Origin of the sequence: Candidatus Epulonipiscium sp., from assembly GCA_012519205.1 — a bacterium.
Lineage (GTDB): Bacteria > Bacillota > Clostridia > Lachnospirales > Defluviitaleaceae > JAAYQR01.
The window spans coordinates 1-57,671 of record JAAYQR010000012.1; the positions used below are offsets into that span (position 1 = coordinate 1).

The following is a 57,671-nucleotide window of genomic DNA, read 5'->3' on the forward strand; positions in this document are numbered from 1 at the left end:
AGACTTTCGCATGGGTCCTCTTGCGTCGCCTTCTTTTCCTGAAGGGATTGCAATATTTTCTGGTAGTGCTTTGCTTCGTGGGTATCATGCTTTAACATTTCGAGATATAAAGGAATGAATATTTTACATTCAGAAACTAAGGTAATTAATTTCTCCTGAAATATGATTACCTTTTTAAGCTGGTTTAATGTTCTGGCATTAATATCGAACACTACACCTTCTAACCATTTCATATATCCGCGGTTTTGATTGCCAATCAATCTAACTTCCGATTTGGTAATCTCTGTATTAAGGCTTGCTCCTGTCAATTTCTTGTTGATTTCCTCTGCCTTTAGGGTGTAAGGTGTTACAAATTCACCGGATTTAATAGCACTTTCTGATACATTCCCGTTAGCATGGGTTACCGTTTCAGCTAGAAGATCTTCAAATACTTGCTTTAACCCATTGGCTTCTCTTATATACTCAGGATTTGTAGGTTGTAAATTAACCTGAATAAAAAACAGATGTTCCTTCATAATTCTTTGAAAGAAAAGATTTGTTTCTATAGAAATCCTTATAAACTCCTCAATTGGCAACAAAAAGACCCCTCCATTCTTATATTATATAATTATATTATTAATGGAAAAGGCGGAATATGCCTTTTGACAAAATTGGATATCTATGCTATCATTGAAGTTCTTGTGGGGTGCCACCGGGTAACCTGCATGAATGCTTAACTTTATCCCTTTAGGTCTTGGTAGGGATAAGCGTTAGGTATTTTTTTATGCACTATTTAAAAGGAGCTGATAAAATGAATACAAAAAAGTCTTTTTTACAATATGTATCAGCAAATGTTATGGGGATGATTGGTCTTTCATGTTATATTTTAGCAGATACATTTTTTGTTTCTAAAGGATTAGGGGCAGATGGATTAGCTGCTCTTAATCTATCCATCGCTATCTATAGTTTTATTAGTGCTGCCGGACTTATGATTGGCATAGGTGGCGCTACAAGGTACTCTATCCATAGAGCCCGAAATGAGCAAGATAAAGCAAATGTATTTTTCACACATTCAATAAAAATTGGTATATTATTTGGTATTGTATTCTCCCTAATTGGCTTACTTGGCTCCTCAACCCTTAGTGCTTTATTGGGTGCCAATAAGGGTATCCTTGATAAAACAAATATTTACTTGAAAACTATTTTAATCTTTTCGCCCTGCTTTATTCTTAATAATATTTTCATTGCCTTTATTAGAAATGATAATAGTCCCAAACTATCTATGATTGCTATGTTAATAGGAAGTATATCAAATGTTATTTTAGACTATATTTTTATTTTCCCCCTTAATCTGGGTATGTTTGGGGCAGCCTTTGCCACAGGACTTGCCCCTATAATAAGTATGTCTATCTTAGCACTTCACTATATAAAAAAGAAAAACAATTTTCATTTTGCCAAGTCAAAATTAAAAACTGCAGATATTGTTAATATCTGCAGCCTAGGGGTATCCTCCTTTGTTTCTGAGGTTGCATCTGGAATTATTCTTATTGTATTTAATTTGCTTATCCTAGGTATCGCCGGAAATATAGGAGTAGCTGCCTATGGCATCGTGGCTAATTTGGCATTAGTAGCCACTGCTATTTTTACCGGAATCGCCCAAGGAACCCAACCCCTTTTAAGTAAAAATTTTGGTAGGGGGAATTATGATAACATCAAAGATTTACTCCTATATGCAATATATCTATCCCTTGGAATTTCACTATCTTTGTATGTTTTAATTGTGATTTTTAATACTTCATTGGTAAATATATTTAATAGAGACAATATAGATATATTATCTAAAACTGCTGCTTATGGACTAATTATTTATTTTGCCGGCTTCTTCTTTGCTGGGGTTAATATTATCATTTCTTCTGTACTAAGCTCCATAAACAAAGCAAAATCTGCCCTTGTTATATCAGTACTCCGCAGTGGCTTTCTCATTATTCCTTTGGCTATCATTCTATCTATTTCCTTTCAAATGACCGGTGTATGGCTTAGCTTCGTTCTATCGGAAATGATAACTTTGGTTGCAGCAATCTATCTAGTTAAAAAGAATTGTTTTAAATACCTATACCCTTCATTTGCCTATGATAAATAAATAGGGTTAAGCAAACTTTTCTATATAACCTAGGATGAAAATTGCTAGGACTAGTATAGGTAAAACAAATGTTAAATAAGGCCTTAGCCATTTAGGAAACTTTAATCCCGTGCCTTCATTGGCTTCCCCAAGGAAACTATCCCAACCCCAACCATAACGGCTAACACAAAACAAAACATACACTAATGAACCTAAAGGCAAGATATTATTACTTACAATGAAGTCTTCTAGATCCAATATGGTACTGCCTTCCCCTAGGGGTGCGAAGCTACTCCAAATATTAAACCCAAGGGCAACTGGTATAGATAAAATGATAACTGCAATCAAGTTGATTAGCACTGATTTTTTTCTTGACCAATTTGAAAGGTCCATTCCAAAAGAAATAATATTTTCGAATACTGCAATCACCGTAGATAAAGCTGCAAATACCATGAATATGAAAAATCCTATTCCCCAAATCCTTCCAAGGGGCATATGGTTGAATATATTGGGTAGGGTTATAAAAACAAGTCCAGGCCCGCTCCCGGGATTAACACCAAAAGAAAAGCATGCAGGGAAAATAATAAGTCCTGCCATAATTGCTACAAAAGTATCAAGAATTGTAATGCTTAGACCTTCTCCAAGTAATCTTCTATCTTGAGAAATATAGCTTCCAAATATAGCCATGCAGCCCATACCAATACTTAGAGTAAAAAAAGATTGACCCATGGCAGCATAAATTGTTGACCAAAGTCCATTTTCCCTAATGCTATCAATATGAGGTAAAAGGTAAAATTTGAGCCCTTCCCCCGCATTAGGAAGTGTAACAGAGCGAATTACTAAGGCAGACATTATAAATAAAAGTGCCAACATCATTGTTTTGGTCACTTTTTCTACTCCTTTTTGCAGTCCTAAGGAACAAACTCCAAATCCCAAAAGACAAGCAATAATCATCCAAAGGATGCTTGCCCCAGCATTTGCAGTAAGATTGTCAAAAATAGTTTCTACTTCTGCTGATGTGATACCTACAAAATCTCCCCTGATCATAAAGAAAAGATAAGCCAACATCCATCCCGTAATGGTGGTATAAAACATCATAAGCAAGTAATTCCCCGCCATCCCAAACCATTTGAAAAAATGCCACTTGCTACCCTTTGGCTCTAAAATATCAAAGGACGTAGCAATACTTTTTTTGCTAGCACGGCCAACAGAAAATTCCATAACCATGATGGGTAAGCCAAATATTATAAGGAACAAAAAATAAATTAATACAAAAATTCCTCCACCATATAACCCCGTAATATATGGGAATCTCCATACATTACCTAATCCTATAGCACAGCCTGCAGAAATCAAAATGAATCCCAACCGCGATGAAAATTTTTCCCTTTCTTTTACCACAAAATCCCTCCTAAATATAATATATTTCTTTATTATACTGTATTTCTTTATCCATTTAAACATGAACCTGTTTAAATTTATATCCTGTCGATTTCTACACATACTATATCATGGGTATTAAATCATAATTAGTAAATTGAGGTGATTTTTATGTCAGAACAGTATTTTTTAGAGAAATGTATTATAACTGTTGAAGATACAAAGGGAAGTTACGAAGCGATGGCTATCTTGGATATTGATGTTGAGGTAAAAAAGATGTACAGGAATATGCTCACGGATATTACAAATCATCTTTATACTCTAGATAATAGACTTAAGCACTTAAAACAAGCTAATAATCCTAATACCCAACAATAAACAGGCTTAATTAAGCCTGTTTATATGATTTAGGATTATTCTGGATAAATAATTTGATAACTGTCTTTATTATTCATGAAGAACCCTTTACAAAATTAACGATTTATGACTGATTTAATAGCTTCTCTTATTTCATGATAGCCCGTGCACCTGCAGAGGTTAGATTCTAGCCACTCCTCTATTATTTTTCCAGTAGCATTAGGAAAATTCTTAATCAATCCATGGCAATTCATAATCATCCCAGGGGTACAATAGCCACATTGAATGGCAAACTTCTCCACAAAAGCATTTTGTATAGGCTCATTTTTCAATCCCTCTATGGTGACTATCTTATGACCTATTGCTTCAACGGCAAGCATAAGGCATGACTTTACAGGCCAATCGTCTACCAATACAGTACAGCCATCACAATCTCCATTTTCGCATCCATTTTTAGCCCCTGTAAGCCCTAGTTGATTCCTAATCACATGAAGAAGTGTATCTGCCGGCCTTACCATTACACTTTTTATAGTCCCATTTATGTTAATATCGATTATACTCTTACCTTTTATCTCTAACATAAGACTCCTCCCAGTTTTTCTAAAGCTTCGTCTAATGTATTTCGTGTTACAAATTTACGGTATTCAGCTGTGCCTAATATATCCTCCATTATGGGTGAGGGCAGAAAATCCATAATATTATTAAATTCTATCTTAATTTCATTGTTTATATTGTTTTGGTTGTCTTCTATTTCATATAATCTAAAGGGATAGGAACATAAACCACTAAAGGCAATTCTTATTTTATTATCCTTTTTGATAGAAGCTACTGTAACCAATGGATAATCGACCTTTCCCTGCTTTGTCTTTTTGATGTTAATATAGGGTAGGAAAATATACTCCTTATTAATGGTAATTTGTATTAGAAATTCTCCCTCCTCAAGTTGTAGCTCTTTATCAAAAATCTGTGTAAGGGGTACGGATTTTACTCCTTCTCCATCGGAAATAACCGCCTCTCCGTCTGATAACAATAAAGGAAGAAGGGGCTCTTTATAGATAATCTTGCCACAGATGTTCCCCCCTATAGTTATTTTATCCCTTGCTGTATGGTCAGCTGTATTTCTGCAAGATTGGCTAAGCAGTGGAAAAAATGCCGAATCTGATATTTGGGTCAGAGTGGTGGCGGCGCCTATTATAAGTTTATCTTCTTTAAAGCCATATATACTGCATTCAGGTATTCCCTTAATATCAATTATGGCATCAAAGTGGATCTGATTTACCCTAGCCTTACTTATAATCTCTGTGCCTCCTGAATAATAAATTGCAACTTTTCCTTGGCTTTTCAAATCTTTATATGCCTTTTGGGCTTCTTCTATAGAATTGGGTTTATAATAATCAAAATCAAATCCTATCATATAGTTTCTCCTGTCTTTGTCCTCCATATGGTCTCTGGAGTTAGTGGTAATCTATTTAAATCAGCCTGTGCTGCTATCGATAGACTATTTAGTAATGCCCCAGGTATGCCAACAAGACCATGTTCTCCAAGTCCACGGGCTCCGTAAGGTCCATCCCCTTCAGGTGTTTCAATAAATTCTACCAAGTATTCCGGTTCTTCACCAAATCGTATAGATTTATAGGTACGCAGATTCGGATTTAAGATAACTCCCATATCGTTATATATGAATGCCTCGCTACTTGCTATACTCAGTCCCATAGCCATACCCCCCATGGTTACACCTTTGGCTGCCATTGGATTTATAATTTTCCCCGCATCGATAGCTGAATTTGCCTTAACAACTTCATAGGTATACTCCTTCGTATCAAACTCTACTTCTATTCCTTGAGCGCCTATGGTCCAAAGCGGTCCCGGGGTGCCCTTGCCTGTTTCCTTATCCATACCGCTAAGGTGCCTCATAATAAAACTTCCCCGTCCTATAATTTGTCCCCCTATGGAATTGCCATTGGGGTACCTATATCCGTGGATAACCTCGGTGATATCGATATATTTTTTGGGATTGTTTTTTAAAAATGCCTTACCATCTGCAATTTCAATATCTTTGGCCTCACATCTTAGAACAATGGAGGAGATAGCCTTTATCTGCTCTATCACATCCTCGGCTGCTGCAATTACCGCATTACCCACCATATAGGTTGTACTGCTAGCAACTGTTTTCCAGTGCTCTAGATTATCCTGGGTATTCACATCTATAGAAACATTTATCCTACTAATGTCTAATCTTAATTTTTCAGCTAAGATTTGTGCTAAAGTTGTTTTAGAACCTTGCCCTAATTCAACTGCGCCAATGCTTAGATTGGCACACCCATCAGGACTAAATGTAATAACAGCCCCCGATGCAGCATCCGGCGGAGTGCTCGATGTCTTCCAAAAGCAGGCTATTCCTTTAGCCCTTACTTTGTTATTTCCAATATCGATCCTTTGTCCTTCTTCCCAATTCATTACATCCTTAAGCCTTCCTATGCATTCTGGTAAGTTCCCAATATTCGATCTAGTTAACTCTACCTGAGTTGGAGTAGTATCCCCTGGAATTATAGCGTTCTTAAGTCTTAATTCTATCGGGTCAATCCCTAGAGCGTGAGCTAATTTATCCATGGTTCTTTCTATAGCAATTGTATACTCTAGATGCCCAAATCCCCTAAAAGATGTTACGTAGGGGTGATTAGTATAAACACACATGGAATCACACCATACATTTTCAATATTGTATGGACCCGTGCAATCAGAGGCGATAGATTTAGTAATAACAGCCCCCATATCTGAATAAGCCCCGTATCCACGAGATAGGTAATTTCTGCTGCCCTTATTTTCCCATCCCTGGAAGCCCCTAATTTAACTTTAGCCTCAAGACCTATACGGCAAGGGGAGCTTATCATATCCTCTTCCCTTGAATTTACAATAATAACTTCTTTACCATCCACCGCCTTAGATGCAAGATATGCTATCATCTCTAACTGAACTGCAGCCTTTCCTCCAAAAGCTCCCCCTACCATAGGTGTATGTACAGTAATTTTGCCCGTGTCAATATTAAAGTGTCTGCTCAACTTTTTCCTTATAATGTACGGTCCTTGTGATGTAGAATGGATAATAATATGCCCATCAGGTCTTATTTCTGCCCTAACCGAACGGGTTTCCATAGCTATATGATCTGATTGAGGGAGAAAAAAGTCCTCTTCTACTATCACTTCACTCTTTCTCCATCCTTTTGTCATATCACCCTTTCGAATCTTTACATGGTTGGCATTATTTGTCCCTGGAACTGGAGTACATGCCTTCATTATCCTGTAATTTCCTAAATTCTCGTGAACTAATGCTGCCCCCTGCTTTAGAGCATCTCCAGGCGAGTTAATAACAGGAAGCGGATCATATTCTACTTTTATCATTTCTACGGCCCTAGAAGCTTCCAGTTCACTTTCTGCAATCACTACAGCAATAGGTTCTCCAAAATATCTTACCTTTTCAACTGCAAGGGGAGGGCGGTCTTCAACAAAGGTTCCTGTGAGAACCCCGCCGGTGTCACTCCCTGTTATAATTCCTTGTCCCCCCCGATGCTTTAGATGCCCGCGATATATCTATAGCCTTAATTTTAGCATGGGCAAACTTGCTTGTAACCATTTTACAGTACAGAATTCCCGGGATAATGACATCACTATTAAACTTTACCCTACCACAGGCCTTATCCATACTATCTATCCTAATGACACTTTTTCCTACTGTTACTGTGGTTTCCAATATGCAACCTCCTATATACCCATATCTGCTTATTTTACAGATATATTTTCCATTTATTGAAATTTTATTCATTGGTGGTTTGTTCCAATTTCTACCTTACAAATAGTATGAATACCACATTTGACATGCATTACCACATATGGTATAGTACTAGAAGGCACTCCATCATAAATAGATATGCCTTCTAATATTTTCAACTCAATACATACTATCATTTGCCAAGGAGGTTTTAAGATGTCTGTTAATCAAATTACTGCATTAAAAAGAACTGAGAATGGTAAAAAAACAAGAAACCAAGGATTCATACCAGCTGTTGTTTACGGTAGGGGCATAACCACTGAAACAATAAAATTAGATAAAAATCTTTTAGTTAATATCCTGAAAAAATGTGGTGAAAAAGCAAAGTTAAATCTAGTTATAGATGAAGAATCCAGGGTTGCAATCATAAAAGATATAGACAAAAAACCAATAACCAACGAAATCCTACATATGGATTTACAATTGGTTGATAATGAGGAAATAGTTCGTTGGGATATCCCTATTGTTTATGAAGGCAAAGAGCAACTTGAGGCAAAAAGATTCCTCTTGGTGGTTAATGAGCCGCAAATTGAGGTGGTTGGTAAGGTAAAAGATATACCCGATTCAATCACTGTGGACATAAGACAGAAAAATAGAAATGATATCATAACTATTGAAGACCTAAATCTTCACCCAGAAGTTAGCCCTATCAAACCTAATGAAACCATCGTTAGTGTTATAAAATAATAAAATAAAGACTCCCTTTGGGGAGTCTTTATTTTATATATATCTGGTACCATATTATAGCTTTATTTTTGATAAGCTTGTATCTGTTGTAAACCCGGATACGTTATACAAAATAAGTATTGTATCTATATGGTTTTCTTTTATATATTTTTCTAAACTTAGGTTATAGTATCTTGGGTCAATTACATGGATGGTTTTATAATGACTTGTCAAAAAAGGAATCATTCCATTGGCAAAGGAATCCTTTATAATAAGCAAGTTCTTATCACTATCAATATCTGTAGTAATGGTTAGTAACCCATGATTCCCATCCAAAAACATAGCATATTTATCTTTTTCTTCTAGATGATTTAATTCATATATAGAATGAGTTTTTTTGTTTTCGTCTTTATAGTCAACTATGGTTTTAACAGGATTTTCAGGTGTAAAAATTTCTATAGTATCTCCTGTTTTTCTACTCTGTCTAGCTTTTGAATAATAACTCCCAAAGAAATTGCTGCTTACAGCTTCCTTATTAAAATCTTCTAAAGGAATAGGGGTGAGTCCTTCTGTCTCCATAAAGCTTCTATAGCCATAATAAGCGCCTTCTGTGGTCCAGTGGTGGTCTGTCTTATAAAAAATATAGTCCTTCTTATTTTCCAATAGAGAATCATAAACATCAACAAATTTTAAACTATCTTTAGTTCTACCTTCGATATACTCCAGTATTTTTTCTTGGGGATAGGGGGCTGCATAGTTTGGTAGCTTATCCTTGTATATGGCTACAGAATTGGGGACAAGAAGCAAAAGTATATCCTTAAAGCTTTTCTTAGAAAATTGCAAAATACTTTCTATATTTTTATCTAATATCTCCTCAGAAGGCCTTTCAAACTTTTCTAATAAAAAGCCATCTTTCCCAAAGTATATGCCATTATTCTCGTTTTTGCCTATGGATATTTCAATCTTTGACTTCAAATCTATCCAAAAATCTCTGGCAACAAACTGATCTGCCACATAGTCTTCCACTTCATCTCTTAATTTCCCCGATATAAGGGCCTTCCTCGTTATCTTAGGCCTTTGCTGAAGCATACGATTCTCAAAGGTGGAAAACCTACGGTTTGGCAGAATTAAGTTGAAGATAAGACCCATATATATAATACCACAAAATATCCCAATGGTGAGTTTGTCCTTATTAACAGTCATTAGATATTACTCCTTTTATAAAGATGCTTTATGGTACAAAGGGTCTAAAGATACAAACAAAATCCTTTGCTATGCTCAGGATAACAAAAATGCAAATATATTAATGGGAGATATCAAAATCTAAAATATAAGAAAGGATTATAGGTACTATCAACTAGATAGGCTATGGAAAAAATCATGATTATCAGTAAACTACACCTAAGAAAATACCTTTTAACCCTTTAAATATTGGCGTAGAGCAAAATACTGATAAAAGTAAAATTACCCCATAGCTTGTTAAATAGTATAAAAACCTTTTATCATAAAGGGGTAGTCCCACATATCCCAGCATTACTTTAAAATACCTAAGCCCATCTACTATATTTTCAAAAGCAAAAAGTACCCATCCAAATATTATTAAAATTATGGCATAAATATGTCCGATTATAGGATGTACTCTGTTTAACATCTTTAGAACAAAGACTTTTTCAAGGCTTAAAATAATTCCAAAGTATATTCCCCACAATATATAATTCCAACTGGCTCCATGCCAAAATCCAGTTAAAAACCAAACGATAGCAATGTTTCTAAAAAGTTTTACTTTTCCTACCCTATTGCCTCCCAAGGGAATATATACATAATCCCTAAACCATGACCCTAAGGATATATGCCATCTTCTCCAAAATTCCGTGATGCTTTTTGAGATATATGGATAGTTAAAGTTTTCAAGAAAATCAAATCCCAGCATTTTGCCAAGTCCTATGGCCATGTCTGAGTAGCCACTAAAATCAAAATAAATTTGAAAGCTAAAGGCAATAATCCCTAACCAAGCAGTAAGAATTGTCATATTATTTATAGATAGTCCACTTATCTCATCCCATAGCATACCTATATTGTTAGCTAACAATACTTTTTTGCCCAAACCGATAACGAATCTTTCTATGCCCGAAGTAAACTGTAAGGTATTTTCCTTTCTGTTATCCAGTTGATTGGCGATGGTATTGTATTGGACAATGGGTCCTGCTATTAGTTGTGGGAATAAAGTAACATAGGCTCCAAATGAAATAATGTTTCTTTGAACCGGGGATTTGTTAAGATACACATCTATTGTATAGGACATCGTCTGAAAAGTATAAAATGAAATCCCAATTGGCAATGGCAGGTCTACATAAGCAAAATTAGTACTAAATAACTCATTGATATTTTGAATAAAGAAATCTGAATACTTGAAGAAGGCTAGTAGTCCCAGGTTAATCGCAATAGAGGATAAAAGTAGTAACTTTGTTTTTAGTTTATTACCTCTATACTTATCAATAAGAATACCATGGCTGTAATCTACGAGAGTAGAAAAAATCATAATAGTAATATAAATTGGTTCTCCCCATCCATAAAAAATAAGGCTTGTAATAAACAACACTGCATTTTTAAACCTTCTAGGAACTGCATAATAAATCAAAAGTACAATCGGCAAAAAATAAAATAAGAAAAAAATGCTACTAAAAACCATGGTTATCATCCTTTTATCTATGAATATAAAAGAAGTACCTCATAGATGAAGTCACTAAATAGCTTAATAATGACAAGATTGATAATTATTATTAGGCTTTTTCAGGTTTATTTAAAATAACTGTTAAATACCTCCTGTGCTTTGTCGGCATCCTCATCGATAACAAATAAAATATACTTCCCCTTAACTTCTAATAAATAATTTTTTGCAATTTCATATTGATCCGGCAAGTAGTGTTCAAAGCTTTGCTTTACCATTTCTGCTCTTTGTTCAACATTTTTCTTAACCTCTTCAACCTTTGCTTCATCTTTAACTTTAATTACCGCTAATTCATTGGTTTTGATATTCATCATAGGGATTTTAACCGCATATTCTTCCAATAAACTTAAATCAATGCCATAAATTTCATTTAAGGTCGTATCATCTAGGTCCATAAGTATAGGCCATTCCTTCTCCCCCTGAATTTTATCGACGATTTCGGATACCGGTGCACTGGCTTCCTTACCAGTTTTTGTGCCACACCCTACTGCTGTTAAAACCACTAAAACCATTAATCCTAAAATTGATATTATTTTTTTCACTTTTACAGCCTCCTAATTTTATGTCTATGGATTTATACATATATTTGACGTAATCTCGTAAAAATATGTTCCATGATTATTTTATTTCGAAATCCTTATATAATAAGCTTGGTTGGATACCGGTATTGTTTTGGTATTTGCCACTTTTGTATTTTTCGTAGGTCCCTTCTATGGCATGATAATAGATTTGACAAATTTCGATATTAGGATAAATTTTAATGGGTTGGATACAGTGAATTTCTAGAGTCCAGTATCCGGAAAACCCAATATCTCCAAAGCCCGCTGTGACATGGATAAAGAGTCCTAATCTTCCTATGGAAGACCTCCCCTCAAGCATCGGGATAAAGTTTTCTGTCCTAGTGTATTCTTTGGTTCTACCAAGATAGAGTTTGTTGGGCTCTAAAATCATTCCGTCTTCTGGGATTATGATACTTCTTGCCTTATTTTCCTTTTTCATATCTAACACATTATCTTCATAGACTAGTAGTTCGTTATGAAGCCTTAGATTATAACTGTTGGGATTAAGTTGATTTGAATTAAAAGGCTTTATAAATATATCTTTTCCAATCCTATTTTGTATTTCTTTTCCCGATAAAATCATTTTGGTCTCCTTAGATTATAACTTTTCGATTTCTTTTAGTAGTTCATCTACTAGATTTTCTTCTTTTACTCTTTTGATGATTTCACCTTTTTTAAATATGAGCCCCATACCATTGCCGCCAGCTATGCCGATGTCTGCTCTTTTGGCTTCCCCAGGACCATTTACCGCACATCCCATCACTGCTACTTTTATAGGTTTATTCACCTTTGCCAATTTTTCTTCTACTTCTTTTGCTATTTCGATTAAGTTGATTTGGGTCCTGCCGCAGGTAGGGCATGAAATAAATTCTATACCATCTTCTAAAAGGCCTAAGGACTTTAGGATATCTCTTCCTACTTTGATTTCTTCTACAGGGTCATCGGTAAGGGATACTCTTATGGTATCTCCTATGCCTTCGGCTAAAAGAGCACCTATGCCGACACTAGATTTTATGGTTCCCATCCTTCTAGTTCCTGATTCGGTAACACCTAGATGGAGGGGGTAATCAACTTTTTTGGATAGAAGCCTGTAGGATTCTATCATTTCCATAACATCTGAAGATTTAACAGATATAGCAATATCAAAAAAGTTAAACTCTTCTAGTATATCAACATGTCTTAGGGCGCTATCTACTAAGGCTTCAGGGCATACTTTTCCATAGCTCTCCAAAATATCTTTTTGAAGGGAACCAGAATTTACCCCTATTCTAATGGGTATTCCCTTATCCTTAGCTGCCTCGACAACTGCTTTAACCTTATCTTTATTTCCGATATTTCCTGGATTTATCCTAAGGGCGGCTACTCCGTTTTTGATAGATTTAAGGGCTAGTCTATAATCAAAATGTATATCTGCTACTAGGGGTATTTTTATTTGCTTAATAATTCCACCTAAAGCCTCACTGGCTTCCATATCGGGGACTGCACATCTTATAATATCACATCCTGCTTCTTCCAAAGCCCATATTTGAGAAACCGTAGTCCTAATATCCCTTGTATCCGTATTGGTCATTGACTGGACTTTGATTGAAGCGTCTCCGCCAACATAGGTATTTCCTACTTTGATTTTTTTTGTACCTATTCTTTCCATGCTTTTACACTTCCTACTTTTCATTTTTTATCTTATTAATTATATCATTTATAACCCAATCTGGGGTGGATGCCCCTGCAGTAATTCCTATCTTTCGTATATCGTTTTGATTTATTATATCTTTAGATAGTTCTTTGCTATTTTCTATAAAAATAGTGTTCTTGCAATTAATACTGCATATTTCAAATAATTTTTTGCTATTAGAGCTGTTTTTACCCCCGATAACAATCATAAGGTCAACCCTTTTTGAAACCTCATCAGCGCTATTTTGTCTTTCTTTAGTTGCATTACATATAGTGTTAAAGGCTATTACTTCTTTACATTTTTTCGAGACGATATTAACTACTGTTTCATAATTAATTAATCTTTCTGTGGTTTGGGAAGCGATACATACCTTATCAGGAAGATTATTCAAATCACTACCATCCTTGGTTATTATGGCAGTATTATCACACCATCCATTAATCCCTATTACCTCAGGGTGGTTCTTATCCCCTACTATTATTATCTGATAACCTAAATCATGGTATCTTTTTGCCTTTTTATGAATACTTGAGACAAAGGGACAAGTAGCATCTATCATATTCGCGCCAGTTTTTTTTATTTTATCTATGGTATCCTTAGTCACTCCATGGGATCTTATTACTATGTTATCTTTATTACTTAAACTTTCTATTTCATTATTTGTAATAGGATTAATATCATTATCTTTTAGGCGATTGATTACATCACTATTATGAATAAGAGGACCTAGGGTATAAGTATCGGTTCCCCCTATTTTTTCATGGTTGACTGTCATCTCCACAGCCCTTTTTACCCCAAAACAAAACCCTGCATGTTCTGCTATTATTATTTCTTTATCCATAATTTAGTTAGCTCCTTTTATAGCTTCCTTTAGGGTATGCCATGAAAGAACGGCACATTTTACCCTGGCTGGCATATTTGAAATATTTTTAAAGGCTATGGCATCTTCTAGGATTCTTAAATCATCTTCGTTTATAATTTCTTTTTTTATCATAGATATAAAGATATCAGCCATATTAATGACTTCCAAGATAGATTTATCCTTAATAATGTCTATCATCATGGAGGTTGAAGCTTGGGAAATAGCACAACCGCTTCCTGTAAATGCTGCCTCTTTAATTTTATCTTTGTCAAATCTAAGTTCTAGGGTTATATCATCTCCGCAACTGGGATTATGACCCCTCTCGGTACAATCAGCATGGTCTAGCCTTTTTTTGTTATGACTGCTTTGGCTGTGTTCCATAATCAATTCGGTGTATATTAAATCAAGCTCCATACCTTAACCACTTCCTTACCAGTTTAATACTTTCTATAAAAATGTCAATTTCTGAGCTGGTATTGTATAAATAAAAACTTATTCTTGAAGTTGCAGACACCTTTAAATATTTCATCAATGGCTGAACACAATGATGTCCCGCCCTAAGAGCTACTCCATAAGAATCTACTATACTAGCTACATCATGGGGGTGACAGCCCTCAATATTAAAGGAAATTACAGCTCCCCTACTATCCAAATCCATAGGACCATATACCTTTACATAGGGTATTTTAGTCATACTTGATAAGGCGTAGGCTGTAAGCTTCCTTTCATGTCTATTTATATTACTAAAACCAATTTTATTCAAATAGTTAATGGCCGCTGCCAATCCTATAGCCCCCTCCACATTAGGAGTACCTGCCTCAAGCTTGTGGGGTAGTTCATTAAAGGTTGTTTCTTGCTCCTCTACATATTCAATCATATCTCCGCCCATAAGAAAGGGAGGCATAATTTCTAAAAGTTCTTTTTTTCCATAGAGCACACCTATTCCCATGGGACCAAGCATTTTATGTCCAGAAAACACCAAAAAGTCAGCATCTATATCTATAACATCTGTCTTAATATGAGGGATACTTTGGGCCCCATCAATGACAACTACAGCCCCCTTTAAGTGGGCATATTCGGTAATCTCTTTAACAGGATACACAGTTCCTAAGACATTTGACATATGGGCTATGCTCACCAGCCTTGTTTTGCCAGTAATCTTAGTATACACTTCCTCCATGTTTAAGGAGTAATCTTTATCTAAGTATAAATATTTTAAAATAGCTTTTTTTCTTTAGCTACCTTTTGCCATGGAACAATATTACTATGATGTTCCGATATACAAATTACAATTTCATCCCCTTCCCCTATATATTTCATACCATAGGAATGTGCGATAAGGTTAAGGGCTTCCGTAGCATTTTTTGTAAATATTATTTCCTTAGGGGATGAGGCATTAACAAATTCCCTAACTATGTTTCTAGACTCTTCGTATAACTTTGTGGACATAACTCCAAGATAATGGGCCCCCCTATTAGGATTACCATTAAAATTATTATAATAATCTCTCATTTTGTCCAGTACCATCTTAGGCTTATGGGTTGTGGCGCCATTATCCAAATATATTAAGGGTTTTCCGTTAACTTCTTGATTAAGAGTCGCAAAATCTCTGCGTATTTTCCTTATATCAAATTTTTCCATGGAGCAACCTCCCATGTATTTCTTTATCTATAATTTTTCTTAAGTGTTCTAGAGGAATTTTATCAATAATAGGATTAAAGGAGGCTTGTACTGCAATCTTCATAGCTTCGCCTTTGCTAAAACCACGGCTCATCATATAAAAAAGTTTTTCATTATCTACCTTTCCTATGCTAGCTGCATGCTGACCCCGAACATCATCTTCGGAACAAAGAAGTAGGGGTATAGATGTTGTTTTCACATTTTTATCAAATACTAGGACATATTCTTCTTCACAGCCTACTGCTTTACTAGCTCCAGTCTCAAAATCAATAGTACCTTTAAATACCTTTTTTGCCCTATCTTTAAGGGCTCCTCTTGTTTGGATATTACTTATACTTCTTTTTCCCCTGTGGTTCATGAGATAGTTTAAGTCTATTTCTCTCTTCCCGTCACCTAGATAAATAGAATCTATATATGCCTCGCCATTATCTTTGAGATTGTTAGTATAATTGGTTACAGCCTTTTTACTTCCTATTTCTACTTGTATATAATTTACCCTTGCCCCATAATCGATATAGGCAATATTCGAATCAAAATGATAAGACTTATCATTCATTCTTTGTATCTTAATAAGAGTTATATCGGAGCCTTCTTTTGCAAAAATTTTTGTTATACCGTTATGAAGGGTCTTCGTATAATCTAATGTAGAATAATCAATAATGATTGTCAATTTAGAGTCTTTCCCTGCTATTATAATGTTTTTATCTACAACTAGATTGTTTTCATTATCCAATTCATACTCTAATCTAATGATATCTTTTGCTTTTATACCTTCGGGAACATATGCAAATATTCCCGTATTATAGGAGTTTTCCCCATGCTCTGCTAGTTCTTTAGATACTCCATATTCTAATTCATTCCCAATTAAGCTTCCTGTATAATTTTTTATATCTATGGCATTGTTAATTTTTTTAATGATTATATCCTTATTAATGGTTTCCCTGAGATACTCCTTCACATAGGGACTCTTTTCCATATTAATGTTTTCGTTTAGATTAAACTCATTTACATTAAGCCACCTATAGGTAGCAACAGGGAGTTTATTCATTGCTTTAGTAATTTCCAATATTCTCCCCCCTATCCTATACTTCCTTCAAGTTCTAGTTTAATTAAATTGTTCATTTCCACTGCATATTCTAAGGGTAATTCTTTAGCTATTGGTTCCACAAAACCTCTAACTATCATACCTCTGGCCTCAACTTCATCTACTCCCCTACTCATTAAATAAAAAATGGCCTCATCGCTAATACGTCCTATTTTAGCCTCATGACCTATATCTACCTCATCATTATTTATATCCAATACCGGTATAGTATCCGATTTAGACTTATTATCTAACATGAGGGATTCACAAGATATGGTAGCTTTTGAATGAAAAGCATTGGGGGCAATTTTCAAAGTTCCTCTATAGATTGCACTGCCTCCATCCTTAGAGATGGATTTAGAATTAATTGTCGATGTAGTATAAGGGGCAGCATGAATTATCTTAGCTCCCGTATCTAAGTTTTGTCCCTCTCCTGCAAAGGTTACCCCTGTAAATTCTGCCCTTGCTCTTTCACCTTTTAAAATGCTCATGGGGTACAGCATCGAAACCCTAGAACCAAAAGAACCAGATACCCATTCAATTATTCCATCTTTTTCTACAATGGCCCTTTTTGTATTTAGGTTATACATATTTTTTGACCAATTCTCAATAGTACTATATCTTAATCTTGCATTTTCTTTAACAAAAAGTTCTACGCATCCAGCATGTAAGTTATTTACAGAATACTTTGGAGCTGAACAGCCTTCTATAAAGTGAAGAAATGCTCCCTCTTCAACTATTATTAAAGTATGTTCAAATTGCCCTGCCCCCGGGCATTCAACCTAAAATAGGATTGTAAGGGTATCTCCACACTTATCCCCTTAGGTATATACACAAAAGACCCCCCGACCAAACAGCACCGTGTAGAGCTGCAAATTTATGATCATTTGGTGGTACACATTTCATAAAATATTTTTTTACCACATCTTCGTATTCCCTGACTGCACTTTCCATATCCGTATATATTACACCTTGTTTTACCAATTCCTCTTTAATGCTATGATAAACCACCTCTGAATCATATTGGGCACCTACCCCGGCTAAAGATGCATGTTCTGCCTTTGGTATCCCAAGGGAAGTAAAAGTATTCTTTATATCCTCCGGTACATCCTCCCAAGAATATTTCATATCCGTATTGGGCCTTACATAGGTTACTATATTCTCTATATCCAGCCCGGATATATCTGGTCCCCAGTTAGGGATATCCATATTGTTATATATTTCTAAAGATTTTAGACGAAAATTAGTCATCCAATCCGGTTCATTTTTTTCTCTTGAAATTTGTGTTACTATTTCTTTTGTTAGGCCCTTGTCGGTTTTAAAACTATAGGTAAATTTATTTTTTTTATCATATAGCCCTCTATTTATATCCTCCACTTTATCACTTCCAATCTACATATGACATCTAAATTTATCAAAACCGTCTTTTTCTATTTCTTCAATCAGGTTTAAATTACCGGTTTTTATGATTTTCCCATCGATTAATATATGAACAAAATCGGGTTCTAGATACTCTAGTATGCTACTGTGATGGGTTATAATTATAACAGCATTTTCAGGGTTCATATATTGCTTTACCCCTGTTGCGACTACTCTAACAGCATCTACATCAAGACCTGAATCTGTTTCATCTAATATTGCTAATTTCGGCTCTAATATCAACATTTGGAGAATTTCATTTTTCTTTTTTTCCCCTCCTGAAAAACCTTCATTTAAATATCTAAGGGAATATTCCTGCTGTATCCCTAGAAGTTCCATTTTTTCTTTTAGCATTTCTCTAAAGGCAAAAATTTTAATGGGTTCACCAGTCTTTGCCATTTTTGCTGAACGGAGGAAACTTTCTACTGTAATCCCTGGTATCTCTTCAGGATACTGAAAAGACAAAAACATTCCAAGTCTTGCCCTTTCATCAACTTTTAAGTCATTAACTGGCTGATTTAAAAAATTGATTAGTCCCTTGGTGATTGCATATTTAGGATGCCCCATAAGAATATTTGCCAAGGTAGATTTTCCTGCCCCATTAGGTCCCATGATTACATGGACCTCTCCCTTTTCTATTTCTAAATTAAGTCCCTTTAGAATATCATTTTCTCCAATTTTTGCATGCAAATTATTTATTGTTAATAGTTTATTTGACATATTCATAACTCCTTATAATTTATCCTAATGTTTTTACTTTAAATAATATACATTTTTTTACTGTGATTACAGTCACGGTTTTATTACATAATTAAGGTTATTATAGAAACATATAAAATAACAAAAAGTACATAATAACTAAGAGTTTTTTAAACTATGAGGAGGATTTTACTATGTCAGAATTTACTGCACAGGTAGATGCAAGAATTTATCCATCAAAGGATAAACATGCTGTTATTTTTGATACCTTTCATAATCTAAAATCAGGTCAAAAGATGGAATTAATCAACGATCACGACCCTAAACCCCTTCATTATCAAATGCTTGCAGAATACGAAAATCAGTTTGATTGGGAATATTTAGAGAAAGGACCTGAAGTTTGGAGGGTTTCTATAAGCAAAAAATAAGTCCATGGTTAACCATGGACTTATTTTATACCTCATTTCTCCAACCTTTAGGAACAAATAAAGCTATGATTGTAAACAATTCTAGTCTTCCTAGGAGCATGAGTATTGAAAATAGGGCTTTACTATATGGACTAAACTCACTAAATGTTCTAGTAGGTCCCACAAATCCAAAACCAGGACCGACGTTTCCGAGGGTTACAGCTACGGCACTAGCAGAACTTTCCAAATCAATTCCCTCAAGGCAAATGATAATAGTTGATACAATAAAAATAAACACATAAAGGGCAAAAAAACTAGTGATACCGGATATCGTTTCCCCTTGGATTATTTTATCTCCATTTTTAATAGGTATTATAGCCCTAGGGTGGAATATCTTTTGAATGTCTCTTTTTATAAGCTTTAACAGTACTAAAATTCTAATGCTTTTTATACCCCCTGCGGTGGAGCCTGCACACCCTCCAATAAACATTAACATGAATAATATTCCCTTAGAAAAAGACGGCCATAAATCAAAGTCCGCTGTAGCATAGCCCGTAGTGGTAATGATTGAACTAACCTGAAACAATGCATCTCTTAGAGCAAATCCCATGCTTTTATATATATTTGTCCTTAAACTAATTGCTATTAGTATTACGGATATAGTAATAATTCCTAAATATAACCTTAATTCCTGGTCTTTTAATACTTCTTTCCACTTACCTTTGATTAAAGAATAATACAACGGAAAACTAACCCCCGATAATATCATAAATACAGAAATAACAATATGAATATAGGTACTATCATAGGCCCCAATACTTTTATTCCTAGTTGAAAACCCCCCAGTTCCTACAGTTCCAAAGGTATGGACTGCCGATTCAAATAAGTTCATACCCCCTAGCATGAGCAATATTATTTGTATAGCTGTAAAGGATAGGTAAGTTATATATAGGAGTTTTGCCGTATCCTTTATCCTAGGAACAAACCTATCAGCAGTAGGCCCCGGGCTTTCCGCTTTAAAAATTTGAAAACCCCCTACTCCTACCATGGGCAGAAGGGCAACGGTAAATACCAGTATTCCCATCCCACCTATCCAGTGGGTAAATGAACGCCAAAATAAAATCCCCTTAGGCATTCCCTCTACATTGTTAACCAATGTAGCCCCTGTAGTGGTAAAACCCGAAACCGTTTCAAAAAACGCATCCACGAAGGTAGGAATACTCTTTGAAAATACAAAAGGCAGCGCCCCAAAGATAGAAATCAAAATCCATCCAAAGGTAGCTATAGCTAGTCCTTCCTTTATTTTAATCGTGTCCTTATTTACCTTTAGACTATACATAATGTAACCAATAAGTCCCGTCAGTAGCATACAAAAAAGAAAAGGATATTTATCTTCCTGATTGTAATATATCGATATTAAGAAAGAAGGAATCATGAATATAGCCTCAAGCATAAGCATGACGCCTAATATCTTTCTTATTATTTTATAGTTCATCTAAATAATCCACCTTTCCTCGGCTTTATAAACATCTCTAAGGCCGGAACATCAGAGGATAAGCAGAAAATAATTAATCTATCATCTGGTTCTATGATAGTATTCCCATTTGGAATAGTAACCTCACCCTTTTGAACTACTGCGCCGATGATGATTCCCTTAGGCAATCCCAATTGTGAAAGAGGTTTCCCAATTATCCTTGAATCCTTTATTGCTATAATTTCGGTAACCTCTGCTTGTTCCCCTAATAATAAGGATACTGAAACTACCTTACCACCCCTAATAAATTTAAAAACATTACTAACTGCAATATTAACCGGATTCAGGGCAACGTCAATCCCTAAGTTATCAATTATCTTCACGTAATTAGGCCGGCTTATTTTTGCTATGGTCTTACTTACTCCTGCATGTTTTGCCATCAGGGACATTAAAAGATTTTGCTCATCATATCCTGTTGCCCCAATAAAAGCATCCATCGAATATAGGCCTTCATCTTCTAGGAGATTGATATCCGTTCCGTCCCCATTAATGATTAAGGCTTCCTCTAATCTTTCAGACAAATATCTACATCTGTCTTCATCCTGCTCTATTATACTTACCTTAATGCCTGAAGATTTAAGTTTATTGGCTAAATAATATGCTATATTGCCCCCCCAAGAATCATCAGTTTTTTGATTTTAAATCTCTCAATATTAAAATTAAATTTTTCGCTTAAGCCATTAATATTTTTACTACTACCTATAATATGAATTATATCATCTTCGCTTAACCTGGTATCCCCATGGGGAATTATCATTTCATCTCCTCTTGATATAGCTGCAATAAGCAAGTTTTCTAGTTCATTAATATCTGCAATTTTCTTACCAATAAGATCTGGCATATTCCTTAAACTAAAATCTACAATCGAAACCCTTCCTTTGGCAAAATCTTCCGAATAAAAATTATAGCTCTTAAGCAAATACCTCGCTATTTCATTAGAAGTTGCCAGTTCTGGATTTATGATATGATCAATCCCAAGTTCTGTTTTTATAAAGTCTATTTGCTTTGTATACTCGGGATTTCTAATTCTTGCTATGGTTTTTTTACAACCTAGTTTTTTCGCTAAACTGCAAATGATGGCATTTGTTTCATCACTAAATGTCGTAGTAATCAATAAATCGTAGGATTTAATATTTAATTCTTTTAGGACTTCTATTTCTATTCCATTAGCTGAAACAGTTAGTACATCTAGATAATCATTTATCCTTTCTAATACCCTAGCATTTCTATCTATTAAGGTAACATCTATATCTGCATTTATCATAGCCTCTGCCAGCTTATAACCAAGTTTGCCAGCGCCAACTATAGCTACTTTCATGATATCATCTCCTTTAATTTATCTATTATATCACAGTATTTTTTGTATTCAATATCCGCAAAAATAATATTATAAAATCAAAGTGGAATTAATATAAATAATGTGATATCATTTTTATGTTAGTTACCTATTGGACTTAAATTGAAACCTTTAGGGTATATAGGGATAAACTTTATATATTTATAAAATAAGAAAAGGGGTATATGATGGATAGCATTATTTTCATTATTAAATCTATACTATTAGGTGTAGTAGAAGGAATAACTGAATTTCTACCGGTATCTTCCACAGGACATTTGGTTATTTTCCAAAATCTAATTCATTTTAAAGGAACCAGCGGAAACTACGTTGAGATGTATACATACGTAATACAATTAGGGGCGATACTTGCTGTAGTTATTCTTTACTGGAAAAAGATAAAAGATACCTTAATTCATTTTTTCCCTCAAAAAGTTGGTTATGAGAAATCAGGATTCAAGTTCTGGTTTATGATATTTATTGCCTGCATTCCTGGAGGAGTTTTTGGAATATTATTTGATGACTTAGCAGAACACTATTTATTTTCCCCTGTTCCTGTCGCGATTACCTTATTTTTAGGGGCATTGTGGATGATTTATGCTGAGAAGAATTTTAGAACTACTAAGGGTCGTCAGGATTTAAACGTATCTGTAAAACAAGCTATAGTAATAGGATTATTTCAGTGTCTAGCAATCATTCCAGGAATGTCAAGATCTGCCTCAACAATCATCGGTGGCTGGGTAGCTGGTCTTTCTACAGTCGCTGCTGCTGAATTTTCTTTCTTTTTGGCAATCCCAGTTATGGTTGGAATGAGCCTCTTAAAGATTATAAAGATAGGAGGCCTAGGGGTTCTTAGTTCCCTAGAAATAATTTCTCTTGGAGTTGGATTCATGGTTTCCTTTGTTGTGGCTTTGGTAGTCATTGATAAGTTTATCTCCTATCTAAAGAAAAAACCTATGAAAGTCTTTGCATATTATAGGATGGCTTTTGGAATTGTAGTGTTACTAGCTGGGATTTTAGGACTGTTTTAATTTTTATCCTAATTATCTCTTAAGATATATATATTCAAAAAAATTATAGCAGGCTTCCTGCTTTTTTTTGTATAAATTCTACTTAAAAGTGATAACCTATCCTATAAATTGTTTTTTAGGAAGTGATTAAATGACCAAATTTCCTCGTAAAATTCAAAAAAAGCCAGTAAAACATCCCCCCACAAATAAAGAGATTGGCAGCATTACAAATTGCCTAACCGGTGATTTGAAGATAGACTTAGATAATTTCAAAGGCATCTTTCATTACCCAAAGAATAAAGACTTTATTGTCCGCCCGATATATATCAATTCTCTTAAACTAAATGGTGTTTTGTTCTATATGAAAGGTACTATTTGCACAAATACCCTGACTAGGGATATTATACTTCCCCTAATGGATGTGTCCCCCTATATTTCAGGAGAAGATGCCATCACGGAGATTACAAATAATATCATTACTAATAAAAATGTTAAAACGCTGACCGTGCCGACCCAAATTACCACAAATATCGTTAAGGGGAGTACAATACTTCTTATAGAGGGATATAAAGGGGCAATTTCCTTTTCTACCGCCGATTTTGAACATCGCCCCATCGAAAAACCAGTAATTGAAAATACTATAAAAGGACCAAAGGAGTCCTTCATAGAATGTGCCGATGTAAATTGTTCCCTCATACGAAAGTACCTCAAATGTGAAGAGCTAATCACTGAGGAGGTTGAAGTCGGTGTAAGGGGTAAAGATGCCGCCTATATGATGTATGTAGAAGGAGTTTCAGACCCTGATTTAATCTATAATATCAGAAACAGAATCAATAATATAAATACTGATAACGTCTTAAGTATCTCAATTCTTGAACAATTTATAGAAGATAGAAGCTATTCTCTCCTTCCTACCATGCTATATACAGAACGCCCCGATAGAGCTGCTGCCTTTTTACTAGAAGGTCATGTAATTTTGATTATGGATGGCTCTCCAGCTTGTTTAATTGCTCCTGCCACCTTTTGGACTTTTTTTCATTCTGCAGAAGACCAATACCAAAGGATGCCCTATGGAAACTTCATTAGGACTATAAGATTTATAGCGCTTTTTATTACATTGCTTGTTCCCGGTTTATATGTTGCCATAACCAGCTTCCATGTTGAAATGATCCCCAGTGATTTGGCTGTATCCATAGCTGCTGCTAGAGAGGTGCTTCCCTTCCCTGTTATTACAGAAGTCCTTCTAATGGAAATATCCTTTGAATTAATTAGGGAAGCCGGGGTAAGGGTGCCTACTACTATTGGTCCTACCATAGGGATTGTCGGTGCTTTAATACTCGGCCAAGCTGCCGTAGAAGCAAACATAGTAAGCCCTATATTGGTTATTATAGTTGCCCTTACAGGATTATCTTCTTTTACAATACCCGATGTTTCTTTAAATTACGCGGTTAGGATATCCCGATTTATATTTGTAGCTGCAGGAGCTTTTATGGGTTTTTTGGGGATTTCTATTTGCCTTAGCATATATCTTACCTATGTGATTAATACTACCACCTTTGGGGTACCCTTTTTATCCCCTGTTGCTCCCCATTATCCGTCATCTACCGATACCCTTTTTAGGGACCCCATCTGGAAACAATGGCTTAGACCCTTTAATATATCCTCATTAGACCCTAGAAGAAAAGGTTCTGCAAGAAAGTAGGGATGAAATGCTTAAAAAATACGATGATAAAATCGGAGCTAGGGAATTTTTTGCCCTTATGATATTTTGTATCGGTACAAAATATACCGATTCAACCCCCATCCTACTTATAAGTGAGGGACTTAATGCATCATGGATAATCCCCATTATTTCGGGATTAATCATTCTCCTTCCTGTTTTATGCCTTCTTTCCCTGCTGAGGCTTTATAAGAATAAGAATCTGTTAGATATTATCTATCATCTTATGGGTAAGTTTTTTGGGTTTATCATCATTTTCTTGTTGTTTTCCATTAGTTTTGAGTATCTAGCTGTATCCACAAGAGATTATGCAGATATCATTGGTACAATGTTCTATTTAAGGACTCCCATGACATTTATATTATTTATATTAATCGCTGGCAGTACCTACATTGCTAGCAAGGGCTTTTCTACTATAGCGAGCCTATGCTGGCTTGCATTCCCAGTACTACAAATAGTAGTAGTTGCCCTAGTCATTATGATTTGGAGCAAACTTGATTTAAATTATTTGTTTCCCTTGGGGGGACCTGGTGTTAAAACTATCTTAAAGCAGGGTGTTTATTTTACCACAATAATTGGTGAAGTGATTCTTCTTGCTATCTTCTTTCCTAAAGTAAGATCCCATAAACAATATAAACTTGGCTCTTTCCTAGGACTTTTATTTCCTATTTTAAACTTTTCACTATTTCTAATAATTTATACGTCTGCTTTTGGGTATCCCACGTTGGCTTCCCTTAATTATCCTTTCCATCAATTAACACGGTTAGTACAGATAGGCCGCTTTGCAAGAAATGTTGAAGCATTATTTCTAGGTTTTTGGGTCATAGCCTCCTCTGTACGACTTGCTATTTATCTTTATGTAGCTGCCGTACTCCTAGGTTATCTCCTAAGATTAAAAAATACCAAAGGCCTAGTCTTTTATATCTCAATCATGGTTTTTCTTATTAGCCTTATTCCATCAAATTATACTTCATATATCCTAACTATTAGGAAAATAGAAGTTCATACCTTTTGGATTTACTTCATATTTGTCCCTATTCTCCTATGGAGCATTGCTAAACTGAAGGGAGAGTATAGGTCATGAAAGTTTCAAAAGTCATTTTTTTATTGGTAATAGTTTTACACCTTACAGGTTGTTGGGATCAAATACAAATAGAAGAATATGGCTATGTTGCAGCTATTGGCATCGATGAAGGAATAGATGGCAAGCTTAGTGTAACATTCCAAATCACAAATCCCCAGATTGGTACTGCCACGAGGCTAGAAGTTAATGAGCCAGCCAGTGATACCATTACTTTTTTATCAGAGGATCTTGTATCCGCAAGGGATTTATCTAGTATCTCTATTGCCAGACGATTAACCTTTTCCCATACCAAGGCAATGGTAGTCAGCGAAGATTTTGCAAAAACAGATAAGTTTTTCCCGCTGCTTGAATCAACCCAAAGGGATAGAGGCATCAGACGGGAATTTAACCTGATAATTTGCAGAGAAAAAGCATCGGATTTTATCCGAAATAATAATCCCCCCTTTGATACGAGAAATGCTAAATATTATGAATTCATGACATCTAGGTGGAGAGATATAGGCTTTGTTCCTTTATCAAATCTTCATAGGTTTTCCCAGCGGGCTATAGATAATTCAAATTTATTTCTAGCAACTTATGCTACAACACAAAAGATAGATGTAAAAACAGCCTTTGATAGTGAAGGAGATTTTCTTGCAGGGCAGGTTGATAAAATTGATAAAAATCCCATGGAAATGATGGGCTCAGCTATTTTTAAGGGAGGAAAAATGGTAGGAACTCTAACAGGGGACGAGACTAGACTATCCCTTATGTTAAGACCTAAGGTGATAACAAATAATGTTCTTGCAACCTTCCCTGATCCCTTAAAAGAAGGAAGTAAAATATCTGCAAAGCTAATTAGAAAAAAGAACAAAATAGATATTAAAATAACTGATAATTATCCTATTATAGATGTGACTGTACCGGTAGTCATAAGTATAAGTTCTATCCCCAGCCAAATTGATTATGTGGAAAACAGGAAAAATCAAGAGATTCTCCGTAATTCTATAGAAAAACGCCTACAAAGTAAATCCATGGAGTTAGTTAAAAAAACCCAGAAAGAATTTGAAGGGGATCCCTTTTTATGGGGTCAGCTAGCAAGGAAAAAGTTTTGGCTTTATAAAGATTTCAAGGACTATAACTGGATGGAAAAATATAAAAACGCTAAAGTAACTGTACAATATCATGTTACAATCGAAGACTTCGGAAAACATAGAACGTCTCCTAAAATAGAAAAACCTTAGAATCTATTTAAAATTCTTATGTATAATGCTATAATTAACTTACATCAATAGAAACTTATATTAAGGGGGACTGAATATGAACGTAGATATTATGAAGGAACATATTAGAAAAGTAAATAAAACGATGGCATTTTTACTTATATCCCTATCGGTCATACTCTGTTTTTTTGCTTTTATCGGTGAAATGCCAATATTAATAGTTATTGCCCTAGTATACACTGGCATAGCTATTTTTGTAGGGTTATCATACCGAAAACGGAAATTTGAAATCTTATCTTCTTATGTGATTATAACTCTTATAAGTATTATAACTATTTTTGTTCTTCCGGATAAGGAGTTTATGTTTGCCATCATTATGCCAGTAGCTATCGCTGCTATGTATTTAAATAAGCGTTTATTTACCTTATGCAGTTTGTTTTTGAACATTGGGATAATCCTTAAAGAATTCATTCAACATAATTTGGATATCACTTTTCTTTCATCTCTTATTTTAATTGATTTGATTATTATAGTACTTTTTTTCTTATCAAAATGGGGATTGGATATTATAAATCTTGCTATCGCTGAAAATGAAAAAAATGTCCACCTATTTAAGAACTCTGAATCTGAAGTTGAGATTATTAAAACAAATCTATATGCCTTAAATAGAGATCTCGGTAACTGCAATTTTAACCTTGAGGCAGTAAAAGTAAATAGTGATGGGGTATCAAACAGCGTTCAGGAAATTGCAAGGGGTGTTATTGAGCAAACAGAAAGTGTTACAAATATTAGTGAGATGATGAATGATGCTGATAAGAAGGTCGATGAAGTCAGTGTTCTTTCCAAACAGCTATCGGATATTTCTTCTAATACTAGGGCTATCGTTTTGGAAGGCTCTGAAAAAATCAATATTATGGACAAGCAAATGAATATAATAAATCAGACTGTAACTAAGTCTTTTTCAACTGTTCAGGAGTTAAATGCTAGTATGGATGAGGTTAATAACTTTCTTTCTAGCATAACTCAAATATCAGATCAAACCAATCTTCTATCCCTTAATGCTGCCATAGAGGCTGCCAGGGCTGGTGAATCTGGCAAGGGCTTTGCTGTTGTTGCCGATGAGATTAGAAAACTAGCTGAGCAAAGTAGCACTACCGCTGATCAAATTGGTCAAATAATAACCCATATAATGTCTAAGACTAGGGATGTTCTCATCGAAGTCCAAGATGGAAATGCAGCAACCAAAGAGGGAGAACTTATTGTCAAAGAAGTTGGCGAAAACTTTGATAAAATAAATTTATCTTTTAAAGATATAGATACTTTTATTTCTGATGAATTAACTAAAATTGAAAATATGTCTTCCCTATTTTCACAAATCCGTTTGGAAACAGAAAGTATTGCAAGCATTTCTGAAGAACATTCTGCTGCCACTGAAGAACTAACAGCGACAACTCAAGAACACAATGCAAATATAGAAACCATTTATAATCTCATGTTAGAAATACAAGCCTCCAGTGATAATCTTCAGTCTATCATCAAACAATAAACCTTTAAATAAAACCACATCCTGATAGGATGTGGTTTTATCCTGTTACTATTTAAATTCATTGTCTATTTTAGATTCCTAATTATCGCCCTAAGGCTAGAAGGATAACCGACATTGGAGGGGCATCCAAGGTAAGAAGCTGATTTTCAATTTTTGCTCCATTAAAGTCTTTAGGAGTTACCTTATTCGGTTCCTCAAAAGTATTATGGGAATCCATCTCCTTTGCTGTAATCACTGTTCCTTTTATTTCACCTATATTGATTCCCCTTAGTTCACACTGAATATTGATAATTTCCTTAGGATTAAGATTACATATGGATATGTGAATTTTATCCTCTTCATTTATAGAAGCAGATACACTAAGCCCTGGAACTTTTTCTTCTCCATATTTATACTCATTATTATTAATTTCCATAGAAAGGAGTTCCGCATCCTGATGAACCTTATACATATTAAATACATGATAAGTCGGGGTTAGTATCATTTTTCCCCCTTCTGTAAGTATCATAGCCTGTAGGACATTTACTGTCTGTGCAATATTAGCCATGTGTACCCTATCACAGTGATTATTAAAAATGTTTAAGTTAATGCCAGTAACTAAGGCATCCCGTATAGTATTTTGCTGATACAAAAATCCCGGATTTGTCCCCGACTCAACGTCGTACCAGGTTCCCCATTCATCCACTATTAAGCCTATTCTTTTTTCAGGATCATATCGATCCATTATCGAACTATGACGGGTAATAATTTCATCCATATATAGGGTTTTTTTCATTGCCTTGAACCACCTATCTTCTTTGAAGTCCGTGGCAGCTCCTTTTTCAGACCAGGAATCTCCTGCTATGGTATAATAATGAAGACTGATGCCATCCATAAAACCCGCGGCTTCTTTCATTAATACTTCCATCCAGTTATAATCATCCGCATTAGGACCCCCGGCAATTCGATAAATCTTATTGTTTCCATAATTTCTTACATAAGTATTATATCTGCGATATAAATCTGCATAACATTCCGGGCGCATATTCCCTCCACAGCCCCAGCTTTCATTCCCTACTCCAAAGTATTTAAGTTCCCAAGGTTTTTTTCTTCCATTTTCTTCCCTTAATGATGCCATGGGTGATTCTCCGTCAAAGGTCATGTATTCCACCCACTGCTGCATTTCGTAAATGGTTCCACTTCCTACATTTCCACAAATATAAGGTTTCGCTCCTAACATCTCGCATAATTCAAAAAATTCATGGGTTCCAAAGTGATTATTCTCTACTACTCCACCCCAATGGGTATTCACCATCCTAGGTCGATTTTCACGGGGTCCTATACCGTCCTTCCAATGGTATTCATCTGCAAAGCAGCCCCCTGGCCACCTAAGAACAGGTATCTTAACTTCTTTTAAGGCATTAACTACATCATTTCTAATACCTCTTGTATTAGGGATTTTAGAATCTTCTCCTACCCAAAATCCTTCATAAATGCATCGGCCTAAATGTTCTGCAAAATGTCCATAGATGTTTTTATTGATTTTTCCTTTTTTGATGTCTCCATTAAGGATAATTTTAACCATGTCATCTTCTCCTTTACATTATAGGTACATAACTTTTTATAATACTGCACTCCCCCATTATAATATAGTCTCCCATGGTGGCAGGGATAAAAAAGGAGTCTCCTGCTTTAAAAGAAACTGCTTCTTTTCTATATTTGATTTCCCCCTTCCCTTCCATAACCATAATTAAATCAAATCTTTCCCCATTTAAAACTTCCTTACTCTCTTTTTTTATTTTTATAATCTCTGTCGCAAAATATTTACAAGATACCAATAGATTTCTTGTATTTGCTTCTTCTTTGATTACCTTTCCTATTACTTTTTCTTTCCCTGTTATATTGGATAAGCAAGTTACATCTAGCGCCTTTTGTATATGTAGTTCCCTTGGCTTACCTGTGCTATCTACCCTATTCCAGTCATAAACCCTATATGTAGTATCAGAATTTTGCTGGATTTCCGCTATCAAGAGTCCTTCGCCTATAGCATGGAGGGTACCTGCCGGGATGAAAAATACATCCCCCTTATTGGCATCTACAAAGTTTAAGATTTCCTCAAGGGTACCATCCTTAATTCTTTTTTCAAATTCTTCCTTCGTAACCCCTGGCTTAAGTCCATATACTAATTGTGCCCCAGGAACTGAGTCTAGAACAATCCACATCTCCGTCTTTCCTAATTCCCCTTCATGTACCCTAGCATATTCATCTTTTGGATGGACCTGAACAGAAAGTTTATCAGAGGCATCTATTATCTTTACCAAAAGGGGGAATCTTTTCATAGCTGCGTGAACTATTTTATTCCCCAAGGCCTCTACCCCATAAATATCAATTACTTCTTTTAAGGATTTACCTTTTAATTTCCCATTAGCAACCATGCTTGTTCCATTTTCATGGCAAGCTACCTCCCAACTTTCCCCTGTAGAATCGGAGGGAATATCCTTGCCAAATACCTCCCTAAGTCTTTTACCTCCCCATATGGGTTCTTTATATATTGGATTAAGTTTTATGGGATATAACATCATATCTATCCTTCCATTGTAATTTTAATAAACATTATAACTAATCGTTAACTTAACTTTAGTATAATGCTTTATAATAAAAATTTCAATATGATTGGGCAATTATCTTCACAAACTATTATTAGGGCAAAAGATTTTAAATGTCTAAAAATCACATGATTTTCCTTCATAATACTCTATAGACATTTTAAATTTTACTTTATATAATGACCGTAATACTTATATTATAAAGGAGGATTTATATGAAGTTTACAGAAGGATATTGGTGTCTAAGGGAAGATACTATGCATCATTATGCAACAGAAGCCTATGATGTGGAAGCTACAGAAACTGGTATGAAGGTATATGCCCCATGTAAAGCAATAGGTCATAGGGGGGATACTTTAAATCTTCCAATGATTACTATTGAATTTTCTATTCCCATGGAAAATGTCATTTCTGTTCGTACTTACCACCATTTAGGTTATACAAAAAACGAACCCCAATTTGAAAAAAATACTAATCCTCAGCCTTTTGCAGTAACTATTAACGAAGAAGAAGCAATACTTAAATCCGGCAGGGTTGCCGTTAGGGTTAACCGCAAAATTTGGGGGTTCTATTTTGAAGGGGATGGTAAGGTTCTAACCGGAAGTGGCTTTAAAAATCTTGGGTTTATGGAAGTCGATAGAGATAATTCCTCAATGTATCCTGGGGATAATTACCTCATTGATAGAAAAAAACCATATATGATGAATGAATTAAAGCTAGGAGTTGGGGAATGCGTTTACGGGTTTGGTGAAAGATTTTCACATTTTGTAAAAAACGGACAGCAGCTAGACACTTGGAATGAAGATGGTGGTACATCTTCTCCTGTTGCATATAAGTCCATTCCTTTTTATATGACCAATAGAGGGTATGGAGTTTTTGTTAATCATAGTGATAATGTTTCTTTCGAAATCGGAAGTGAAAAAGTTGAATATGTCGGTTTTTCCGTTCCCGGAGAGGAGTTACGGTATGATATAATTTATGGTCCTACACCAAAAGAAGTATTATCCTCTTATACTAAGCTTACTGGACGTCCAGCTCTTCCCCCTGCATGGTCCTTTGGATTATGGCTTTCTACATCCTTTACCACAAACTATGATGAGGAAACGGCTACATCTTTTATTCAGGGAATGTTTGATAGAGATATTCCAACCCATGTATTTCACTTTGACTGTTTTTGGATGAAAGAATTTAACTGGTGTGATTTTACTTGGGATAAGAGAACATTCCCTGATCCAGTCGGTATGTTACAGCGTTATAAAGAAAAAGGATTAAAAATCTGCGTATGGATTAACCCATATATAGCACAACGCTCCCCACTTTTTGAGGAGGGTGCAAAGCACGGGTATTTATTAAAACGAAAAGATGGAAAAGGGGTAAGACAATTAGATTTATGGCAGGCTGGTATGGGACTCGTTGATTTTACAAATCCTGAGGCTTATAGATGGTTCCAATCTAAATTAAAGCCCCTTATCAATATGGGTGTTGATGCTTTTAAGACTGATTTTGGTGAAAGAATACCCACAGATGTAGAATGGCATGATGGTTCTGATTCTAATTCCATGCATAACTATTATACCTATCTTTATAATAAATGCGTTTATGAACTACTTTCTAGTGAAAAAGGAGAAGCCGTGTTATTTGCAAGAAGTGCTACTGTTGGGGGTCAAAAGTTTCCTGTTCACTGGGGGGGAGACTGTCTAGCTACCTATGAATCCATGGCAGAAACCCTTCGTGGGGGATTATCCCTTGCCAGCTGTGGTTTTGGTTTTTGGAGTCATGATATCTCAGGTTTTGAAAGTACTGCCACCCCCGATCTTTACAAAAGGTGGGCTGCCTTTGGACTTCTCTCAACCCATAGCCGTTTACACGGCTCTACCAGTTATCGCGTGCCATGGCTTTTTGACGATGAGGCAAGTAAGGTTGTAAGCCATTTTACGAAGCTAAAATGCCGACTTATGCCCTATATCTATCGTATGTCTGCTATAGCCCATATCGAAGGAATTCCCGTTATGCGTCCAATGCTAGTGGAATTTCCCAAGGACCCAGCTACTGACTACCTAGACAGACAATATATGCTCGGTGATAATCTCCTTGTAGCCCCTGTGTTTGATGAAAGCGGCATTGTTGATTACTATTTGCCAGAAGGGTCATGGACTCACCTATTAAGCGGTGAAATCCGCGGGGGCGGGCGTTGGTATAGGGACAGTTACGATTATTTCTCCCTACCCCTATATGTAAGGGATAATACCCTCCTTGCCATGGGTCAAAATGATACTAAGCCCGACTATGATTATTCTGAAGGGGTAGCCTTCCACCTATACAATTTATCTGAGGATGCAGAAGTAAAATGCGAAGTTCCTAATCTAAAAGGTGAAACTGATTTAACAGCTACAGCCAAACGAGAAAATAGAAAGTTAACTCTTACTCTCTCAAAAATAAATAAAGGGGTATCTTTTGTGCTTCACGGTATAAAATCTGTTCAGGCGGTTGATAATGCCGACCTTGAAGAAACGGATAATGGCCTTAAGATTATTCCTAAAGGCATGGTTATTCGTATCGAAGTATAAAAATAAAAGGCTGCTTGGCAGCCTTTTATTTTTATACATAAATCAGATTTCCATAGCTCCTCCCTCCATGGCAGAGGCAGCTGTTTTCTTATATAAACCTAAAACCCCTTTATCCTTTATAATCGGCTTTTTAAATAATTTTTTGCGTTCTTTAAGTTCCTTGCCTATCTCTTCTTTGGTCATCTTTACCCCATTAATTCCTACTATATTTATTCCCCTATTTTCAATATCTATTTCTATAAGGTCATTATCGTTAACAAAAGCTATGGGACCTCCTTCTGCAGCTTCCGGCGAGATATGCCCTATGACTGGGCCCCTACTGGCTCCTGAGAATCTTCCATCTGTAATAAGTGCTGTGGTAGAAGTTAATACTTCATCTGCCACTAAACTTTCTGTAGCATAAAACATTTCGGGCATTCCTGCACCCTTTGGCCCGGCATAACGGATTACTATTACTTCTCCCTCTTTAATATCCCTATCTATGATTGCATTTCTTGCATCTAATTCATTTTCAAAAACCCTGGCTTTTCCTGTGTGAAATCTCATATCTTTATGAAGAGCCGTATGTTTTATAACACAACCATCCGGAGCAATATTACCTTTTAAGACCGCTATTGCCCCATGCTTTGTTATTGGATCATTTAGGGGTCTTATTATCTCATCAGGTTCTAGGCCATAATTCATTAGGAAATTTTGCTGTGTTTTTATTTTATTTGATTCCTTATATTCTTCCAGACTTTCCCTAAGGGTTTTACCAGAAACTGTTAATACTTCCAAATCCAAATGTTTGAATAGCTTTATCATAAGGGCCGGAACACCTCCAGCATAATAAAAATGTTCCCCGGAATAATTTCCCGTAGGTCTTACATTGACAAGACAGGGTATATTTCTTTGTATCTTATCAAACATATCTACACTTAAATTTACCCCTGCCTCTTTTGCTATAACCGGCAGATGCAAAAGAGCATTCGTAGATCCGGAGATTGCCGAATGAATGACTAGGGCATTATGAAATGCAGAATCTGTAAGGATATCCGAGGACTTTATGTTTTTTTCTAGTAACTGAATAATTTGTTGTCCCGCAGCATCCGCTGCATTATAAAGGATATTGGTTCCATAAGGGATAACAGAACTTCCAAGAAGAGAAAGTCCTAAAGCCTCACTCATAACCTGCATAGTACAAGCAGTTCCCATAAACTGACAGGCTCCACAGCTAGCGCAGGCATTTTGCTTTAATAAATTAAACTCCTCCTTAGTTATTTCTCCCCTTTTATACTTTATATTATAGGTTCCAATTTGCTCTAAGGTAAGGTGATTTGGCCCCTCTTTCATTACTCCTCCTGGTACGAATATTGAGGGCATATCCAACCTTGCCATGGCTATAAGATGTGCAGGCACTGCCTTATCGCAAGAAGAAACGCATATAATCCCATCACATGGGGAGGCCTTTGCATGTATTTCAACCATATTTGCAATCATCTCTCTAGATAAAAGAGAATAATCCATTCCCTCGTGTCCCTGGGCTATCCCATCACATATATCCGTTGTGTAGAATTTAGAATGTTTAGCTCCCTTAGCTGCAACTCCTTTTTCTACAAATTGTATTATTTTATCAAGCCCTACACTACCTGGATGACTTTCCCCATATGTCGACTCTATTATTATGTGGGCCTTATCAGTATCTTCGACACTCCATCCCATACCCATTCTAAGGGCATCCACCTCTGGTGCTATATCTCTTACTTTTTGTGATTTATACATGGTAACCCTCCCTAAATTTATGGCTTGTAATTCATATCTATAGTATATTTCCATTACTTTTAATAATTTTCTTATAGTGATATCCGGATTCTTTTATGGTGCGTTTAAAAGTGGTAAAATCCACATGGACAAGCCCAAATCTTTTGGCGTATCCCCTAGCCCATTCATAATTATCTAGCATGGACCAGTGGAAATACCCTGCTAGTTTTTCCCTATATCCTTCATTTGCCAATACCAGTAACTCCTTTAAATATCTATTCATAAAATCAACTCTTTGCATATCATGGACTTTTCCATCTTGACAAACCCAATCATTATTTGCCAGACCATTTTCCGTTATATATACAGGTAAGTTATATCTATCAATCACCATCTTTGGCGCCCAATAAAGGCATTTTGGCTCTATTTTCCACTCTACGGAAGTTTCTTCTTTCCCTGTCAATGTTTCTTGTCTGACATATCCTAATCTTTCATCATACTTTACATAAAACCCTGTGTATAAGTTTAACCCTATAAAATCTAGGGATTGTTTTATTATAGGCATATCTTTTTTATAATCTGTAGGTAGAAGAGAAATAAATCTATCAGGGTATTTTCCAAGTATTACTGGGTCTAATAGATCCCCAAAGGATAAATTTGTAGTTGCTCCGTCATTTTTATTAAACATCGCCTTAATTGCGGCTTGAATGTCTTTTCCGTTGTTAGTTGCCGGCATAGGAGTTTCTCCGCAGGATACAATCCCTATAAATGGTTTTAGTTTTGCATGATCCCTTATAGTTTTGACTGCCAACCCATGGGCTATTAAATTATGATGCCAAGCTCTAATAACTTGCTTTCTTGGAAGGGTTAATCCCGGGGCATGGCGACCAATATCAAGACCATTACAGATATAACATTCCGGTTCATTTTGAGTAATCCAATACTGCACCCTATCTGAGAATTTGTCTACAATAACCTTAACATACTCTTCAAACCACTTTGGGCTATCTTCACTAAGCCATCCCCCCCTATAATATAATTCTAGGGGATAATCCCAATGAAAAAGAGTAACAAATGGTGTAATATTATTTTCTATAAGTGAATCTATAAGTTTATCATAATATGCAATTCCCAAGGGATTTATTTCTCCTACTCCTTTAGGAAAAATTCTGGTCCAAGATATAGAAAACCTATAGGACTTCACCCCTAGTCCCTTTAATATCATTATATCTTCTTCTAATCTATTATAGCTATCACAGGCATTATCCCCATTATCTCCAAAGCGAGTTTTCCCAGGGGTATGGCTAAATTCATCCCATATGCTAAGACCCCTGCCGTCCTGATATGCCCCTCCCTCTATTTGATAGGATGCGGTAGCTGTTCCCCAAACGAAATCTTCCTTAAAGCCCATATATATCCTCCTTCTAATAGTGAAATAGCAACAATCAAAGATACTCTTTGATTGTTGCCTGAAGTTTATAGAAAAATATTTGCGCCTTCTTTTATGAATACTGGAATAGTATCAAGGGGTGCTTCATAAGAAATAGTGCTTCCTCCCACATATACCTTTGATGTCTTTAAGTCAACCCAATTCGTTCCTGATGGTAGATAGACTTCTCTTTGTCTTTGTCCTTCATATAAAACAGGTGCTACTAATATATCGCTTCCAAATAAAAATTCTTCCTGTATATCCCAAGCCTTGTTATCTTTGGGAAAATCATAGAAAAGTGGCCTCATTGGAGGAGTACCGTTAATGCTGGCAGTTTCCATTTGCTTCAAAATATATGGTCTTAGTTTTTCCCTCATAAACATTGCTTCTTTAATGATTTCATATGCTTCCTCTCCAAATTCCCAAACTTCGTTAGGACCATTGGTATCATAATCAAACAACCCAGTATCAATTCCGTAGGAACCATGTTTTATCGGTAATCTATAGCCATGCAATCTAAATACCGGGCAAAAAAGTCCGTATTGAAACCAGCGAACAATTAATTCTCTAAATTTAGGATTCTTAGGATCTCCCCCATAGAATCCCCCTATATCCGTGGTCCACCATGGAATACCGCTAAGCCCTACATTTAATCCCGCCGCAAATTGCATTCTTAGGGATTCAAAGCTTGAGTGAATATCCCCTGACCAAAGCAGAGCCCCATATCTTTGGCTTCCTGCCCACGCACATCTAACAAGGTTAAGCGGAGCTTCTATTCCTTCTTTTTTCATACCATCATAAAAACCTTTCGAATACATCATTGGATAGATATTGCCTACTTCCATATTTGTACCTATGTGGTATCTATAAAGTTCAAAATCATATACCTTATACTCGGGTTCCGCTTCGTCTAGCCAAAATACCTTTATGCCATATTTAAAGTAATTTTCTTTTACCTTATTCCATAAATATTCCCTTGCTCCTGGGTTTGTAGCATCATAGTAAACGGTGGCTCCAAGACAGGTGTGCTGGGTACGAACTCCTTTATCTGTCCTAACAAGATATCCTTTTTGTTTCATTTCGGCATAATTTTCACTTCTAGGGTCAACCGTGGGCCATATAGAAACCATAAGTTCTATACCCATGGATCTTAATTCATCCACCATTGCCTGAGGATCTGGCCAATGCTTTTCATCAAACTTCCAATCTCCTTGCATAGGCCAGTGGAAAAAGTCTATAACAATTACCGATATGGGCAATTCTCTTTTTTTGTATTCCCTAGCAACATCAAGTAATTCTTCTTGATTTTTATATCTTAATTTGCATTGCCAAAAACCTGCTGCCCATTCAGGAAATTTTGTGGCCCTTCCTATTACACCCGTATATTGTTCAATTATCTGCGCTGGAGTATCCCCTGCAGTTATCCAGTAGTCCACAACTGCCGTTACCTCTGCAGTAAATCTAGTTAGGTTTTTTGCAAAAGTTGCCCTTCCATAAGCAGGATTGTTCCAAAAAAATCCATAACCTCTATTAGAAAGGAAGAAGGGAATACTTGCTTGGGAATTTCTTTGTGCCAGTTCTAGTTCACAGCCCATCATATCTAAATGCTCCATTTGGCGCTGACCCATACCAAATATTTTTTCGTCCTTATTCGGCTCGAAGGTCATGGTCGCCTTATACAATCCCCCTAAGATAGGCTTTAGTTCTCGACCAAAATATAATAGGGCTTTATGTTCGTTAAGGTCTTGTTTTGTCTGCCATCTTTCTTTTAAAAGGACTTCTCCTTTTTCATTTTCAAACCATATAATACCGAATTTATTTATTTTACCGGTAATATTTCCATTAGTAATACTGCAAATTTCCTCTCCTATATCGATATTTGCATTGGTTTTTGGTGGGGTTATAAAGGCCCAATCTTTTTGGGGCATTTCAGCCATTTTTGTAACCCTAACCCTTAGGCTGTTTTTTCCAAAGGGCTCTATCCAAATTATTTCATCATCGTATTGATGTACTAGCTTATTATCTTCAGACCACACTAATCCATTCATAATCAAAATCCCCTTTCATATTGATATCTTTTATCCTTTTACGGAACCACTGGTTAATCCGCTGATAATATATTTTTGTAAAAACACAAACATACAAACAACTGGAATAACAAGTAAAACCCCATATGCCATAACCATATTCCACTGGGTGCCGAACTCCGTTATAAGATTGTAAATCTTAGCGGTCATAGGCCTATATGCTTCTTTATTATTAAAGGTCATTGAATATACAAGGTCGTTCCAGCCATGTATAAATGAAAAAGAAGCAACCGTAATAAGGCCTGGTTTGGACATGGGTAAGACAATCTTCAAAAAAGCAGTGAACCGATTACATCCGTCTATCTTAGCTGCATCTTCAATTTCTGCAGGATAGGTTTTAAATATGGGCCTTAATATAATAACAATAAAAGGTATAGAAATTGTTGCGACCGAAAAAATAGGTGCAAAAAAAGTATTAATTAATTTAAACTTTGAAAACGTTAAAAACAAAGGAGTAAGAACTAAGGATGCTGGAAGCATCTGTGTAACTAAAAATGTTGTAATAATAGCTTTTTTACCAGGAATCTTGTATCTGGCAAGCCCATAGGCCGCTGGTATCCCTAATAGCATAGAAGTTGTCATTGCTGAAAACGCTATGATTGCTGAATTTAAATAAGCTCGAAAAGCATTGTTCTTACCAAATAGCTGTTCTGTATAGTTTGCCCATTCTAGTTCCCTTGGAAAAAAGGTCTGGGGTATTGCAAAGATTTCAGCATCAGTTTTTAGGGAACTAACTATAATCCAGTAAAGTGGAAATAAAAAGATAACCCCCAGTGCCAAAGCTATAATACTATATATGATTGCCCTATTACGTTCTTTGGACAGTATCTTCATAAATTACACATCCTCCTTCCCAATTAGTTTGAGGTAAACTAGAGCCACGGCAAAAAGACAAAGGAATAAGATATTAGCTACTGCGGCACCTTGTCCAAAATAATAGTATTTAAAGGAAAGCCTATAGGAAAATGTAGACAGTACTTCTGTTGAATTTACAGGACCTCCGGAAGTCATTACAAATACTAAATCAAAAACCTTAAAAGTATACACAAACCCCAGCATTAAGACAGATAAAATTGCAGGTTTTAAGAGGGGCAATGTAATATTTATAAACTTTCTAAATCCATTTGCTCCATCAACCGCAGCACTTTCATAAATCTCCTCTGGGATATTTGAAAGCCCTGTTGTTAAAAGAAGCATATTAAAAGGAATACCAATCCAAGAGTTAGCCATTATAACACCCCAAAGAGCTGTGCTTTCCTGAAGCAGCCAAGGAATCGGTTTATTAATTATTCCAATACCCATCATAATATCATTAATGATTCCGTTACTAGGACTTAACATGAATTTAAACATAAGTGCGGTTACTGTAATTGGCATCATGTAGCTTATCACCATAAACCCTCTAATTGGTTTTGCCAATCTAAACTTATTACTAAAAAATATTGCTAAAGCAAATCCTATAGTAAATTGAAATGCAAGACTTGCAAAAGTATAAATCAATGTATTTTTGAATGCAATTGTCATCACTTCATCTGATAATACCTTCTTGTAATTCCCAAATCCAATAAATTTTCTTATCCCATTACTTATATTCATGGCGTTTAAATCCTGGAAACTGATTATAAAGTTATAGATAATGGGATAGCCTATCAAAACTAGCATAAATATCAGAGCAGGTAATATATATATATATATATATCCAGCTATAATGTCTTTTTTACCTTCCGTAAGTTTAAAATTCTTCATTATAACCTCCATTCTCCCCTCTGGGTATAGTTTTTAGGTTAAAAATAGCCCCACCACCTTTGTCTACATCCATGTACTCCAGTGAGGGGCCTAAGTAATTATTAATCAGCTAATTTTTAAACTATTGTAGTGATGCGTTAATTTCATCTATTTTTACCTGTGCGTCTTTTAGAGCTTGTGCGGGAGCCTTAACTCCGGAAAGACTTTCTTGAACAGCGTTAATAACTACAGATGAAACTTCAGGCCATTTTGGATGTGGTCCCCTTGGCATTGCATATTGCATCTGGTCCGCAAACACTTTCATAATTTCATCATCACCCCATACTTCTTCAGGGGTTACATCAGATCTTGGAGAGAATCTACCAACAGTTTTACAGAAATCTATATTATTTTCCTTCGATAAGAACCATTTTAGGAATTCCCATGATTCGTCGATTACTTCACTGCTACTTGTAATTACTATATTCTCTCCCCCTAAGGTAGAAGCAAATCGTGCATCTTTCGGCAATTTCGTCACTGCCCAATTTTTATCCGGTGCATTCTTTTCTAAATTAGGTTTAATCCATGGTCCATTAACAATCATAGCTGCATTACCAGATACAAATTGTTTTTCTGCATCTCCTTGAGCCCAGTTTAATACTTCTTTACTTACATATCCTTTTTCAGTAAGATTCGATAAATAACTAAGGGCTTTTTCTGCCTCTGGTGAATCAAGATTTTCTACAGTTGCCCCAGTAGACAATAGAAACGGAAGCATTTGGAATGTTCCTTCTTCATTCTTGATGGAAGAAAATGCTAGTCCATAGGTGTTCCCACTGGTTAATTTTGCTGCAGCCTCTTCTAATTCTTCCCATGTTTCCGGTGGTTCTACCCCAGCTGCCTCTAGCATATCTACATCATAGTATAGTGCAAGGGCATTACTAGCATGTGGTAACCCATAGATTTTGTCGTTGTATTTTGCGGAGTTAAGAGGTCCTTCTAGGAATTTTCCATCTTCCCAAGCGTTTACCTTATCGGTAATATCTGCAAATAGCCCCATTGCAGAGAAGGAAGCATGGTCCGGATTGTCGACAAATGCCATATCAGGTAGTTCCCCTGAAACTAAGCCAATGGTAAACTGTTTTAGGAGCTCATCTCTTGGAACGAATTCGAAGTTAATTTTAACATCATCTTGCATTCCATTATACTCGTCAACATACTTTTGAATCGTTTCACCATTGATACTTGTAAAATAATGCCAAAAAGTAACTTCTTTTGGTTCATCTTTTTTTGATTCTTGTGCTGGGGTTTTCCCGCTATCCCCAGTAGAGGCAGGATCTTGAGTTTTGCTGCTAGAACATCCTGCAAGTACGGATACGCCAAGCATTGTTGCTAGAATAATCGCCACTATTTTTTTCATCTTTTCCCCTCCATTTTTTTTGATTTACCCTTTACATCTTTATTATATAGGGGATATTCCATAATCTGAATTATAATATCCTATGAAATTTGGACAATTTTGAACTAATTCTCCATCTTTAAGATCACTTTTTTGTGTGTTTTACTATATATTCTTTGGCAGATATGCCAGAAACCTTTTTAAAAACCCTACAAAAATACTGTACATCATTGTATCCTACCATACAGGCAATTTCATAAATTTTATAGTTAGTATCTATTAACAATTCCTTTGCTTTATCAATTCTAAAACGGGTAAGATAATTTGAAAACGTTACCCCTAACTCCTTAGAAAAAATCCTACTGATGTACTCTGGGCTCATTTTAAATTTATCTGCATAATCTTCAAGATTAATCTTTTGGGCATAATTATCGTTTATATCCCTAACAATTGCAGAGATTGCAGGGCTATATCGTTTTTCCTCTACTATTGTTTTATTGTCCTTTTCTGTAAACTTTTTATTGATTCTTTCCATAGTTTCCTTAAGTTTAGATGCAGTAATTGGCTTAAGCAAATAGTCTTCAACCCCTAAGGAAATCCCCTTCCTAGCATAATCAAACTCCGCGTAACCGCTTAATATAACAAAAACCACATCCATATTGCATTCTCGAATGTTAGATATCATCTGCAAACCATCCAACCTTGACATCTTAATATCTGTTATTACTACATCAGGGCTAAACTGCTTTATCATTACCATACCTTCATAGCCGTCTTCCGCTTCTCCAATAAGTTCATAAGGCTTCCCCATAGATGCTATAAGTTTACTAAGCCCCATCCTTGTGTGAATTTCATCCTCAACAATCAGTATTTTCATATTTTCCCTCCTATTGAACTTCTTTATATGGTAGCTTTAGCTGCATGCTTGTTCCTTTATCTTCTTTACTTTTTATATCTATATGGGCTGTCCCTAAATAATAAAGTTTAACTCGGTTAATAATGTTTTTAATTCCTATATTATTTCCATCAAATAGACCTTCGTTATTTATATATTCTTTTATTTGATTAAGGGTATCTCCCTTCATCCCCTTGCCATTATCTTTTATCTCAATACATAGCATATTTTCATCATTTACAAAGGCAGATATTTTAATAATTCCCCCGAACTTTTTCCCCTCAAAACCATGCAAAATTGCATTTTCTATCGCCGGCTGCAAAATCATTTTATGAACGGGAAATGCCATAGCTTCCTCTGTAATATTGTATATACATTCAAAGGAGTTGTTGAATCTTATTTTTTGTAGATATACATACTTCTTAAGCCATTCTATTTCCGCTTCTAATATAACGATAATATCTATATTAGAAATACTGTACCTCAGAAGGCTCCCTAGAGTGCTTAGCATTTCACTTATTGTATCTTGATTATTATCTATTGCAATCCAATTAATCATATCCAAAGTATTATAAATAAAATGGGGGTTTATTTGGGCCTCTAAGGCTTTTAATTCGGATTTTCTTTTTTGGTCAATCGCTATTTCTGTATCTTTTTTTTGCCTTTCCAATGTGCCTACAAGATGATTAATCTTTCTAGTCATTGAATTAAATTGATGGGCAATTGCAAATAGTTCATCTTTCTTCTCAACTTCAACCTTAACATCCATTTGCCCTTCCCCAAAAGATCTAATACCCCTAGAAATTTGTTTTATGGAGTTAGAGTATCTATTGGTAACCGTAATAATCAAAGTAAAAAATAACACTGTTGTTCCTATACTGATTAAAATTACTAAAATTCCATATTCCCTTACATGTTTAAAGATATCATTTTTATCAATAATATTTATAAGTCTCCAGGTGGTATTTATAATCTCTTTTTCTTTGATAAATAACTTACTACTAGCACCGCCCTCTATAAATTCGGAAAGGTTCTTCCCAATATTAGATTTATCCTGATGGGATACAATATTATTGTCTTCATCAATAATAATATTTTTATTACTTATATTAACCCTACTTGAACTTTCTTCAGTAAGAGTTGATAAAATTGATTCGTTAATTCCAATAAATAATACCCCATACTGTCTTTGTGTAATATAATCCTTTACAGGCATGGCGATAAAAAATATATATTGATCCTTATCCTTAATTTTCCTAAGGTTTCTAGTTGAGATTAAAGTAACACCCTGTTCATCCACTACTTCCTCTAATAATGCCTTTCGTACTTCCCTATCATAAAAATAGGATTCATAAGATACAAAATTGTCTTTATCATACAGTGCATAATCTAAGGAATTACTGATAAATGTAATGCTCCTTACATCCACTTTAATATTTGCATAAGAAATTAATTCCTGAGTCATAAAATATTTACTAACAGCTGTCTCCTTATCTTCTTGGATTTTTTGGCTATAATATAAAATATCCTTATCCAATGCCACATTATATAGAAAACCCTCAAAATCCTTTATGTTATCCCCAAGTATCTTTCCTGCTTGATTCATGCTATATTCAAGTAATGTATCTATTTGATTTTCTATGCTTCTTGAATAAACAATATTAGAAAATACAGTAATAATAAGAATTGGGATAACCGCCAAAAGAATATATGCAAAAATAAGCTTAGCCTTAATACTTGTATAATCAAATTTAATTATTTTCATTGAGTACCTCCGCCAATCACAATTTTATGTCAATCTTATTCTTTAATATCAATATAATTATACAGGTAGTTTAAAAATCATACAAGCTTATCCTTTCCACTTTTTTGAAGCCATGATATACTATAATAGTAAAATCCAAGATAAAGGAGTGAATTTATGTCTTTTCAAAAAATTAATTCCCAAGATACAACTAGAAGTATTGAACAAGTATCTATAATGGCATATGGTTATAATGAAAAAGAGCTTAAGATATTAAATGATTTCTGCCATAAACAATCCATTAATAATATGATTGTAGTAAATAATGAAATCCTTGATATGACCTTGGAAGATATATTAAGCGGAACCGTTTCACCGTCTCCTTCCCCCCCTTCCGGTAAAAGCAATTATCATGAATGGATTTTCCGGAAGTGATTTACAGTCATTCCTTAAAGGGTTTAAAAGCATAAACTTAGAAAGGCCTATATTTGCTACTGTTACTCCCACTTCAAAAACCTGGTCTTTTAAAACTTTAATTAATGAACTTATTAAGGAGCATAATATAATGAAAAATAGGAATAAAAAATAAAAGCACCCACTGGGTGCTTTCTGTATTATGATTAGTTCCTTATTTAAAATAAATCCTATTTTGGTTCTCCATTTTCCCATGTTCCTTTGTAAATTATATTTCCATCTTTATCATATTTAATCCCTTCACCATGGAAATTGCCCTTATCAAACTCTCCTTCATACATTTTTTCCCCTGTCTCATAATATTCTATCCCTGTCCCATGGGAAAAATCATCTTTCATATCCCCATTGTACCAAAGTCTACCACTTTCGTAGTAGCCCCTTCCCTTTCCATTTGCTCTGCCTTCTACTAATTCTCCCATATACATTGTTCTACCATTTTCATAATATATCTTACCCCTTCTATTAAAGGTTCCATTTTTCCAATGCCCTATATAAAAAACACCCCCATTGGGATAATAGGCTACACCTTCCCCATCTGGGCATCCATCTTCTACTTCTCCTTCATAAACCTTGCGACCCTTTTCATCATAAAAAACACCTTTTCCGGACATCTTTCCGTTTTTAAAGGTACCTTTATACATTATCTCTCCATTTTTATAGTATCTATCCCCTTCCCCATGGGGAATCCCATCTTTCATACTTCCTTCATAGGCCAAGGTTCCATCTCCGTGATAAAGCCTTTTTTTATCTAAAACTTCATTAGTCTTATCTTTCCTATCCAAAGCCTCAATATTTCTTATGACCATATCGTAAATTTTATATTTATTACCCTTTTTTCTAAAAGTGTATTCAAAGGTATTTCTCCTATCTATGTAATTTTCATTTTTCGTGGCCTTAGCTAGTATATTGACTTCTGCCTTAATATCTTTCCCTGTCTTTTCTAAAAACTTAATACTCTCCAACTCGTAAACCAATCCATAATAGGATAAACTATCAATGGTTTCCTTAAGTTCCGTATAATTTAAAGAGTAAATAGGACTGTCACTGTGAAATAAATAAAGGTAATCCGAGTACTTTTTTTCTTCTAGTGTTTCTAATAAGTGTTTTAATATCTCTTTTATTTCTCTTTTATTTCTTTCATCTATTACATTTTCCTTAATTTCTGTTTTATTCTCTGTAGCCCATAGGGTGTTGGAAATGCCAATATTTATACCAAGTACCATGATTAGAAAAAAAGTAACTTTAAAAAACCTACTCATATTTACACTCCTTATATATTTATATAATTATCTTTAACAATTTACCCTTTGTCTAATTACTTCATACATTAATATTCCTGCTGCCATTGCCGCATTTAAAGATTCGGCCTTCCCGGGCATAGGAATTTTTACTAAGATATCGGTTTTTTTTGCTGTAGTATCTTTGATACCACTGGATTCATTTCCTATTAAAATCGCTATGCCTGCCTTTAAATCGCAATCATAAGGATACCTTTTCCCTTTCAAATGGGCAGATAAAACTGATACATTGCTTGTTGTGAACTGTTTTATGAGTTCATCCATATCTATATCGATTAAAATAGGAAGATGAAAAATCGAGCCCATGGTAGAACGAATAACCTTGGGGTTATATAAATCTACACATTCCTTCGTTAAAAATATGCCGTCAACCCCTGCTGCATCTCCCGTTCTTATGATAGTACCTAGATTCCCTGGATCTTTGATATCTTCCAATACAATATAGAACCCATTTCTCTTTGTTATGACTTTTTCTAGAGTAAATGTTTTTTGTTTACAAACTGCTAGAATACCCTGGGGAGTTGTGGTATCTGCTATCTTATCAAATATCTTATCACTCACTTCTATTATAATATCTTTTTTTAAGAACAACTCCCTTAAAAGCTTTTCATTTTCTTTTTTGAAGGAGCTGGAAACAAAAACAGAATCAATCTCCCAATCCCTTGGAATTTCTTCAACTATTTTTATCCCCTCTATAACAAAGAGCTTTTCCTTATTTCTTTGCCTTTTATTCTTTTGAATTCCCATAAGCCATTTAATATGCTTATTTTGTGTACTCTCAATCATAAAGTTCACTCTTTTCAGCTTATATCGTTAAATCTTCGAATTTTCTCTTCCAATTATTATGGCAAATATCCTTATCTCAAGTTTTTCTATAAAATATAACTATTTTTGTATATTCTTTGCCTAGAATTCACATTCTAAACATAAACTATCTATGGATTTCAACTTAAATATTATATCATAACAGGCATAAAAATCAAAAACTTCTTCTAACTTAAGCGGCACATGTTGACAATGAACATATCTTTTGATAGATTTATTATTAAGGGATATTAATTATCATTTATTAAAGATATATTATAAGGAGTGAACATATGTATAAACCTCTAGAAATTTCTAAAGACCTTTACTGGGTTGGGGTTCTTGACCCCGATCTTAAGATATTCGATATTATTATGGAAACAAAGTACGGTACTACATACAATTCGTATTTACTAAAGGGCAGCAAAAAAACCGTTTTATTTGAAACGGTTAAAGATAAATTTGCTGATCAATGTATCGAAAGAATAAAAAATATCTGTAATCCCGAAGAAATTGACTATATAATTGTTAATCATACGGAGCCGGATCATGCGGGATCCGTTTCCATACTTCTTGATTACTGCCCCAATGCCACCATAGTGGGGACCGGCCCTGCCCTTAAATTTTTAAAAGAAATAACCAACCGTCCTTTTAATGCCCTCCCAGTATCCGATGGGGATACCCTAGATATAGGAGATAAGACCATACGTTTTATTATGACCCCCTTCTTACACTGGCCAGATACAATGTATTCTTATATCGAAGAAGATAAAATATTAGTGACCTGCGACTCCTTTGGGGCCCACTATTGTGATGAAAGAATATTTAACGACGCTATCGAAAAGGAAAAAGAACCAGAAATATTGGATTCTTATAAATACTATTTTGATATGATTATGGGTCCTTTTAAGCCCCATGTTCTTCAGGCTCTTGATAAAATAAAAGGTTTAGAAATTAAGACTATCTGCACGGGTCATGGTTTGGTTCTTAAAACCGAAATACAAAAATATCTTGATTTGTATAAAAAATGGGCAACAACCACCCAAAGAGAGAAACCTTCTGTTGTTATTCCTTATGTTTCAGCCTACGGATATACTAAAAAGATGGCCGAAGAAATTAAAAAGGGGGTTAAGGCCGCTGGGGATATTGATGTATTATTATTTGATATGGTATATGAAGATAGTACCAAAGTAATGGGAGAAATATCTAATGCTAGGGGTATACTATTTGGCTCTCCTACCATCGTAGGAGATGCCCTTCCTCCTATTTGGAACCTTCTTATTTCCCTTAACCCTGTAATCCATAAGGGTAAAATGGCCGGGGCCTTCGGTTCTTACGGCTGGAGTGGTGAGGCAGTGTCTAATATAGAAGGCCGCCTAAAACAATTAAGACTTAAAATACCTGTGCCGGGGCTTAAGATATCCTTCAATCCCTCGGATACCCAACTTAAACAAGCTTACGAATTTGGAGAAAAGTTCGGCTCGGCCGTACTAGGAAAGGAATAAGATAAAATATGGGAGAAAAACTACTTATTGTGGGAGGCTGTGTAGCCGCTAAAGAAGCTGCCATGGCTGCAAGGAAGATAAATTCTGAATGTGAAATTACTATACTGTCTGAAGAAAAGTACTATCCTTATTACAGGCCTATGCTTTCAGAATGTATTACCGGCGATGTAAATGAAAAGCGATTTTATTTAGCCTCCAAAGAAGATTATGAAAAAAACAATATAAATTTGAAGTTAGGGGAAAAAGCAATAGAATTTTCACCTGACGAAAGGACAATAAAGACCGATAAAGGCAGCATCTATTCTTATGATAAACTTTTGATAGCAACAGGAAGCAAAAACTTTATCCCTCTCCCTGATGCTATGGACATCCCTGGGGTATTCTCTATAAAAACCTACAATGATTCCAAAGATGCCAAGGCCTGGGTCTCTTCCCTCAAAGCAACCTCGGACTTATATTCTAATCTCCCTACAAATGACAATACTGATGTTGATGATAGCAACCCCGTGGAGGCAAGTCTTCACCCCAGCTCACATGTCATAATAGTAGGCGGTGGTCTATTAGGCCTTGAAGCTGCCTGGGAGCTAAAATCTTCAGGCCTTGATGTAACCATAATTGAACTGGCCCCAAGAATTTTACCTGCCCAATTGGATGATGAAAGTTCTTCCTTTTTTTCTAATATTATTACCTCCAAGGGAGTCAATATAATACTAAATAAATCTATCAAAGAAGTATTAAATGATAACAACATAAACTCTATTATTCTTAATGATGGCACTTCCCTAGATTGTGATATGCTTTTATTTTCAGTTGGAATAAGACCTAATATAGATTTGGTGAAGGACTCAGAAATCGAAATAGAGCATGGCATTTTAGTAAATAACAAAATGGAAACCTCTCTAAAAAATGTATATGCCGCAGGGGATGTTACAAAAATAAAGGACTGTCCCCAAGGAATATGGCGCCCTGCCTTAGAACAAGGAAAAGTTGCCGGTACCAATATGGCAGGTGGTGACATTACCTATAATAATCCTCCAATACCCATATTCCTTAACTCCTTTGGCACCCAAATCTATTCCATAGGAGAACTAAAATCTGCAAATGAAATAGACTCTATAAAATCAATAGATACACATAAAGGGGTCTATAAAAAGTTATATTTCAATAACGATATTTTAGTTGGTGGCATATTAATAGGAGATATAAAAAGCTCAACTAAATTATCAAAAGGATTAGAAAATAAGATATCCAAAGAAGAAGCCCTCTCCCTAATATAAAAGCTCTCGCCCAAGCGAGAGCTTTTATATTAGGGACTACATAGTTTATTAGGTTATTGTATGTCTTGCCTTTTTTAAAATGAACTCTTTTAAGAATGCTAACATAGAATAATATAAACCATCTGTCTGGAGGAATACCTATGTTTATAAATCCTTATCGCAAGCTAAACAACCAAAATCCCTTAATTGTCTTCTCAGTCCAAGGTGATGTAACGGGTGATGGTATACCTGATAATATTTATCTTACAGGAATTAAAACTGAAGACAGCCCCTTTATTCAAAAAATTACTCTTGTAATTAGGGACGGTAGAACAAACAATATAGCAACTATTCCCCTTAAAACTAATGCGGGGTATAATCCCACAATTTTTCTCGGGGATTTTACTGGAAATGGGATAAAGGATATTCTTATCTCAATTAATTCCGGAGGTAGTGGGGGAATTATGTATTATTATATCTATTCCAATGTAGGAAATAACCCTAGTTTGTTATTTGATTATGAAACCTTTAATGAGAAATATGACTATGAAGTAATTTACAGGGATTATTATAAGGTAGATGTAATAAATATTACGGAAGAAACTAAATATGTAATAGATATTTCTAACAGAGAAAAAGACTATTTACAGGAAATATATAAAGAAGATGGCACTCTTAAAGCACCTATAGAAGGATTTGTTAGCCCCCTAAGCGGCCTTTATCCTATAGATTTCGATACTAATGGGATATATGAACTTCTAGGATTCCAGAGAATTTCCGGTAAGTATGCCGCTGATGCTTTAGGGTATATACAAACCTCCTTAGAATGGCATATGAATAACTTCAATCTAAGAGATCAGTTCGTATCTATTTATGGGATGAATATAATTACTAACTAACATGTGCCAGGTACGCAGGCTATAAGGTTATCTGTAAAGCCCTATTAATCTGTGTATCTGGTACATGTTTATATTGACAGTAGTTTTCATTTGTAATATACTATCAGTAAGAAATTTCGTTTTTTTTGTTTATATGTTGATAATGATTATCATTATATACGAGGAGGGTTTTTATGAGATTATCTAATGCACATCCCGGTCAAACAATAGAAATAGTATCCATTCCTGATTCATCGATTAGGGCTCAGGCTATTCGGTTTGGTCTTTATGAAGGGGCAAAGGTTAAATGTTCCCAAGCTATTAAAAAAGGACCTGTTATATTACAAAATTATATGCAAGAGATTGCAATTGGCCATGGTCTTGCCAATAAAATAGAAATTAAACTTGTTTCGTAACTTAGGAGGAGTAGCTATGAGTTCTTGTCATTCTAATATACCTATTGACCTTAAAAGTCATGCCGATAAAACTAAGCTTATCTTAGTTGGAAATCCTAATGTAGGTAAATCTGTTTTTTTTAATGCCTTAACAGGTCTATATGTAGATGTATCTAATTTTCCTGGGACAACAGTGGATATAAGCCATGGAATATACAAAAATTATGTTGTTATCGATACCCCCGGTGTCTATGGTGTTTCTTCTTTTAATGATGAAGAGCGGGTTGCTAGAGACGTTATTCTTGAAGGAGATATCATCTTAAATGTGGTGGATGCTGTTCATATGGAAAGGGATTTGTTTCTTACTCAACAACTTATTGATATGGGGAAAAGAGTAATAATTGCCCTTAATATGATGGATGATGTAAAAAGAAATGGACTTCTTATAGATATAAAAAAGCTATCAGAATCCCTAGGGGTCCCAATTATCCCCACAATTGCAGTGGATAAAATAGGCTTGGATGAAGTAAAAAACAGCTTAGAAAAAGCCTCCATAGGTAATCCCATAAGCGGAATTAAAGGCCTATTGAAAGAGGCCTCCACCTTGGTGTCAAATCCATCCGAAGCCCTCCTTGTACTAGAAGAGGATGAAAATATAATAACAAGGAATAATATTAAAAATAATGATAAATATGAATCTAGGGAAAAAATATACCGCCAAAGAAGGGAAAAGGTTAATGAAATCATAGATTCTGTTGTAACCCAAACCATGGATGGGGCTAATTTTAGAACTCGCCTCAGTCAAATTATGTTAAGACCCCTTACAGGTATACCTATACTTATTTTGACTTTATATATTATGTACAAGTTTCTGGGGGTTTTTATAGCCCAAACTGTTGTAGATTTCACAGAAGAAGTAATTATGGGTACTTATTATAATAATTTTATAATTGATATCTTTGGTCCCCTTGTAGATGGTCACAATTTCTTAAAAAGGTTTTTGATTGGAGATTTTGGAATATTGACTATGGTTCCCATTTATATACTAGGGCTTCTCCTTCCTTTAGTTATAGGTTTTTATTTTTTACTAGCTTTATTAGAGGATTCTGGGTATCTACCAAGAATTGCTACACTAGTTGATAAAGTTTTAACTAAGTTAGGCCTAAATGGACGGGCAATTATTCCAATTATCTTGGGATTTGGTTGTGTTACCATGGCGACTGTTACAACAAGAATACTAGGCTCTAAAAGAGAAAGATTCATAGCAACCATGCTTCTTGGACTTACAATCCCTTGTTCTGCTCAACTAGGGGTAATTGTTGGGATGATTAGTGCCCTAGGCCCTAATTACTTTTTAATTTATCTTATTACCATTATTGCCGTATTTGTAATTTCTGGGACTGTTTTAAATAAGGTTTTACCCGGTCAATCAACCGACCTTTTAATCGATATCCCTCCCCTTAGGATTCCGAGAATAAAAAATATTTTGTCTAAAACTTATACAAAGACCATAATGTTCTTAAAAGAAGCTTCCCCACTATTTTTAATTGGGGCTATACTTATTACCTTTATGGAACACTTTGGTATCCTAATTGCTATTCAAAATGCTATTTCTCCTTTAACAGAGGGATTTCTAAAACTTCCTAAGGAGGTAGCAACTGCATTTATCATGGGTATTGTAAGAAGGGACTTTGGGGCTGCGGGTTTATTTAGACTAGTAGACTTAGGTATGCTAAACCAAGCTCAAACATTAATTTCTCTGGTTGTAATTACCCTTTTTGTACCCTGTATAGCAGCTATCTTAGTTATTTTTAAGGAAAGAAGCTTAAAGGAATCTATTGCTATTTGGTTTGGAAGTATGTTTACCTCATTTTTAGTGGGTGGAATTCTAGCAGCTATATTAATCTAGTATGTAATGGACCTAATTCTTACTTATTGGAAGGTGATAATATGAAATGTCCAACTTGTGGTAATGAGGTAGATGTAAAGGCAACCTCCCGATGTCCTAGATGCAACTCCATCATCTCATATCCTTATAAGAAATGTGAGGAATGTAAGGGTTGTTCCGTATTTAGTAAATGCCCTTCAGAAACAAATAAAAAGTAGGTAATTTAAAAAATTACCTACTTTTTATTTTTAGAAAAAACTTCATAATTTATTGTTCTTCAAATTGATCCTTTGGCACCCCGCACATAGGACAAACCCAGTCTTCTGGAACATCTTCAAAAGCTGTTCCAGGAGCTACCCCATTATCCGGATCCCCATCTGCTGGATCGTAAACATACCCACATACTAGACATACCCATTTACTCATAAAAATTCTCCCTTCATAATGTATTATGTATAATTATAAATATACCCAAATCTTATACATAATATACCACTATTTTTTTCCTTTGTCAAAGACTTATTACCTGATAAGAATTATTATTTAGCTTTTACTTTTTCTTTTCTGGAACCCCATTATAAACAAACCCTTTTTTACTTTCTACAGTTATTAAGGTCCCACTTCTTATTAGAGCCACAGCATTATCAGCCCCGATAATCACAGGTATATCTAGAGCTCTTCCGACAATGGCAGCATGAGAATCTTCTCCCTCTTCCCCATCTTCTACGATAATAGCAGAGGCTTTTTTCATATAAGGTAGAAACTCATTATTAGTTTTATGAGTTACTAGGATATTCCCTTTTTTAAAATACTTTTCAGCTTCTTCTATTACCTTAATCACACTGGCGGTCCCCGAAACAGTTTTTCGTCCTATACCTATTCCCTTAACTAATACATTTCCCACAATATGGACTTTTAAAATATTGGTTGTTCCTGATATTCCAACAGGAACCCCCGCAGTGATTACAATCAAATCCCCTGATTTAGCCAATCCGATTTCTACTGACTTTTCAACTGCTTGGCTAAAAATCTCGTCCGTTGTTGGTTTTAACTCTGTCATAACTGGTACACAGCCCCAAACCAAACTCAATTGTCTCCAGGTTTGTTCATCCGTGGTGCAACCCAGTACTGGAGAAGAAGGTCTGAATTTTGATACCAATCTTGCTGTTCCCCCAGATTTTGTTACCGTTACAATGCAAGCGGCATTTAAATCCGCAGCAGTTGTACAGGTAGCATGGCTTATGGCATTGGTTATATTTGTTTGGATTGATCTGTGGTATTCATTCATATTTTTAATATAATCTATAGAGCTTTCTGTCCTTTTTGCTATAGTTGCCATCATCATTACACTTTCTATAGGATAAGAGCCCTTTGCAGTTTCTCCAGATAGCATAATAGCATCTGTACCGTCAAAAATAGCATTGGCAACGTCATTAGCCTCTGCCCTTGTAGGTCTTGGGTTCCTAACCATGGAATCTAGCATTTGGGTGGCAGTTATTACTGGTTTTCCAATCTTATTGGCTTTTTTAATAAGCATTTTTTGAACTAAAGGCACTTCTTCCGTTGCAATTTCTACTCCTAGATCTCCTCTAGCCACCATTATCCCATCGGCTACTTCTAGGATTTCATCTATATTATTTACGCCATCTCTATTTTCTATCTTCGCAATAATTGCAATGCTATTTCCACCATTTTCTTCTAGTATCTTTCTAATTTTTATTACATCATTAGCGGAACGGATAAATGAAGCCGCTATATAGTCAAAGCCCATTTTTATACCAAACTTAATATCTTCTGTATCTTTTTCAGTTAGGGAAGGTAGATTTACATATACATCCGGGATATTGACTCCTTTCTTAGAGCTAATGGGCCCCCCATTTATTACTTCACATTCCACTTCTGTATCAGTCAAGTTTTTAACCCTAAGTTCTATAAGTCCATCGTCTAAAAGAACTCTACTGCCCCGCCTTAAATCGAAGGGTAGGTTTTTATAAGTAACACTAACCCTATTTTCGTCTCCTTCTATCTCTTCACTAGTTAGGGTAAAGGATTTTCCTTGTTGTAAAAAAACCTGTTCCTTGGCAAAGTTTTTAATGCGAATTTCAGGGCCTTTAGTATCTAAGACCAAAGGTATGGGGACATTTAATTCTTCCCTAGCTACAATAAGATTTTTAATGGTTTCCCCATGGGATTCATAGGTACCATGGGAAAAATTGATTCTTGCTGCGTTCATCCCATTAGTAATTAATTTCTTTATGGTTTCCACATCACTAGAGGATGGTCCTAAAGTGCATACAATTTTAGTTTTTCTCATTATATTACTCCTATATCGAAAGAATTTTGGATACTTCGTACATTCTTTCATCTATTGTTTTTTTCATTTTTAATGCCTCGTTGATATCATAGTCTGTATATTTTCCTTCTCGGTAAGCTACGACACGGTTGGTTTTTCCTTCACAAAGAAGATCCACCGCCATAGCTCCCATCATGGAGGCATGGAGCCTATCAAGGGCAGATGGACTTCCCCCTCTTTGAAGATGACCTAGTATACTAGCCCTGGTTTCTATTCCTGTAACCTCTTCTATTTTGCTAGCGAGTTGCTCGGAACCTCCAACCCCTTCTGCTGAAATAATCAAATAATGTTTTTTACCTTTTTGTTTACTTTCTAGAATTTCTCTTATTATGTCTTCATCAGATGATCTTTCCTTTTCGGGAACCAAAACCATTTCCGCTCCATTGCTTATTGCACTCCAAAGGGCGATGTATCCTGCATTTCTTCCCATAACTTCTACAATACTACATCTTTCGTGAGATGTTGAAGTATCCCTTATTTTATTGATAGCCTCCATAGCCGTATTTACGGCGGTATCAAAACCTATTGTGTAATCGGTGCATGCAACATCAAGGTCAATTGTGCCAGGAACTCCTATTGTATTGATACCTAAACTAGCTAACTTCTCTGCTCCCTCAAAAGAGCCATCCCCACCTATAACAACAAGACCTTCTATGCCAAATACCTTACACATATTGGCTCCTCGTTTTTGTCCTTCTAACTTAACAAACTCGGGACATCTTGCAGTTTGAAGAATAGTGCCTCCTCTTTGAATGGTATCGGATACACTCTTTGTATTCATTTCAAAAATATCTCCATGAATAAGACCATTGTATCCTTTTCTTACACCCATTACTTTAAGTCCCCTTGCAATAGCTGTACGCACAACAGAGCGAATAGCTGCATTCATTCCTGGAGCGTCCCCACCACTTGTTAGTACACCGATAGTTTTTATCTTCTTGCTCATTTTATTCCCTCCGTTATTGTCTTTGTTTATCTTATACTTAGTTTATCCCTATTCTCTAATGTGTATATTATTATGCTTTTAAAATTTTTATCGAAAATCTATATACATTGTAATAAATTTAGATTTTTATTTCAATAAGAATCTAATTTTTGTTTTGCTTCGGGCTTATTTCTCCGTAATAACTACATTTTCTTCCCCTAGTATATGTTTTAATTTATAAATTAAATCCTCCTTAGGGGAAATCCATAGACTTTTAGCAGCTCTCATGGTTTTATTTAGGGCTTCAATGTGTATTATAACCGGTACATCGCCCCTGCAATTTAGTAAAATTGGCTTAATCTCATCTATTATCTCCATATTTCCTTTAGATACAGGAATTTTTAAATATAGCTTAGTTTTTTTTATCTCTTTTTGTTCTTTCATCTCTCCAAAAGGGATTATTTCTTCACATATTAGTTTTGCATCCTCATCTTCCCTTATGGCAACTCTCCCTTTAGTATATATAATTTCATCTTCTTGTAGGTACTTAGAATACCTTTCATATATCTTAGGAAACACTATAATCTCCACTGCCCCCTGTAAATCCTCTAAAGTTACGAATGCCATGACCTGATTGCTTCTAGTTGATTTAATGCTTTTATCGGCAATCATCCCCCCTATAATGACCCTTTGTCCATCGACTATAGAAGGTAGTTCTTCCTCCCTTTTAATAAAATCAAAACTTGAGGCGCTAGTATTATTTTTCAACTCCTGAGCATACTCATCTAAGGGATGCCCACTCAAATACATACCTAATACTTCCTTTTCCATGGCTAAAAATATTTTCATGGGATA

General features: G+C 35.3%; 46 protein-coding genes and 5 pseudogenes (1 of these 51 running past the window's edge). 17 read left to right on the forward strand and 34 right to left on the reverse strand.

Annotated elements, in window-relative coordinates; genetic code table 11:
- Window positions 1-578 (reverse strand): DUF2935 domain-containing protein (locus GX308_03880; GenBank protein NLK21220.1); only part of this gene is annotated, 578 nt, incomplete at its 3' end.
- 212 nt (window positions 579-790) lie between these two features.
- On the opposite strand from GX308_03880, the gene GX308_03885 reads away from it, so the two are divergent.
- Window positions 791-2,119 (forward strand): MATE family efflux transporter, encoded by a 1,329-nt coding sequence (locus GX308_03885; protein NLK21221.1) that lies wholly within the window; start codon window positions 791-793, stop codon window positions 2,117-2,119.
- 6 nt (window positions 2,120-2,125) lie between these two features.
- On the opposite strand, the gene GX308_03890 is transcribed toward GX308_03885, so the two are convergent.
- Complete coding sequence (locus GX308_03890; protein NLK21222.1) at window positions 2,126-3,562, reverse strand: sodium-dependent transporter; 1,437 nt, start codon at window positions 3,560-3,562, stop codon at window positions 2,126-2,128.
- 87 nt (window positions 3,563-3,649) lie between these two features.
- On the opposite strand from GX308_03890, the gene GX308_03895 reads away from it, so the two are divergent.
- Window positions 3,650-3,856: a hypothetical protein gene (locus GX308_03895; GenBank protein NLK21223.1), complete on the forward strand. Its 207-nt coding sequence runs from the start codon at window positions 3,650-3,652 to the stop codon at window positions 3,854-3,856.
- Window positions 3,857-3,951: 95 nt separating this feature from the next.
- On the opposite strand, the gene GX308_03900 is transcribed toward GX308_03895, so the two are convergent.
- From GX308_03900 to GX308_03910, 3 genes and pseudogenes are all read right to left on the reverse strand, one after another.
- Window positions 3,952-4,416 carry a (2Fe-2S)-binding protein gene (locus tag GX308_03900; protein NLK21224.1) on the reverse strand — a complete coding sequence of 155 codons (465 nt, stop codon included), beginning with the start codon at window positions 4,414-4,416 and terminating at the stop codon, window positions 3,952-3,954.
- A complete protein-coding gene (locus tag GX308_03905; GenBank protein ID NLK21225.1) occupies window positions 4,410-5,249 on the reverse strand; it encodes a xanthine dehydrogenase in 840 nt (279 codons plus the stop codon). Before GX308_03905 ends, GX308_03900 begins: the two co-directional genes overlap by 7 nt.
- Window positions 5,246-7,654, reverse strand: a pseudogene (locus GX308_03910) (xanthine dehydrogenase family protein molybdopterin-binding subunit). The gene GX308_03905 and the pseudogene GX308_03910 overlap by 4 nt, the downstream one beginning before the upstream one ends.
- Before the next feature lie 162 nt (window positions 7,655-7,816).
- Between GX308_03910 and GX308_03915 the strand changes: the two are divergent.
- Window positions 7,817-8,347 carry a 50S ribosomal protein L25 gene (locus tag GX308_03915; protein ID NLK21226.1) on the forward strand — a complete coding sequence of 177 codons (531 nt, stop codon included), beginning with the start codon at window positions 7,817-7,819 and terminating at the stop codon, window positions 8,345-8,347.
- 54 nt (window positions 8,348-8,401) lie between these two features.
- Here GX308_03915 and GX308_03920 read toward each other — a convergent pair whose 3' ends face one another.
- The 11 genes and pseudogenes from GX308_03920 to sufC form a co-directional block, all read right to left on the reverse strand.
- Complete coding sequence (locus tag GX308_03920) at window positions 8,402-9,529, reverse strand: hypothetical protein (protein ID NLK21227.1); 1,128 nt, start codon at window positions 9,527-9,529, stop codon at window positions 8,402-8,404.
- Between the two features lie 113 nt (window positions 9,530-9,642).
- Window positions 9,643-11,015, reverse strand: a pseudogene (locus GX308_03925) (MBOAT family protein).
- A 107-nt stretch (window positions 11,016-11,122) separates the two neighbouring features.
- Window positions 11,123-11,596 (reverse strand): DUF4358 domain-containing protein, encoded by a 474-nt coding sequence (locus tag GX308_03930; protein ID NLK21228.1) that lies wholly within the window; start codon window positions 11,594-11,596, stop codon window positions 11,123-11,125.
- A gap of 76 nt (window positions 11,597-11,672) precedes the next feature.
- The gene (locus tag GX308_03935; GenBank protein ID NLK21229.1) at window positions 11,673-12,197 is read right to left on the reverse strand and encodes a dCTP deaminase; all 525 of its coding nucleotides are present in this window, start codon (window positions 12,195-12,197) and stop codon (window positions 11,673-11,675) included.
- 15 nt (window positions 12,198-12,212) lie between these two features.
- Entirely contained in the window at window positions 12,213-13,286 is a 1,074-nt protein-coding gene (gene ispG, locus GX308_03940; protein ID NLK21230.1) for a flavodoxin-dependent (E)-4-hydroxy-3-methylbut-2-enyl-diphosphate synthase, read from the reverse strand.
- Entirely contained in the window at window positions 13,276-14,127 is an 852-nt protein-coding gene (gene ispH / locus GX308_03945; protein NLK21231.1) for a 4-hydroxy-3-methylbut-2-enyl diphosphate reductase, read from the reverse strand. The genes ispG and ispH overlap by 11 nt, the downstream gene beginning before the upstream one ends.
- Before the next feature lie 3 nt (window positions 14,128-14,130).
- Window positions 14,131-14,562 carry an SUF system NifU family Fe-S cluster assembly protein gene (locus tag GX308_03950; GenBank protein NLK21232.1) on the reverse strand — a complete coding sequence of 144 codons (432 nt, stop codon included), beginning with the start codon at window positions 14,560-14,562 and terminating at the stop codon, window positions 14,131-14,133.
- Window positions 14,552-15,804 (reverse strand): annotated as a pseudogene (locus GX308_03955) (cysteine desulfurase). Before GX308_03955 ends, GX308_03950 begins: the two are co-directional and overlap by 11 nt.
- The gene (sufD, locus tag GX308_03960; protein ID NLK21233.1) at window positions 15,776-16,894 is read right to left on the reverse strand and encodes a Fe-S cluster assembly protein SufD; all 1,119 of its coding nucleotides are present in this window, start codon (window positions 16,892-16,894) and stop codon (window positions 15,776-15,778) included. The pseudogene GX308_03955 and the gene sufD overlap by 29 nt, the downstream one beginning before the upstream one ends.
- 11 nt (window positions 16,895-16,905) lie before the next feature.
- Window positions 16,906-18,304 (reverse strand): annotated as a pseudogene (gene sufB, locus GX308_03965) (Fe-S cluster assembly protein SufB).
- Complete coding sequence (sufC, locus tag GX308_03970; GenBank protein NLK21234.1) at window positions 18,305-19,051, reverse strand: Fe-S cluster assembly ATPase SufC; 747 nt, start codon at window positions 19,049-19,051, stop codon at window positions 18,305-18,307.
- Window positions 19,052-19,224: 173 nt separating this feature from the next.
- Here sufC and GX308_03975 point away from each other — a divergent pair, with 173 nt between their 5' ends.
- Window positions 19,225-19,458 (forward strand): DUF2249 domain-containing protein, encoded by a 234-nt coding sequence (locus GX308_03975; GenBank protein ID NLK21235.1) that lies wholly within the window; start codon window positions 19,225-19,227, stop codon window positions 19,456-19,458.
- 25 nt (window positions 19,459-19,483) lie between these two features.
- Here the strand turns inward: GX308_03975 and GX308_03980 are convergent, their stop codons facing one another.
- Both GX308_03980 and trkA read right to left on the reverse strand, forming a co-directional pair.
- Complete coding sequence (locus GX308_03980) at window positions 19,484-20,932, reverse strand: TrkH family potassium uptake protein (protein ID NLK21236.1); 1,449 nt, start codon at window positions 20,930-20,932, stop codon at window positions 19,484-19,486.
- Window positions 20,929-22,289, reverse strand: a pseudogene (gene trkA / locus GX308_03985) (Trk system potassium transporter TrkA). The gene GX308_03980 and the pseudogene trkA overlap by 4 nt, the downstream one beginning before the upstream one ends.
- Before the next feature lie 206 nt (window positions 22,290-22,495).
- Here trkA and GX308_03990 point away from each other — a divergent pair.
- The 5 genes from GX308_03990 to GX308_04010 all read left to right on the forward strand — a co-directional run bounded on the left by GX308_03990 (window position 22,496) and on the right by GX308_04010 (window position 28,869).
- The gene (locus GX308_03990; protein ID NLK21237.1) at window positions 22,496-23,338 is read left to right on the forward strand and encodes an undecaprenyl-diphosphate phosphatase; all 843 of its coding nucleotides are present in this window, start codon (window positions 22,496-22,498) and stop codon (window positions 23,336-23,338) included.
- Window positions 23,339-23,468: 130 nt separating this feature from the next.
- Window positions 23,469-25,019, forward strand: a complete 1,551-nt coding sequence (locus tag GX308_03995) for a spore germination protein (GenBank protein ID NLK21238.1) — start codon at window positions 23,469-23,471, stop codon at window positions 25,017-25,019.
- A 7-nt stretch (window positions 25,020-25,026) separates the two neighbouring features.
- Window positions 25,027-26,121, forward strand: coding sequence for an endospore germination permease (locus GX308_04000; GenBank protein ID NLK21239.1), 1,095 nt, complete (start codon window positions 25,027-25,029; stop codon window positions 26,119-26,121).
- Window positions 26,118-27,344 (forward strand): Ger(x)C family spore germination protein, encoded by a 1,227-nt coding sequence (locus GX308_04005; protein ID NLK21240.1) that lies wholly within the window; start codon window positions 26,118-26,120, stop codon window positions 27,342-27,344. Before GX308_04000 ends, GX308_04005 begins: the two co-directional genes overlap by 4 nt.
- A 76-nt stretch (window positions 27,345-27,420) precedes the next feature.
- Window positions 27,421-28,869, forward strand: a complete 1,449-nt coding sequence (locus GX308_04010; protein ID NLK21241.1) for a chemotaxis protein — start codon at window positions 27,421-27,423, stop codon at window positions 28,867-28,869.
- Between the two features lie 82 nt (window positions 28,870-28,951).
- Here the strand turns inward: GX308_04010 and GX308_04015 are convergent, their stop codons facing one another.
- Together GX308_04015 and GX308_04020 are read right to left on the reverse strand one after the other, a co-directional pair.
- Window positions 28,952-30,433, reverse strand: coding sequence for an alpha-N-arabinofuranosidase (locus GX308_04015; GenBank protein NLK21242.1), 1,482 nt, complete (start codon window positions 30,431-30,433; stop codon window positions 28,952-28,954).
- A gap of 13 nt (window positions 30,434-30,446) precedes the next feature.
- On the reverse strand, window positions 30,447-31,430 hold the full coding sequence (locus GX308_04020) for a class I mannose-6-phosphate isomerase (protein NLK21243.1): 984 nt from the start codon (window positions 31,428-31,430) through the stop codon (window positions 30,447-30,449).
- A gap of 239 nt (window positions 31,431-31,669) precedes the next feature.
- On the opposite strand from GX308_04020, the gene yicI reads away from it, so the two are divergent.
- On the forward strand, window positions 31,670-34,021 hold the full coding sequence (gene yicI, locus GX308_04025; GenBank protein NLK21244.1) for an alpha-xylosidase: 2,352 nt from the start codon (window positions 31,670-31,672) through the stop codon (window positions 34,019-34,021).
- A gap of 42 nt (window positions 34,022-34,063) precedes the next feature.
- Here the strand turns inward: yicI and GX308_04030 are convergent, their stop codons facing one another.
- The 8 genes from GX308_04030 to GX308_04065 form a co-directional block, all read right to left on the reverse strand.
- The gene (locus GX308_04030; protein NLK21245.1) at window positions 34,064-35,782 is read right to left on the reverse strand and encodes a dihydroxy-acid dehydratase; all 1,719 of its coding nucleotides are present in this window, start codon (window positions 35,780-35,782) and stop codon (window positions 34,064-34,066) included.
- 37 nt (window positions 35,783-35,819) lie between these two features.
- Window positions 35,820-37,172: a beta-glucosidase gene (locus tag GX308_04035; protein NLK21246.1), complete on the reverse strand. Its 1,353-nt coding sequence runs from the start codon at window positions 37,170-37,172 to the stop codon at window positions 35,820-35,822.
- A gap of 65 nt (window positions 37,173-37,237) precedes the next feature.
- Window positions 37,238-39,238: a glycoside hydrolase family 31 protein gene (locus GX308_04040; GenBank protein NLK21247.1), complete on the reverse strand. Its 2,001-nt coding sequence runs from the start codon at window positions 39,236-39,238 to the stop codon at window positions 37,238-37,240.
- A gap of 30 nt (window positions 39,239-39,268) precedes the next feature.
- On the reverse strand, window positions 39,269-40,111 hold the full coding sequence (locus GX308_04045) for a carbohydrate ABC transporter permease (GenBank protein ID NLK21248.1): 843 nt from the start codon (window positions 40,109-40,111) through the stop codon (window positions 39,269-39,271).
- Between the two features lie 3 nt (window positions 40,112-40,114).
- Window positions 40,115-41,023: a sugar ABC transporter permease gene (locus GX308_04050; GenBank protein NLK21249.1), complete on the reverse strand. Its 909-nt coding sequence runs from the start codon at window positions 41,021-41,023 to the stop codon at window positions 40,115-40,117.
- Window positions 41,024-41,144: 121 nt separating this feature from the next.
- Entirely contained in the window at window positions 41,145-42,422 is a 1,278-nt protein-coding gene (locus tag GX308_04055; GenBank protein NLK21250.1) for an ABC transporter substrate-binding protein, read from the reverse strand.
- Window positions 42,423-42,546: 124 nt separating this feature from the next.
- Window positions 42,547-43,278 (reverse strand): response regulator, encoded by a 732-nt coding sequence (locus tag GX308_04060; GenBank protein ID NLK21251.1) that lies wholly within the window; start codon window positions 43,276-43,278, stop codon window positions 42,547-42,549.
- A gap of 10 nt (window positions 43,279-43,288) precedes the next feature.
- Complete coding sequence (locus tag GX308_04065; protein ID NLK21252.1) at window positions 43,289-45,061, reverse strand: histidine kinase; 1,773 nt, start codon at window positions 45,059-45,061, stop codon at window positions 43,289-43,291.
- Between the two features lie 156 nt (window positions 45,062-45,217).
- Here GX308_04065 and GX308_04070 point away from each other — a divergent pair, with 156 nt between their 5' ends.
- Entirely contained in the window at window positions 45,218-45,475 is a 258-nt protein-coding gene (locus tag GX308_04070) for a hypothetical protein (GenBank protein ID NLK21253.1), read from the forward strand.
- Window positions 45,453-45,629 carry a DUF3783 domain-containing protein gene (locus GX308_04075; GenBank protein ID NLK21254.1) on the forward strand — a complete coding sequence of 59 codons (177 nt, stop codon included), beginning with the start codon at window positions 45,453-45,455 and terminating at the stop codon, window positions 45,627-45,629. The genes GX308_04070 and GX308_04075 overlap by 23 nt, the downstream gene beginning before the upstream one ends.
- 55 nt (window positions 45,630-45,684) lie before the next feature.
- Here GX308_04075 and GX308_04080 read toward each other — a convergent pair whose 3' ends face one another.
- Window positions 45,685-46,773 (reverse strand): hypothetical protein, encoded by a 1,089-nt coding sequence (locus GX308_04080; protein ID NLK21255.1) that lies wholly within the window; start codon window positions 46,771-46,773, stop codon window positions 45,685-45,687.
- Between the two features lie 33 nt (window positions 46,774-46,806).
- Window positions 46,807-47,598 (reverse strand): RNA methyltransferase, encoded by a 792-nt coding sequence (locus tag GX308_04085; protein NLK21256.1) that lies wholly within the window; start codon window positions 47,596-47,598, stop codon window positions 46,807-46,809.
- Window positions 47,599-47,909: 311 nt separating this feature from the next.
- Here GX308_04085 and GX308_04090 point away from each other — a divergent pair, with 311 nt between their 5' ends.
- From GX308_04090 to feoB, 5 genes are all read left to right on the forward strand, one after another.
- Window positions 47,910-49,121, forward strand: coding sequence for an FprA family A-type flavoprotein (locus GX308_04090; protein NLK21257.1), 1,212 nt, complete (start codon window positions 47,910-47,912; stop codon window positions 49,119-49,121).
- 8 nt (window positions 49,122-49,129) lie between these two features.
- Window positions 49,130-50,398, forward strand: a complete 1,269-nt coding sequence (locus tag GX308_04095) for an NAD(P)/FAD-dependent oxidoreductase (GenBank protein NLK21258.1) — start codon at window positions 49,130-49,132, stop codon at window positions 50,396-50,398.
- Between the two features lie 140 nt (window positions 50,399-50,538).
- Window positions 50,539-51,276: a VCBS repeat-containing protein gene (locus tag GX308_04100; GenBank protein NLK21259.1), complete on the forward strand. Its 738-nt coding sequence runs from the start codon at window positions 50,539-50,541 to the stop codon at window positions 51,274-51,276.
- A 173-nt stretch (window positions 51,277-51,449) separates the two neighbouring features.
- On the forward strand, window positions 51,450-51,671 hold the full coding sequence (locus GX308_04105) for a ferrous iron transport protein A (protein NLK21260.1): 222 nt from the start codon (window positions 51,450-51,452) through the stop codon (window positions 51,669-51,671).
- 16 nt (window positions 51,672-51,687) lie between these two features.
- Window positions 51,688-53,559, forward strand: a complete 1,872-nt coding sequence (feoB, locus tag GX308_04110; GenBank protein NLK21261.1) for a ferrous iron transport protein B — start codon at window positions 51,688-51,690, stop codon at window positions 53,557-53,559.
- Between the two features lie 246 nt (window positions 53,560-53,805).
- Here feoB and GX308_04115 read toward each other — a convergent pair whose 3' ends face one another.
- The 4 genes from GX308_04115 to GX308_04130 form a co-directional block, all read right to left on the reverse strand.
- Window positions 53,806-53,964 (reverse strand): rubredoxin, encoded by a 159-nt coding sequence (locus GX308_04115; protein NLK21262.1) that lies wholly within the window; start codon window positions 53,962-53,964, stop codon window positions 53,806-53,808.
- Between the two features lie 124 nt (window positions 53,965-54,088).
- Window positions 54,089-55,852 (reverse strand): pyruvate kinase, encoded by a 1,764-nt coding sequence (gene pyk / locus GX308_04120; GenBank protein ID NLK21263.1) that lies wholly within the window; start codon window positions 55,850-55,852, stop codon window positions 54,089-54,091.
- 10 nt (window positions 55,853-55,862) lie between these two features.
- Window positions 55,863-56,837, reverse strand: a complete 975-nt coding sequence (gene pfkA / locus GX308_04125; GenBank protein ID NLK21264.1) for a 6-phosphofructokinase — start codon at window positions 56,835-56,837, stop codon at window positions 55,863-55,865.
- A gap of 165 nt (window positions 56,838-57,002) precedes the next feature.
- Window positions 57,003-57,671, reverse strand: partial view of a DNA polymerase III subunit alpha gene (locus tag GX308_04130; GenBank protein NLK21265.1) — the final stretch only. 2,811 nt of this gene lie beyond the right edge of the window; only the last 669 of its 3,480 coding nucleotides appear in the window; its start codon lies off the right edge, out of view — the gene reads right to left on this strand; its stop codon occupies window positions 57,003-57,005.

Coding starts and splice junctions, on each gene's coding strand:
- GX308_03885 (NLK21221.1), top strand. CDS start 791: ATGAATACAAAAAAGTCTTTTTTACAATATGTATCAGCAAATGTTATG.
- GX308_03890 (NLK21222.1), bottom strand. CDS start 3,562: ATGTTTAAATGGATAAAGAAATACAGTATAATAAAGAAATATATTATA.
- GX308_03895 (NLK21223.1), top strand. CDS start 3,650: ATGTCAGAACAGTATTTTTTAGAGAAATGTATTATAACTGTTGAAGAT.
- GX308_03900 (NLK21224.1), bottom strand. CDS start 4,416: ATGTTAGAGATAAAAGGTAAGAGTATAATCGATATTAACATAAATGGG.
- GX308_03905 (NLK21225.1), bottom strand. CDS start 5,249: ATGATAGGATTTGATTTTGATTATTATAAACCCAATTCTATAGAAGAA.
- GX308_03915 (NLK21226.1), top strand. CDS start 7,817: ATGTCTGTTAATCAAATTACTGCATTAAAAAGAACTGAGAATGGTAAA.
- GX308_03920 (NLK21227.1), bottom strand. CDS start 9,529: ATGACTGTTAATAAGGACAAACTCACCATTGGGATATTTTGTGGTATT.
- GX308_03935 (NLK21229.1), bottom strand. CDS start 12,197: ATGATTTTATCGGGAAAAGAAATACAAAATAGGATTGGAAAAGATATA.
- ispG (NLK21230.1), bottom strand. CDS start 13,286: ATGAAAAGTAGGAAGTGTAAAAGCATGGAAAGAATAGGTACAAAAAAA.
- ispH (NLK21231.1), bottom strand. CDS start 14,127: ATGGATAAAGAAATAATAATAGCAGAACATGCAGGGTTTTGTTTTGGG.
- GX308_03950 (NLK21232.1), bottom strand. CDS start 14,562: ATGGAGCTTGATTTAATATACACCGAATTGATTATGGAACACAGCCAA.
- sufC (NLK21234.1), bottom strand. CDS start 19,051: ATGTCAAATAAACTATTAACAATAAATAATTTGCATGCAAAAATTGGA.
- GX308_03975 (NLK21235.1), top strand. CDS start 19,225: ATGTCAGAATTTACTGCACAGGTAGATGCAAGAATTTATCCATCAAAG.
- GX308_03980 (NLK21236.1), bottom strand. CDS start 20,932: ATGAACTATAAAATAATAAGAAAGATATTAGGCGTCATGCTTATGCTT.
- GX308_03990 (NLK21237.1), top strand. CDS start 22,496: ATGGATAGCATTATTTTCATTATTAAATCTATACTATTAGGTGTAGTA.
- GX308_03995 (NLK21238.1), top strand. CDS start 23,469: ATGACCAAATTTCCTCGTAAAATTCAAAAAAAGCCAGTAAAACATCCC.
- GX308_04000 (NLK21239.1), top strand. CDS start 25,027: ATGCTTAAAAAATACGATGATAAAATCGGAGCTAGGGAATTTTTTGCC.
- GX308_04005 (NLK21240.1), top strand. CDS start 26,118: ATGAAAGTTTCAAAAGTCATTTTTTTATTGGTAATAGTTTTACACCTT.
- GX308_04010 (NLK21241.1), top strand. CDS start 27,421: ATGAACGTAGATATTATGAAGGAACATATTAGAAAAGTAAATAAAACG.
- GX308_04015 (NLK21242.1), bottom strand. CDS start 30,433: ATGGTTAAAATTATCCTTAATGGAGACATCAAAAAAGGAAAAATCAAT.
- GX308_04020 (NLK21243.1), bottom strand. CDS start 31,430: ATGATGTTATATCCCATAAAACTTAATCCAATATATAAAGAACCCATA.
- yicI (NLK21244.1), top strand. CDS start 31,670: ATGAAGTTTACAGAAGGATATTGGTGTCTAAGGGAAGATACTATGCAT.
- GX308_04030 (NLK21245.1), bottom strand. CDS start 35,782: ATGTATAAATCACAAAAAGTAAGAGATATAGCACCAGAGGTGGATGCC.
- GX308_04035 (NLK21246.1), bottom strand. CDS start 37,172: ATGGGCTTTAAGGAAGATTTCGTTTGGGGAACAGCTACCGCATCCTAT.
- GX308_04040 (NLK21247.1), bottom strand. CDS start 39,238: ATGAATGGATTAGTGTGGTCTGAAGATAATAAGCTAGTACATCAATAC.
- GX308_04045 (NLK21248.1), bottom strand. CDS start 40,111: ATGAAGATACTGTCCAAAGAACGTAATAGGGCAATCATATATAGTATT.
- GX308_04050 (NLK21249.1), bottom strand. CDS start 41,023: ATGAAGAATTTTAAACTTACGGAAGGTAAAAAAGACATTATAGCTGGA.
- GX308_04055 (NLK21250.1), bottom strand. CDS start 42,422: ATGAAAAAAATAGTGGCGATTATTCTAGCAACAATGCTTGGCGTATCC.
- GX308_04060 (NLK21251.1), bottom strand. CDS start 43,278: ATGAAAATACTGATTGTTGAGGATGAAATTCACACAAGGATGGGGCTT.
- GX308_04065 (NLK21252.1), bottom strand. CDS start 45,061: ATGAAAATAATTAAATTTGATTATACAAGTATTAAGGCTAAGCTTATT.
- GX308_04070 (NLK21253.1), top strand. CDS start 45,218: ATGTCTTTTCAAAAAATTAATTCCCAAGATACAACTAGAAGTATTGAA.
- GX308_04075 (NLK21254.1), top strand. CDS start 45,453: ATGAATGGATTTTCCGGAAGTGATTTACAGTCATTCCTTAAAGGGTTT.
- GX308_04080 (NLK21255.1), bottom strand. CDS start 46,773: ATGAGTAGGTTTTTTAAAGTTACTTTTTTTCTAATCATGGTACTTGGT.
- GX308_04085 (NLK21256.1), bottom strand. CDS start 47,598: ATGATTGAGAGTACACAAAATAAGCATATTAAATGGCTTATGGGAATT.
- GX308_04090 (NLK21257.1), top strand. CDS start 47,910: ATGTATAAACCTCTAGAAATTTCTAAAGACCTTTACTGGGTTGGGGTT.
- GX308_04095 (NLK21258.1), top strand. CDS start 49,130: ATGGGAGAAAAACTACTTATTGTGGGAGGCTGTGTAGCCGCTAAAGAA.
- GX308_04100 (NLK21259.1), top strand. CDS start 50,539: ATGTTTATAAATCCTTATCGCAAGCTAAACAACCAAAATCCCTTAATT.
- GX308_04105 (NLK21260.1), top strand. CDS start 51,450: ATGAGATTATCTAATGCACATCCCGGTCAAACAATAGAAATAGTATCC.
- feoB (NLK21261.1), top strand. CDS start 51,688: ATGAGTTCTTGTCATTCTAATATACCTATTGACCTTAAAAGTCATGCC.
- GX308_04115 (NLK21262.1), bottom strand. CDS start 53,964: ATGAGTAAATGGGTATGTCTAGTATGTGGGTATGTTTACGATCCAGCA.
- pyk (NLK21263.1), bottom strand. CDS start 55,852: ATGAGAAAAACTAAAATTGTATGCACTTTAGGACCATCCTCTAGTGAT.
- pfkA (NLK21264.1), bottom strand. CDS start 56,837: ATGAGCAAGAAGATAAAAACTATCGGTGTACTAACAAGTGGTGGGGAC.